42 protein-coding genes and 5 tRNA genes are annotated in these 47421 nt (G+C 72.9%); 17 read left to right on the top strand and 30 right to left on the bottom strand.

The window, feature by feature from the left end; genetic code table 11:
• The 3 genes from ABEA77_RS23205 to ABEA77_RS23215 form a co-directional block, all read right to left on the bottom strand.
• Window positions 1-356 (bottom strand): DAK2 domain-containing protein (locus tag ABEA77_RS23205; protein WP_345650864.1); only part of this gene is annotated, 356 nt, incomplete at its 3' end.
• 129 nt (window positions 357-485) lie between these two features.
• Complete coding sequence (thiD, locus tag ABEA77_RS23210) at window positions 486-1313, bottom strand: bifunctional hydroxymethylpyrimidine kinase/phosphomethylpyrimidine kinase (protein ID WP_345650868.1); 828 nt, start codon at window positions 1311-1313, stop codon at window positions 486-488.
• Window positions 1310-2290, bottom strand: a complete 981-nt coding sequence (locus ABEA77_RS23215) for a thiamine-phosphate kinase (protein ID WP_345650871.1) — start codon at window positions 2288-2290, stop codon at window positions 1310-1312. The genes thiD and ABEA77_RS23215 overlap by 4 nt, the downstream gene beginning before the upstream one ends.
• A 272-nt stretch (window positions 2291-2562) precedes the next feature.
• Here ABEA77_RS23215 and ABEA77_RS23220 point away from each other — a divergent pair, with 272 nt between their 5' ends.
• A complete protein-coding gene (locus ABEA77_RS23220; protein ID WP_345650874.1) occupies window positions 2563-2796 on the top strand; it encodes an Lrp/AsnC family transcriptional regulator in 234 nt (77 codons plus the stop codon).
• A 19-nt stretch (window positions 2797-2815) separates the two neighbouring features.
• On the top strand, window positions 2816-3322 hold the full coding sequence (locus tag ABEA77_RS23225) for a DUF3515 domain-containing protein (protein WP_345650876.1): 507 nt from the start codon (window positions 2816-2818) through the stop codon (window positions 3320-3322).
• Between the two features lie 68 nt (window positions 3323-3390).
• On the opposite strand, the gene ABEA77_RS23230 is transcribed toward ABEA77_RS23225, so the two are convergent.
• The 3 genes from ABEA77_RS23230 to ABEA77_RS23240 form a co-directional block, all read right to left on the bottom strand.
• The gene (locus ABEA77_RS23230; RefSeq protein WP_345650878.1) at window positions 3391-4548 is read right to left on the bottom strand and encodes a D-alanine--D-alanine ligase family protein; all 1158 of its coding nucleotides are present in this window, start codon (window positions 4546-4548) and stop codon (window positions 3391-3393) included.
• Window positions 4549-4639: 91 nt separating this feature from the next.
• Window positions 4640-5590 (bottom strand): NAD(P)H-dependent glycerol-3-phosphate dehydrogenase, encoded by a 951-nt coding sequence (locus tag ABEA77_RS23235; RefSeq protein ID WP_425588370.1) that lies wholly within the window; start codon window positions 5588-5590, stop codon window positions 4640-4642.
• Window positions 5591-5637: 47 nt separating this feature from the next.
• The gene (locus ABEA77_RS23240; protein WP_345650882.1) at window positions 5638-6438 is read right to left on the bottom strand and encodes a lysophospholipid acyltransferase family protein; all 801 of its coding nucleotides are present in this window, start codon (window positions 6436-6438) and stop codon (window positions 5638-5640) included.
• Between the two features lie 204 nt (window positions 6439-6642).
• On the opposite strand from ABEA77_RS23240, the gene cofC reads away from it, so the two are divergent.
• Together cofC and ABEA77_RS23250 are read left to right on the top strand one after the other, a co-directional pair.
• Entirely contained in the window at window positions 6643-7272 is a 630-nt protein-coding gene (gene cofC / locus ABEA77_RS23245; RefSeq protein ID WP_345651024.1) for a 2-phospho-L-lactate guanylyltransferase, read from the top strand.
• A gap of 50 nt (window positions 7273-7322) precedes the next feature.
• Entirely contained in the window at window positions 7323-7550 is a 228-nt protein-coding gene (locus ABEA77_RS23250) for a hypothetical protein (protein ID WP_345650884.1), read from the top strand.
• 128 nt (window positions 7551-7678) lie between these two features.
• On the opposite strand, the gene ABEA77_RS23255 is transcribed toward ABEA77_RS23250, so the two are convergent.
• From ABEA77_RS23255 to leuC, 4 genes are all read right to left on the bottom strand, one after another.
• Window positions 7679-8290, bottom strand: a complete 612-nt coding sequence (locus tag ABEA77_RS23255) for an HU family DNA-binding protein (protein WP_345650887.1) — start codon at window positions 8288-8290, stop codon at window positions 7679-7681.
• Window positions 8291-8431: 141 nt separating this feature from the next.
• Entirely contained in the window at window positions 8432-8659 is a 228-nt protein-coding gene (locus ABEA77_RS23260) for an SCO5555 family protein (protein WP_345650889.1), read from the bottom strand.
• Between the two features lie 115 nt (window positions 8660-8774).
• Window positions 8775-9383: a 3-isopropylmalate dehydratase small subunit gene (gene leuD / locus ABEA77_RS23265; RefSeq protein WP_345650892.1), complete on the bottom strand. Its 609-nt coding sequence runs from the start codon at window positions 9381-9383 to the stop codon at window positions 8775-8777.
• 2 nt (window positions 9384-9385) lie between these two features.
• A complete protein-coding gene (leuC, locus tag ABEA77_RS23270; RefSeq protein WP_345650895.1) occupies window positions 9386-10816 on the bottom strand; it encodes a 3-isopropylmalate dehydratase large subunit in 1431 nt (476 codons plus the stop codon).
• Between the two features lie 180 nt (window positions 10817-10996).
• On the opposite strand from leuC, the gene ndgR reads away from it, so the two are divergent.
• Window positions 10997-11713: an IclR family transcriptional regulator NdgR gene (gene ndgR, locus ABEA77_RS23275; protein ID WP_345650897.1), complete on the top strand. Its 717-nt coding sequence runs from the start codon at window positions 10997-10999 to the stop codon at window positions 11711-11713.
• A 166-nt stretch (window positions 11714-11879) separates the two neighbouring features.
• Here ndgR and ABEA77_RS23280 read toward each other — a convergent pair.
• The 7 genes from ABEA77_RS23280 to ABEA77_RS23310 form a co-directional block, all read right to left on the bottom strand.
• A tRNA-Glu gene (locus tag ABEA77_RS23280) sits at window positions 11880-11952 on the bottom strand.
• Window positions 11953-11966: 14 nt separating this feature from the next.
• Window positions 11967-12038 (bottom strand) — tRNA-Gln (locus tag ABEA77_RS23285).
• A 13-nt stretch (window positions 12039-12051) separates the two neighbouring features.
• Window positions 12052-12124, bottom strand: a tRNA-Glu gene (locus tag ABEA77_RS23290).
• Window positions 12125-12152: 28 nt separating this feature from the next.
• Window positions 12153-12225: transfer RNA gene (locus tag ABEA77_RS23295), tRNA-Glu, on the bottom strand.
• An 18-nt stretch (window positions 12226-12243) separates the two neighbouring features.
• Window positions 12244-12315, bottom strand: a tRNA-Gln gene (locus ABEA77_RS23300).
• 241 nt (window positions 12316-12556) lie between these two features.
• Window positions 12557-14032: a glutamate--tRNA ligase gene (gene gltX, locus ABEA77_RS23305; protein ID WP_345650899.1), complete on the bottom strand. Its 1476-nt coding sequence runs from the start codon at window positions 14030-14032 to the stop codon at window positions 12557-12559.
• Window positions 14025-14810: a fumarylacetoacetate hydrolase family protein gene (locus tag ABEA77_RS23310; RefSeq protein ID WP_345650901.1), complete on the bottom strand. Its 786-nt coding sequence runs from the start codon at window positions 14808-14810 to the stop codon at window positions 14025-14027. The genes gltX and ABEA77_RS23310 overlap by 8 nt, the downstream gene beginning before the upstream one ends.
• 728 nt (window positions 14811-15538) lie before the next feature.
• On the opposite strand from ABEA77_RS23310, the gene ABEA77_RS23315 reads away from it, so the two are divergent.
• The 8 genes from ABEA77_RS23315 (at window position 15539) to ABEA77_RS23350 (ending at window position 26939) form a co-directional block, all read left to right on the top strand.
• Window positions 15539-19726: a sensor histidine kinase gene (locus ABEA77_RS23315; protein ID WP_345650903.1), complete on the top strand. Its 4188-nt coding sequence runs from the start codon at window positions 15539-15541 to the stop codon at window positions 19724-19726.
• A gap of 5 nt (window positions 19727-19731) precedes the next feature.
• Window positions 19732-20145 (top strand): roadblock/LC7 domain-containing protein, encoded by a 414-nt coding sequence (locus ABEA77_RS23320; protein WP_030351794.1) that lies wholly within the window; start codon window positions 19732-19734, stop codon window positions 20143-20145.
• 109 nt (window positions 20146-20254) lie between these two features.
• Complete coding sequence (locus ABEA77_RS23325) at window positions 20255-20662, top strand: DUF742 domain-containing protein (protein WP_030910606.1); 408 nt, start codon at window positions 20255-20257, stop codon at window positions 20660-20662.
• Window positions 20643-21230, top strand: a complete 588-nt coding sequence (locus ABEA77_RS23330) for a GTP-binding protein (RefSeq protein WP_345650943.1) — start codon at window positions 20643-20645, stop codon at window positions 21228-21230. Before ABEA77_RS23325 ends, ABEA77_RS23330 begins: the two co-directional genes overlap by 20 nt.
• A 347-nt stretch (window positions 21231-21577) precedes the next feature.
• Window positions 21578-25081: a sensor histidine kinase gene (locus tag ABEA77_RS23335; protein ID WP_425588368.1), complete on the top strand. Its 3504-nt coding sequence runs from the start codon at window positions 21578-21580 to the stop codon at window positions 25079-25081.
• Window positions 25082-25091: 10 nt separating this feature from the next.
• Window positions 25092-25505: a roadblock/LC7 domain-containing protein gene (locus ABEA77_RS23340; protein ID WP_026057603.1), complete on the top strand. Its 414-nt coding sequence runs from the start codon at window positions 25092-25094 to the stop codon at window positions 25503-25505.
• A 95-nt stretch (window positions 25506-25600) separates the two neighbouring features.
• Window positions 25601-26374: a DUF742 domain-containing protein gene (locus ABEA77_RS23345; protein WP_345650948.1), complete on the top strand. Its 774-nt coding sequence runs from the start codon at window positions 25601-25603 to the stop codon at window positions 26372-26374.
• Window positions 26355-26939 carry a GTP-binding protein gene (locus ABEA77_RS23350; RefSeq protein ID WP_225012907.1) on the top strand — a complete coding sequence of 195 codons (585 nt, stop codon included), beginning with the start codon at window positions 26355-26357 and terminating at the stop codon, window positions 26937-26939. Before ABEA77_RS23345 ends, ABEA77_RS23350 begins: the two co-directional genes overlap by 20 nt.
• A gap of 111 nt (window positions 26940-27050) precedes the next feature.
• On the opposite strand, the gene ABEA77_RS23355 is transcribed toward ABEA77_RS23350, so the two are convergent.
• Together ABEA77_RS23355 and ABEA77_RS23360 are read right to left on the bottom strand one after the other, a co-directional pair.
• Window positions 27051-27275, bottom strand: coding sequence for an acyl-CoA carboxylase subunit epsilon (locus ABEA77_RS23355; protein WP_345650956.1), 225 nt, complete (start codon window positions 27273-27275; stop codon window positions 27051-27053).
• 32 nt (window positions 27276-27307) lie between these two features.
• Window positions 27308-28891 (bottom strand): acyl-CoA carboxylase subunit beta, encoded by a 1584-nt coding sequence (locus tag ABEA77_RS23360; RefSeq protein ID WP_345650959.1) that lies wholly within the window; start codon window positions 28889-28891, stop codon window positions 27308-27310.
• 278 nt (window positions 28892-29169) lie between these two features.
• Between ABEA77_RS23360 and ABEA77_RS23365 the strand changes: the two genes are divergently transcribed.
• The gene (locus tag ABEA77_RS23365; protein WP_345650962.1) at window positions 29170-29793 is read left to right on the top strand and encodes a YceI family protein; all 624 of its coding nucleotides are present in this window, start codon (window positions 29170-29172) and stop codon (window positions 29791-29793) included.
• Window positions 29794-29868: 75 nt separating this feature from the next.
• Here ABEA77_RS23365 and ABEA77_RS23370 read toward each other — a convergent pair whose 3' ends face one another.
• Window positions 29869-31209, bottom strand: a complete 1341-nt coding sequence (locus ABEA77_RS23370) for a hypothetical protein (protein WP_345650965.1) — start codon at window positions 31207-31209, stop codon at window positions 29869-29871.
• 86 nt (window positions 31210-31295) lie between these two features.
• Window positions 31296-32270, bottom strand: coding sequence for a LacI family DNA-binding transcriptional regulator (locus tag ABEA77_RS23375; RefSeq protein ID WP_345650968.1), 975 nt, complete (start codon window positions 32268-32270; stop codon window positions 31296-31298).
• A 299-nt stretch (window positions 32271-32569) separates the two neighbouring features.
• Here ABEA77_RS23375 and ABEA77_RS23380 point away from each other — a divergent pair, with 299 nt between their 5' ends.
• Window positions 32570-34435, top strand: a complete 1866-nt coding sequence (locus ABEA77_RS23380; protein WP_345650971.1) for a ricin-type beta-trefoil lectin domain protein — start codon at window positions 32570-32572, stop codon at window positions 34433-34435.
• Window positions 34436-34504: 69 nt separating this feature from the next.
• On the opposite strand, the gene cimA is transcribed toward ABEA77_RS23380, so the two are convergent.
• The 5 genes from cimA to ureA all read right to left on the bottom strand — a co-directional run bounded on the left by cimA (window position 34505) and on the right by ureA (window position 40502).
• The gene (gene cimA, locus ABEA77_RS23385; protein ID WP_345650973.1) at window positions 34505-36115 is read right to left on the bottom strand and encodes a citramalate synthase; all 1611 of its coding nucleotides are present in this window, start codon (window positions 36113-36115) and stop codon (window positions 34505-34507) included.
• A 218-nt stretch (window positions 36116-36333) separates the two neighbouring features.
• Window positions 36334-36945 (bottom strand): TetR/AcrR family transcriptional regulator, encoded by a 612-nt coding sequence (locus tag ABEA77_RS23390; protein ID WP_345650976.1) that lies wholly within the window; start codon window positions 36943-36945, stop codon window positions 36334-36336.
• Window positions 36946-36982: 37 nt separating this feature from the next.
• Complete coding sequence (locus tag ABEA77_RS23395) at window positions 36983-37984, bottom strand: agmatine deiminase family protein (RefSeq protein ID WP_345650978.1); 1002 nt, start codon at window positions 37982-37984, stop codon at window positions 36983-36985.
• Between the two features lie 83 nt (window positions 37985-38067).
• A complete protein-coding gene (locus tag ABEA77_RS23400) occupies window positions 38068-39750 on the bottom strand; it encodes an urease subunit alpha (RefSeq protein WP_345651027.1) in 1683 nt (560 codons plus the stop codon).
• Between the two features lie 5 nt (window positions 39751-39755).
• A complete protein-coding gene (gene ureA, locus ABEA77_RS23405; protein ID WP_345650981.1) occupies window positions 39756-40502 on the bottom strand; it encodes an urease subunit gamma in 747 nt (248 codons plus the stop codon).
• 208 nt (window positions 40503-40710) lie between these two features.
• On the opposite strand from ureA, the gene ABEA77_RS23410 reads away from it, so the two are divergent.
• A complete protein-coding gene (locus tag ABEA77_RS23410) occupies window positions 40711-42120 on the top strand; it encodes a cytosine permease (RefSeq protein ID WP_345650984.1) in 1410 nt (469 codons plus the stop codon).
• A 56-nt stretch (window positions 42121-42176) separates the two neighbouring features.
• On the opposite strand, the gene ABEA77_RS23415 is transcribed toward ABEA77_RS23410, so the two are convergent.
• The 4 genes from ABEA77_RS23415 to ABEA77_RS23430 form a co-directional block, all read right to left on the bottom strand.
• Window positions 42177-43298, bottom strand: a complete 1122-nt coding sequence (locus ABEA77_RS23415; protein WP_345650987.1) for an FAD-dependent oxidoreductase — start codon at window positions 43296-43298, stop codon at window positions 42177-42179.
• A 197-nt stretch (window positions 43299-43495) separates the two neighbouring features.
• Entirely contained in the window at window positions 43496-44575 is a 1080-nt protein-coding gene (locus ABEA77_RS23420; protein WP_345650990.1) for a branched-chain amino acid aminotransferase, read from the bottom strand.
• 240 nt (window positions 44576-44815) lie between these two features.
• On the bottom strand, window positions 44816-45856 hold the full coding sequence (locus tag ABEA77_RS23425) for a 3-isopropylmalate dehydrogenase (protein WP_345650993.1): 1041 nt from the start codon (window positions 45854-45856) through the stop codon (window positions 44816-44818).
• Between the two features lie 79 nt (window positions 45857-45935).
• Window positions 45936-46070: a hypothetical protein gene (locus tag ABEA77_RS23430; protein ID WP_345650996.1), complete on the bottom strand. Its 135-nt coding sequence runs from the start codon at window positions 46068-46070 to the stop codon at window positions 45936-45938.
• A gap of 364 nt (window positions 46071-46434) precedes the next feature.
• Here ABEA77_RS23430 and ABEA77_RS23435 point away from each other — a divergent pair, with 364 nt between their 5' ends.
• On the top strand, window positions 46435-47322 hold the full coding sequence (locus ABEA77_RS23435) for a DUF1206 domain-containing protein (RefSeq protein ID WP_425588369.1): 888 nt from the start codon (window positions 46435-46437) through the stop codon (window positions 47320-47322).
• Window positions 47323-47421: the final 99 nt, after the last annotated feature.

The raw sequence follows: 47421 nt of genomic DNA on the forward strand, positions 1-47421 counted from the left end.
GGCCCGGGGAGCCCCGCGGGCCCGGTGAGTTCGGCCGCGGCACCGCGCAGCAGCTGGGCGAGGATGGTGCCCGAGTTGCCGCGGGCGCCGAGCAGCGCGCCGTGGGCCAGGGCGCGTACGGCGTCCTCAGCGGTGGGCCCTGCGGCGGGTCCGCCGTCGCCGTCGCCGTGCGCCGCGAACACGGCCTCCACGGCCTGGACGGCGGACTCGGCCGTCAGGTACAGGTTGGTCCCGGTGTCACCGTCCGCGACGGGATAGACGTTGATCGCGTCGATTTCCTCGCGGTCCCTGCCGAGGGCGTCGAGCGCGCATGCGCACCAGGTCCGCACCGCTGCGGCGTCGAGGGTGTGCGGCACCTGCTGGTCCTCCTTGCGCGAGCCGCCCGCGGGACGGCCTGACGGGGATGCTCCACGCACAGTAGTCCGCGCGGCGGCGCCGCCTCCGCGCCGGTCGCGCGGGCCTGGCACCGGGGAGGGGCCGCCGCGTCAGCGGATGCGCCAGCCGTGGTCGACCGGGCCGATGCCGCCGCCCAGCGCGAAGCCGTGGCGCACCGCGCCGGTGACGTACTCCTTGGCGGCCCGTACGGCGGTGACGACGTCCTGTCCGCGGCCGAGCCCCGCGGCGATCGCGGAGGCGAGGGTGCAGCCGGTGCCGTGGGTGTGCCGGTTGTCGAGGCGCGGGGCGCGCAGCCAGTGCTCCTCGGTGCCGTCGGTGAGCAGGTCGACGGCGTCGCCGCGCAGGTGGCCGCCCTTGACGAGCGCCCAGCGCGGCCCGAGCGCGAGCACCGCGGCGGCGGCCCTGGGCAGGTCGTCCTCGTCCTCGACGGCGACGCCGGTGAGTGTGGCGACCTCGTCGAGGTTGGGGGTGGCGACGGTCGCGGTGGGCAGCAGCCCGGTCCGTACGGCGTCGAGCGCGGAGTCCGCGAGGAGCGCGTCCCCGTGCTTGGAGATGCCGACCGGGTCCACGACGACGGGGGCCGCGGTCGCGGCGAGGAGTCCGGCGACGGCGGTGACGATCGGCGCGGAGGAGAGCATGCCGGTCTTCACCGCCTGGACGCCGATGTCGTCGACGACGCTGCGGTACTGGGCGCGCACCGCCTCCACGGGCAGCTCCCACACGCCCTGCACGCCCAGGGAGTTCTGCGCGGTGACCGCGGTGACGACGGTCATGCCGTGCACGCCGAGGGCGAGCATGGTCTTCAGGTCGGCCTGGATGCCCGCGCCGCCGCCCGAGTCGGACCCGGCGACGGCCAGGACGCGGGGCGGCGCTGCGGGGTCCGGTGCGTGGGCGGCGCTGCGCCCGGGGTCGCTCATGGCGTACGACCCTCCTTTTCCCCGGTGTTGAAGTGGTCCCAGCCCCCCGTGCCGGTCCAGGGCGACCCGTCCACGGTGACCTGGGCGCGGGCGGAGTGCCCGCGCACCTCGCCGATCACCCGCCAGCGCGCGGGCAGCTTCGTCTCCGGCGGGAACGTCGCGACGATCGCGTGGTCCTCGCCGCCGGTGAGCACCCACTGGAGCGGATCGATGCCGACGGCCTGGCCGATGTCGTGCATCTGCGAGGGGATGTCGACGAGCCCCGAGCGCAGGTCGATGCGGACATCGCTGGCGCGGGCGATGTGCCCGAGGTCGGCGACGAGGCCGTCGCTGACGTCGGTCATGGCGGTGGCGCCGAGCCCGGCCGCCGCGGGCCCGGCGTGGTAGGGCGGTTCCGGCCTGCGGTGCGCCTCGACGAAGGCGCGCGGTGAGCGGAAGCCGCGGGAGAGCACCGCGAGTCCCGCGGCCGACCAGCCGAGCCAGCCGGTGTACGCGACGAGGTCGCCGGGGCGCGCGCCCGACCTGGTGACGGGGTCGTGGCCGCGCAGGTCGCCGAGCGCGGTGATGGCGACGGTGATGGAGTCGCCGCGCACGACGTCGCCGCCGACCACGGCAGCCCCCGCGACCTGGCACTCGTCGCGGATGCCGTCCATCAGCTCGGTGGGCCAGGCGACGGGGAGTTCGCCGGGCACGACGAGGCCGAGCAGCAGCGCCGTGGGCACCGCGCCCATGGCGGCGATGTCCGCGAGGTTCTGCGCGGCGGACTTGCGCCCCACGTCGTACGCCGTCGACCAGTCGCGGCGGAAGTGGCGGCCCTCGATCAGCAGGTCGGTGCTGGCCACGACCCTGCCGTCGGGCGCGGTCACGACCGCCGCGTCGTCGCCGGGGCCGAGCCGGACCGCCGGGGTGGTGGTGAGGCGGGAGGTGAGCTTGTCGATCAGCCCGAACTCCCCCAGCTCCCCCACGGTTCCCTTCACCGGGTCTCCTTTCCTTCGCTGCTGCCGTACGTGCTTTCCGTGGTGTCCGCGGGGGCGGGAGGGCGGGCCGCCGCGGCGCGCGGTCGCGGCCGGGCGGCGCGGTCGGTACGGTCGACAGGGCGGCCGGCGCGTGCGTCCGGGGGCCGGGAGGACCGGCGGGACGCGGCGCACGCCGGGTCTCCCCCCGGCGTGGGACGACGCGGTACCGTGGCGTCCCTTTTTCCCCGGGGTTCTCCCTGGGACATGATCCTCATGGCCGCCCTGGAGGTTCCGTGGTGCAGGCGTACATCCTGATTCAGACCGATGTGGGCAGAGCCCACGCCGTCGCCGAGACCGTGTCCGGCTTCGACGGCGTGCTCAAGGCCGAGGACGTCACGGGACCCTACGACGTGATCGTGCGCGCGCAGGCGGACACGGTCGACGACCTGGGCCGGATGGTGGTCGCCAGGATCCAGCGGGTGGAGGGCATCACCCGTACTCTGACCTGCCCGGTCGTGCATCTGTAGCCCCGTCTACGCTTGGCCGGTGACACCTTTCCGCCGAAGGCGCCCCGGGCGCAGGCTACCGGGCCCCCTCCTCGTCTCGTTGCCCGCCGTCGCCGTGCTGTGCGCGGCGGGCTGTTCCGGGTCCGGTCCGGCGCCGCGGGTGGCCGTGCCGCAGCCGCCGAAGGACCAGGTCGAGGTCTGCAGGGCGCTGCACCGGGAGCTTCCCGCGAAGGTCGGCGGGCAGGAGAGGAACGATCCGAGCCCGGCGTCCGACCTGACGGCCGGATGGGGTGCGGGGGACGCGTCGATCGTGCTGCGCTGCGGGATTCCCCGGCCGAAGGAGATGTCCGACCCGCGGTCGGAGGCCGTCGAAGCGGACGGGGTGAACTGGCTGGTGCAGCAGGAGCCGACGTCGGGCCAGACCTTCACGACGACGTACCGCGCCGCGTACGTACAGGTGTCGATGGGCGCGAGGTTCGCGCAGGACGGCACCCCGATCGCGCAGTTCGCGGCGGCGGTGAAGAAGACCGACCCGTCGACGGTGTAGGCGGCGGCACAGGCGGAAGGGGGTGCGTCCCGGCCGGGACGCACCCCCTTCCCGTTGTCGCGGAGTTCTCAGCGCAGCCCGGTCGAGCGGCGCAGCGCCGCCCTGATCAGCAGGTCCACCAGCTGCGCGTAGCCGACGCCGGTCTCCTGCCACATGCGGGGGAACATCGAGATGGGCGTGAAGCCCGGCATCGTGTTGATCTCGTTGATGACGAACTCGCCGTCCTCGGTGAGGAAGAAGTCCGCGCGCACAAGACCCTCGCAGGACGCCGCCTCGAACGCCTCCACGGCCAGCCGCCGGACCTCGGCGGTCTGCTCCTCGGTGAGCGGCGCGGGCACCACGCCGGAGGCGGCGTCGATGTACTTCGCCTCGAAGTCGTAGAAGTCGTGCGCGGTCACCGGCGGGATCTCGGCGGGCAGGCTGGCCCGCGGCCCGTCCTCGAACTCCAGCACGCCGCACTCGATCTCGCGGCCCCGCAGCAGCGCCTCCACGATCACCTTGGGGTCGTGGCGGCGCGCCTCGGCGAGCGCCTCGTCCAGGTCGTCGAACCCGTCGACCTTGCTGATGCCGACGGATGAGCCCCCGCGCGCGGGCTTCACGAACAGCGGCCAGCCGTGCTCGCCCGCGAAGTCCGCGATCCGGCGCCGCACCGCAGCGGGGTCCCGCTCCCCCTCGCGGGGCCTGATCACCAGGTACGGGCCGACGCGCAGCCCGAAGGAGGTGAACACCCGCTTCATGTACTCCTTGTCCTGGCCGACCGCGGAGGCGAGCACGCCCGCGCCGACGTACGGCACGCCCGCGAGCTCCAGCAGGCCCTGGAGCGTGCCGTCCTCGCCGTAGGGGCCGTGCAGCACGGGGAAGACGACGTCGACCTCGCCGAGCGCCTTGGGCACGGAGCCCGGCTCGCTGTAGAGGACCTCGCGGTTGCCGGGGGCGACGGGGAGCACCACGTCGCCCTCGGCGGACTCGGCGATCTGCTCGACGCTGGGCAGCGCCCGGTCGGCGATCGACATCCGCGAGGGGTCGTCGGCGGTCAGCGCCCAACGGCCGTCCGCGGTGATGCCGATGGGCAGGACGTCGTACGCCTCGCGGTCGATGGCCGCGAGCACCGCTCCCGCGGTGACGACGGAGATGCCGTGCTCGGAGCTGCGGCCCCCGAACACGACGGCGACGCGCGGCTTGCGGGGCGGCCGCTGGGGGCTCTGGGAGGGGTTCAGGCTGCTCATATCGCGATGAGGGTACCCGCACATCCCGCGAGGGCCCGCGGCCGAGGGCACCTTCGGCGCGCCCGCGCCCCGGACGGGCGCGCGGCGCTACTCAGAGCCGTTCCGACTTGGCGCTGCGTGACATCAGGTCCTTGAGCGCGACGAGCGGCGCCTTGCCGTTGTGGACGATGTCGACGATGGTCTCGGTGATCGGCATCTCGACACCGTGGCGGCGCGCGAGGTCGAGCACGGACTCGCAGGACTTGACGCCCTCCGCGGTCTGCCGGGTGACCGCGATGGTCTCCTGGAGGGACATGCCGCGGCCCAGGTTGATGCCGAAGGTGTGGTTGCGGGAGAGCCCCGACGAGCAGGTCGCGATGAGGTCGCCCATGCCCGCGAGCCCGGAGAAGGTCTGCGGGTCGGCGCCCATGGCGAGGCCGAGCCTGCTGGTCTCGGCGAGGCCGCGGGTCATCAGGGACGCCTTGGTGTTGTCGCCGAGCCGCATGCCGTCCGCGATGCCCACGGCGAGGCCGATGACGTTCTTGACGGCACCGCCGAGTTCGCAGCCGACGACGTCGGTGTTGGTGTACGGGCGGTAGTACGCGGTGTGGCAGGCGGCCTGGAGGCGCCGGGCCACGGACTCGTCCGCGCAGGCCACGACGGCGGCGGCCGGGGTGCGGGCGGCGATCTCCAGCGCGAGGTTGGGTCCCGTGACGACGGCGACGCGCTCGGCGGGCGCCTTGGCGACCTCCTCGATCACCTCGCTCATCCGCTTGGCCGTGCCCAGCTCGACGCCCTTCATCAGCGACACGAGGACGGTGTCCTGGGGCAGCGCGGGGGCCCAGGCCGTGAGGTTGGCGCGCAACGTCTGGGAGGGTACGCACAGGACCGTGAAGTCGGCGCCGCTCGCCGCCTCCGCGGGGTCGCAGGTGGCGCGGACGCCGGCGGGCAGCCCGACCCCCGGCAGGTACTCCGGGTTGGTGCCGGTGGTGTTGATGGTCTCGGCGATGTCCGCGCGGCGGGCGCAGAGCGTCACCTCACAGCCCGCGTCGGCGAGGATCATGGCGAATGCCGTACCCCACGAACCGGTTCCGAAGACGGCGACCCTGGTCACGTTGTTCCCTTGTCCTCTTCCGCTGCTGCCTCTGCCTGTGGCGCTGCCGCTGCTCCCGCGGCCGGCGGTGTGTCCCCGCGCCGCTCCCGTGCCCGCGCCTTGCGCGGATCGTACGGCACCTCGGGGGCGGGCTCGCCGCGCAGCTGGACGAGGAGTTCCGTGATGGCGGCCATGATCACCTCCGTGACCTCGCGCAGCAGGTCCTGCGTGACGGCCTGGCCGTAGTAGCGGCTGAGGTCGACAGGGTCGCCGACGAGGACGCGGTGGGTCTTGCGGGGGAAGAGGGAGGCCTTCTTCGAGTAGGGCGGGAGGACTTCGTTGGCGCCCCACTGGGCGATGGGGACCACCGGGCACTTGGTCTGGAGGGCGACGCGCGCCGCGCCCGTGCGAGCGGTCATCGGCCACTGCCCGGGGTCGCGGGTCAGGGTGCCCTCGGGGTAGAAGGCGACGCACTCGCCGCGCTCCACGGCGTCTATGGCCGCGCGGAAGGCGCCCCGCGCGTCGGAGGAGTCGCGGTAGACCGGGATCTGCCCGCTGCCGCGCATCACGGCCCCGACGAAGCCGTCCGTGAACAGGGAGCTCTTGGCGAGGAATCGCGGCACTCGCCCGGTGTTGTACTGGAAATGGCCGTAGGCAAAGGGATCGAGATGCGAATTGTGGTTCACCACGGTGATGAATCCGCCGTCCGCCGGAATGTTCTCCGCACCCCGCCAGTCCCGCTTGAACAGAAGGAGGAGCGGCGGCTTCGCCAGGACCGCGGCCAGGTGATACCAGAAGCCGACTTTTCGGCGGGACACGCGACACCTTCCTCAATGCCTGCCCGGCCCTTCGCCCGGCTGCTGGGGGTCAAGTGTCGCCCCGGGCCCCTGGTCTGTCGAGCACATGGCACAACGGGTCGCGGCCCGCGGGCCCGGCCCGGCAGGGGGCCGGGCGACAATGGGCGGACGGCCGTACGAGCACGGGAGCACGCCACGAGAACCGATCCGACGACCGGCTGGTCGCTGGTCGTCCCGCTGAAACCGCTGCGCCGCGCGAAGAGCAGGCTCGCCCCCGACGCGGACGCGTCGCAGCGCCCGCTGCTCGCGCTGGCGTTCGCCCAGGACACGGTGGCCGCGGCGCTGGCCGCGGAGGGTGTGCGGGATGTGGTGGTTGTCACGGACGACGCCGAGGCGGGTGCGGCGGTGGCCGCCCTCGGCGCGCTCGTCGTCCCCGACTCCCCCGGCGCGGGGCTCAACGCGGCGCTCGCGCACGGCGCCCGCGCGGTCGCGCTGCGCCGCCCCGGGGCCCCGCTCGCTGCGCTCAACGCGGACCTGCCCGCGCTCCGCCCCGCGGAACTCGCGCGAGTCCTGCGGCGGGCGGCGGCCTTTCCCCGGGCCTTTCTCCCGGACGCGGCGGGAATCGGCACGACCCTGCTCACCGCGGGCCCAGGCGCGGACCTGCGGCCCGCGTTCGGCGGGCACTCCAGGCTGCGCCACGCGGCGGGCGGTGCGGCGGAAATCCCGGTGGCGGGCGTCGATTCCGTACGGCAGGACGTGGACACGGCGGCGGACCTGCGGGCGGCCTCGGTGCTGGGGCTCGGCCCGCACACGGCCCGGGTGTACGCGGCGCTCGCACCGCTGCTGGCGCCGTAGCGCGCGGGGATGGGCGGGCGGGATCGTCCTGGCGCGGTTACGCTGCGGGCATGCAGGCCACCGCGTACACGTTCGTTCCCGAGACCCGCAGCGGCAGCGTGCTGCTCGACGACGGCACACCGGTCGAGTTCGACGCCGCCGCGTTCGACGCGGGCGGGCTGCGGCTGCTGCGTCCCGGGCAGCGGGTACGGATCGAGACGGAGTCCCCGGGGGACACGCCGGGCGCCGGGAGCGTGAAGCTCCCGCGGATCACCCTGGTGACGCTGCAGACCTTCTGACCTTCCGGGCGGGCCGAGTTCGCCGCCCGGCCGCGCACCGCGCCGGAACGCGCCGCGGGCCGGGTCTCCCCGAGGGGAGCCCGGCCCGGCGTGAGATGCGGCCCGTGCCGCCGGCCGCTGTCCGGTGCTTACTTGCTCCTGGCAGCGGCCTTCTTCGCGGTGGTGCGCGAGGCGGCCTTGCGGGCAGGGGCCTTCTTGGCGGGGGCGGTCTTCTTCGCGGTGCCCGTCGCCTTCTTGGCGGTCGTCTTCTTCGCGGCCGCGGTGGTCTTCTTCGCCGTGGACTTCTTGGCGGGCGTGGCCTTCTTCGCGGTGGTCTTCTTCGCCGCGGCGGTCTTCTTCGCCGTCGACTTCTTGGCGGTGGCCTTCTTGGCCGCGGCCTTGGCGGTCGTACGGGTGGAAGACCCGCCGGAGAGGCTGCCCTTGGGCGCCTTCTTCACGGCGACCTCGCCGCCCTTCGGGAGCTTCTTCGAGCCGCTCACCAGGTCCTTGAAGCCCTGTCCCGCGCGGAAGCGCGGCACCGAGGTCTTCTTGACCCGCACCCGCTCACCCGTCTGCGGGTTGCGGGCGTAGCGGGCGGGGCGGTCGACCTTCTCGAACGAGCCGAAGCCGGTGACCGACACGCGGTCGCCGCTCACGGTGGCGCGCACGATCGCGTCGAGGACCGCGTCCACGGCGTCCGCGGCCTGCTGCCGGCCGCCGAGCTTGTCCGCAATCGCTTCTACGAGCTGAGCCTTGTTCACGTCTTCCCCTTCGGAGACATTGCCAGAACGAATGTGTTCAAGCCTTTTCGCACGTTAGGCAGATATATACCGCAAATCAAACACGAAACGGGCTAATCACCCTAGTGCCGCAACGAAGTCGGCCCGGCGGACTTCCACCCGTCAGCCCTCTTCCGGAAAGCGACCCTCGTCAAGATCCGCCAGGAGGCGGTCGAGGCGCCGTGCCGCATCCGGGAGATCGTGCTTCGCCGCCGCGGTGATGACCAGCAGCTTCCGTGTGAGCGCCATGCGTACGCCCTCCGCGACTTGCAGTTCACGCACGCACGCGTGCGCTTCTTTCAGTTGTCCGGCGACCGACTCGTAGAGTGCGAGTTGGCTGTCGCGTTCCATGCACCGATTGTGCCATCTGGGGCGAGTTGTCGCCCCACGGGGGCTCAACATGCAACTGCACCCCCTGCCTGGAGGCAGGGGGTGCAGTAGGGGAAAACCGCTGATCAGAGGTGCTTCAGACGGCAATTGTGCGGGGCTTGAAGGCGGGTCGCGCGGCCTCGTAGGCGGCGATGTCGGACTCGTTCTGAAGGGTGAGGCTGATGTCGTCGAGACCGTTCAGCAGACGCCAGCGGCTGTTCTCGTCAAGGTCGAAATCAGCCGTGACGCGCTCGGTTCCGCCCGACGCGGCCCGCACCTGCCGCCGCTCCAGGTCGACCGTGACCTCGGTGGCCGGGTCGCCCTCCACGAGGGTCTGGAGGCTCTCCACGACGTCCTGCGACAGGACCACGGTCAGGAGGCCGTTCTTCAACGAGTTGCCGCGGAAGATGTCGGCGAAACGCGAGGAGATGACGGCCTTGAAGCCGTAGTTCTGCAAGGCCCAGGCGGCGTGCTCGCGGGACGAGCCGGTACCGAAGTCGGGGCCCGCGACCAGGACCGTGGCGCCCCGGTAGCGCTCCTGGTTGAGCACGAACTCCGGGTCCTTGCGCCACGCCTCGAACAGGCCGTCCTCGTAGCCGTCGCGGGTGACCTTCTTGAGCCAGTGGGCGGGGATGATCTGGTCCGTGTCGACGTTGCTGCGGCGCAGCGGGACGGCACGGCCGGTGTGGACGGTGAAGGCTTCCATGGTTATCGCGCTCCAGCGGGCGTGCGGTCGGCGTCGGACAGGTCGGCGGGTGAGGCCAGATGGCCCAGCACCGCCGTCGCGGCGGCCACCTGCGGGGAGACCAGGTGGGTGCGGCCGCCCTTGCCCTGCCTGCCCTCGAAGTTGCGGTTGGAGGTGGAAGCCGAGCGTTCGCCCGGCGCCAGTTGGTCGGGGTTCATGCCGAGGCACATCGAGCAACCCGCGTGCCGCCATTCGGCTCCCGACCCGGTGAACACCTTGTCGAGGCCCTCCTCGACGGCCTGGAGCGCCACCCGGACGGAGCCGGGGACGACCAGCATCCGTACGCCGTCGGCGACTTTGCGTCCTTCGAGGACGGCCGCGGCCGAGCGCAGGTCCTCGATACGGCCGTTGGTGCACGAACCTACGAAGACGGTGTCGACCCTGATGTCCCGCAGGGGCTGCCCCGCGGTCAACCCCATGTACTCCAGGGCCTTTTCGGCGGCGTGGCGCTCCGAGGCGTCGTCGTACGAGGCGGGGTCGGGGACCCGCTCGGACAGCGGCGCGCCCTGGCCGGGGTTGGTGCCCCAGGTGACGAAAGGAGCGAGCTCGGCGGCGTCGAGGAAGACCTCGGCGTCGAAGACCGCGTCGTCGTCGGTGCGCAGTGTGCGCCAGTACGCGACGGCCTTGTCCCACTCCTCGCCCTCGGGCGCGTGCGGGCGGCCCTTGAGGTAGGCGAAGGTGGTCTCGTCGGGGGCGATCATGCCCGCGCGGGCGCCGGCCTCGATGGACATGTTGCAGATGGTCATCCGGGACTCCATCGAGAGCTTCTCGATGGCGGAGCCGCGGTATTCGAGGATGTAGCCCTGGCCGCCGCCGGTGCCGATCCGCGCGATGACGGCGAGGATCAGGTCCTTGGCCGTGACGTCGGCGGGCAGTTCGCCCTCGACGGTGATGGCCATCGTCTTCGGGCGTGCCATGGGCAGCGTCTGGGTGGCCAGCACATGCTCGACCTGGCTGGTGCCGATGCCGAACGCGAGCGCGCCGAACGCCCCGTGCGTGGAGGTGTGGGAGTCGCCGCACACCACCGTGGTGCCGGGCTGGGTCAGGCCGAGCTGCGGGCCGACGACGTGGACGACGCCCTGCTCGACGTCGCCGAGCGGGTGCAGCCGCACGCCGAACTCGGCGCAGTTCTTGCGCAGGGTCTCCAACTGGGTGCGGGAGACCGGGTCCGCGATGGGCTTGTCGATGTCGAGGGTGGGGGTGTTGTGGTCCTCGGTGGCGATGGTGAGATCGAGGCGCCGGACCTTCCTGCCGCTGAGGCGGAGCCCGTCGAACGCCTGCGGACTGGTGACCTCGTGCAGCAGGTGCAGATCGATGAAGAGAAGGTCGGGCTCGCCCTCGGCGCGCCGGACGACATGGTCGTCCCAGACCTTCTCCGCGAGTGTCCTACCCATCGCTTTCCCTCCGGCCGGCGTCCTCGCCGGCACTCCTAGAGACATGTGGGCCGCGCCCGTCCCCCCGCTCCCCGGACTGCGGCTGCGGGCTCCCGGTCCGCGAGCCCCCGTCGTACAGGTTGGCAAGTTCCCCGCGAAAAGGAACTTGCGTTTCACAGAGTGAGACGCGAATATCGTTGCATGGACAATTCTAGTGGCGTGGGCGTTCTCGACAAGGCCGCTCTCGTACTGAGCGCCTTGGAGTCGGGCCCGGCCACGCTGGCCGGGCTTGTCGCGGCGACGGGGCTGGCGCGGCCGACGGCCCACCGGCTGGCCGTCGCCCTGGAACACCACCGGATGGTGGCACGGGACATGCAGGGCAGGTTCATCCTCGGCCCCCGGCTCGCAGAGCTCGCGGCGGCGGCGGGCGAGGACCGGCTGCTCGCCACGGCAGGCCCGGTCCTCACCCACCTGCGGGACGTGACGGGCGAGAGCGCGCAGCTCTACCGCAGGCAGGGCGACATGCGGATCTGCGTGGCGGCCGCCGAGCGCCTCTCGGGGCTGCGGGACACCGTGCCGGTGGGCTCGACGCTGACGATGAAGGCGGGTTCGTCCGCGCAGATCCTGATGGCGTGGGAGGAGCCCGAGCGGCTGCACCGCGGGCTCCAGGGCGCGCGCTTCACGGCGACGGCGCTCTCCGGCGTGCGGCGCAGGGGCTGGGCCCAGTCGATCGGCGAGCGCGAGCCGGGCGTCGCGTCGGTGTCGGCGCCGGTGCGCGGCCCGTCGAACCGGGTGGTCGCCGCGGTCTCCGTGTCGGGCCCGATCGAGCGGCTGAGCCGCCACCCCGGGCGGATGCACGCGCAGGCCGTGATCGACGCCGCGGGCCGGCTGACGGAGGCGCTGCGCAGGAACACATGACGCCGCGGCATCCACCGCCGTCGCCCAGGGCGCCGCGGACACGGGCGGCGGGAGCGCGGCCCGGGGCCCGCACGGACCGGGCCGGCGCGCGGACACGACGGACCGGGTGTGCGCACAGACGGCAGGGCCCCCTCCGCATGGGAGGGGGCCCTGCCGTTTTCTCGCGTACCCCCGACCGGATTCGAACCGGCGCTACCGCCTTGAGAGGGCGGCGTGCTAGGCCGCTACACAACGGGGGCCTGCTGTGGTGGAGCTGGGCTACCAGGACTCGAACCTAGACTAAATGAACCAGAATCACTCGTGCTGCCAATTACACCATAGCCCATGGTATAGACCAGTAGCCCCGACCGGATTCGAACCGGCGCTACCGCCTTGAGAGGGCGGCGTGCTAGGCCGCTACACAACGGGGCCCCAGCAGTCTTCCCGTGAGGAAGACACGTACCCCCGACCGGATTCGAACCGGCGCTACTGCCTTGAGAGGGCAGCGTGCTAGGCCGCTACACAACGGGGGCGTTGCAGAGAGATCTGCGCTGGGCTACCAGGACTCGAACCTAGACTAACTGAACCAGAATCAGTCGTGCTGCCAATTACACCATAGCCCACCAGAACACAACTCCTCGGCGGAGTCCTGCTCGGCTCGCGCCTCCTGGAAACCCTGTCCTTCCCGGTTCCCGCTTGGGCGGCGCAGGAAGAACATTACCCGATGCGGGACACCGCTCCAAAACGAGATCCCCCGCGCTGCGGGGCCCGTACCGGGCGGGCGCCGGCCGCCCGGAGCAGGCCGGACGGCGGGCGGGGCGGGGGCCGGTGGAGCGGGCTCCCGCCCCGCCCGCCGTCCGCGCGCTACGCGCCCGCGAGCTTCGCGAGGGCCGCGTCGACGCGGGCCAGGGTCCGCTCCCGGCCGAGCACCTCAAGCGACTCGAACAGCGGCAGGCCCACCGTGCGGCCGGTGACCGCCACCCGCAGCGGGGCCTGCGCCTTGCCGAGCTTGAGGCCGTGCTCCTCGCCCGCCGCGAGGACCGCGTCCTTGAGGGGCTCCGCACGCCACTCGGCGTCCGCGAGCCGGCCGCGGACCGTGGTCAGCAGCGCCGCGGGGTCGCCCTTCATCGCCTTGTTCCAGGACGCCTCGTCCCACACCGGCTCGTCGAGGAAGAGGAAGTCGACGTTGGCGGTGATGTCGGAGAGAACCGTGACCCGGGTCTGGGCGAGCGGCGCGAGCGCCTCGAACGCGGCCCGGTCGAACCGCTCGGGCGCCCAGGGCGCGTGCGGGGCGGTGAGCCAGGGCCCGCACGCCTCGGTGAACGCCTTCACGTCGAGCTGCCTGATGTGGTCGGCGTTGATCGCCTCGGCCTTCTTCAGGTCGAAGCGGGCCGGGTTGGCGTTGACCGCGCTGATCTCGAACGCCGCGACCATCTCGTCGAGCGAGAAGATGTCCTGGTCCGCGGAGAACGACCAGCCCAGCAGGGACAGGTAGTTGAGCAGCCCCTCGGGCAGGAAGCCGCGCTCGCGGTAGAGGTTGAGGGACGCCTGCGGGTCGCGCTTGGAGAGCTTCTTGTTGCCCTCGCCCATCACGTACGGCAGGTGGCCGAAGGCCGGGACGCCCTTGGCGACGCCGAGCTCCATCAGGGCCCGGTAGAGCGCGATCTGGCGCGGGGTGGAGGAGAGCAGGTCCTCGCCGCGCAGCACGTGCGTGATCTCCATCAGCGCGTCGTCCACCGGGTTGACCAGCGTGTACAGCGGGGCGCCGTTGGCGCGCACGATGCCGTAGTCAGGGACGTTCTCCGGGGAGAAGGTCAGTTCGCCGCGCACCAGGTCGGTGAAGGTGACCGGCTCGTCGGGCATCCGGAAGCGGACGATGGGCGCCCGGCCCTCGGCCTCGTACGCGGCGACCTGCTCGGCGCTCAGGTCGCGGCAGTGGCCGTCGTAGCCGGAGGGGCGGCCGGCCGCGCGCGCGGCCTCGCGGCGCCGGTCGAGTTCCTCGGTGGTGCAGTAGCAGCGGTACGCGTAGCCGCCCGAGAGGAGGCGCTCGGCGACGTCGCGGTAGACGTCCATGCGCTGCGACTGGCGGTAGGGGGCGTGCGGGCCGCCGATCTCCGGGCCCTCGTCCCAGTCGAGACCGAGCCAGCGCATGGCGTCGAGCAGCTGCCCGTAGGACTCCTCGGAGTCGCGGGCGGCGTCCGTGTCCTCGATGCGGAAGACCATGGTGCCGCCGTTGTGCCGCGCGAACGCCCAGTTGAACAGGGCGGTGCGGACCAGGCCCACGTGGGGGTTGCCGGTCGGCGAGGGACAGAAACGTACGCGGACGGAGCCGTTAGCCACGCTTGATCACCTTGTTGGTGAGAGTGCCGATGCCTTCGATGGTGACGGCGACCTCGTCGCCGACGGAGAGCGGGCCGACGCCCGCGGGGGTGCCGGTGAGGATCACGTCGCCCGGGACCAGGGTCATGGCCTCGCTGACGTGGACGACCAGGTCCTCCACGGTGCGGATCATGTCGCTGGTGCGGCCCAGCTGGCGCTGCTCGCCGTTGACCGTGCACTGCACGGTCAGGTCGGACGGGTCGAGCTCGGTCTCCACCCAGGGCCCGAGCGGGCAGGAGGTGTCGAAGCCCTTGGCCCTGGCCCACTGCTTCTCGGACTTCTGGAGGTCGCGGGCGGTGACGTCGTTGGCGCAGGTGTAGCCGTAGACGACGTCCTTGACGCGCTCGCGCGGCACCTCGCGGCAGAGCGTGCCGATGACGACGGCGAGCTCGGCCTCGTAGTGGACGTCGCTGGAGAAGTGCGGGTACACGATGGGGTCGCCGGACCCGACGACCGAGGTGCTGGGCTTGAAGAAGGTCAGCGCCGCCTCGGGGACCTCGTTGCCCAGCTCGGCCGCGTGCTCCGCGTAGTTGCGGCCGACGGCCACGACCTTGCTGGGGAGCACCGGCGGCAGGAGCCGTACCTCGCTCAGGCGCACCTTGGTGCCCGTGAGCTCGGCGCCGCCGTAGGGGACGCCCTTGATGATGTCGAGGAGCAGGCCGGCCGGGTCGCCGCCTCCCGCGTCCTCGACCGCGCCGAAGGCGACATTGCCGTCGATGGAGAACCTGGCGATGCGCACGGTTTGCTGTCGCCCCTCACTTCACTCGCGGTCCTGGTCGGAATGTCCAGAGAACTGGAGCATCAGGCTAGCGCGGCGCGGGAGGCCGGACGCGTACCGCCCGGGGTCCGGGGCAGGGGCGGGGAGGCACCGGTCCCGCGCGGCGGGGGCCGGACGCCGCGGCGCGGGGCCGTCCGGCGGCCCCCGCACCCGGGGCCGGAGATCCGGGCAGGAGACCCCGGCAAAGGCCGCGGGCTAAACATGCGATTTTCGCCAAACGAACGTCTCCCGACCTTTGTTGCTGTGATTTTGCTCACGAGACAACGGACATTCCGCGCAAAAATCCAGTCCCCAGGCCGTCATGAAAACGGTCATCTCGCATCAGACATCAGCATTCCGCTGCCGATCATGAACACTGGGACACCGGCCGGGCCTCCATGGGTGATCCGCAATCGCCCGTTTCCTCCCTGATCCCCTTCCACGATTCGTGATCCGTTCGTCACCGGGTGTCATACAGGTCACGGCGCCGCCGTCAGACCTTGTTGCAGATCCGGCACTGTGCTGGAATCACTGCCACCGCCGCGAGTTCCCACCCGGCGCACACGGGCGCGACGGACGTCACGTGGGCGAGGAGAGGGGAACGGCGCCGGTGACTCACGACCACCACTGGGGGGCGTCTCGCACCCCCACGACGCCGACACCGTCCTGCCGCACCCGGCGGGACGCCTGGTCCAGAGGTTGCGACGCTAGTGCAGGGACGTTCTCAGAGGGATAGCAGTGCCGCGGCGGAGCAGGAGCCCCGCGGCGCGACCGAACGCGGCTCCTCGGCCCAGCACACCCAGAGCAGGAACACGGCCGGCCCCGCGGGGGAGAACGAGCGCGTGGCGCGCCCTGGCGCCGCGGCCGACGCCGGGCCGCAGCGGCCGCCCGCTCCCACCCCGGACGCCGGCTCCCGAATAGCCCTGCGCAACTGGCGCATCAGCACACGCCTGGTCTCCCTGCTCGCGCTGCCCGTGGTCGCCGCCACCACGCTGGGCGCCCTGCGGATCGACGACTCGGTCAACGACATCCGCCAGCTCGACCACATGCAGCTGCTGACGGAGATGACCAAGGAGGCGACCAACCTCGCCGCCCAGCTCCAGGCGGAGCGCGACCAGGAGGCGGGCCCGCTCAGCCACGGCGTCTCCCCCAACGACCTCAGCATCAAGCAGCTGCGCACCCAGACCGACCGGGCGAGCAAGTCGTTCCTCGACGCGACCAACCAGATCGGCAACACCGACAGCGGCGACGACACGCTCAACAGCATCCGCGCCAACGTCAACCAGATCGCCACCCAGGTCCAGCAGATCAGCGACCTGCGCAGCAACGCCTACGCGACGGGCTCGTCCTCGCTGACGGTCGACTCGTACGACCAGCTGGTCACCTCGCTGCTGAGCCTGTCGCAGGACATGGCGCAGGCGACCAACAACCCGGACATGATCAAGCGGACCCGCGCGCTCGCCGCGTTCTCGTCCGCCAAGGAGTACGCCTCCATCCAGCGCGCGATCATCGCCGCCGCGCTGCCCGCCGACCCCAACAAGCACGTCGGCCACCTGAACAACTCCGACCGCCTCTACGGCAACGCGGCCGCGAAGAAGGAGCAGAACGAGCTCACCACGTTCCGCTCCCTCTACGAGTCGATGGGCGGCAACGCCGAGGAGCTGATGGCGCCCCTGGAGGGCGAGGGCAGCCCCGAGATCCAGGCGGCGCAGGACTACGAGAACCGGGTGCTCGGCGGTCCCGACGGCCTGGCGAACCAGCCCAACCGCAGCTACGAGGACTGGATCGACCAGGCTTCGGTCCGCATCAACACGATGAAGACCATCGAGTCCACGCTGCTCGGCCAGATGGAGACCAAGGCGACCCAGCTGCGCGAGCAGTCCCAGCGCGACGCCATCATCAACGGCGCGCTGATCCTGCTGGTCCTCGGCGTCTCGCTGATCGGCGCCTTCATCGTGGCGCGGTCCATGATCCGCTCGCTGCGGCGGCTCCAGGACACCGCCACCAAGGTCGCCAAGGACCGGCTGCCCGAGCTGGTCAAGGAGCTCTCCGAGTCCGACCCGCAGGACGTCGACACCTCCGTCGAGTCCGTCGGCGTCCACTCGCGCGACGAGATCGGCCAGGTGGCCGCGGCCTTCGACCACGTGCACCGCGAGGCGGTGCGGCTCGCCGCGGAGCAGGCCCTCCTGCGGGGCAACGTCAACGCGATGTTCACCAACCTCTCGCGCCGCAGCCAGGGCCTCATCCAGCGGCAGCTCTCGCTCATCTCCGAGCTGGAGTCCCGCGAGGCCGACCCCGACCAGCTCTCCTCGCTGTTCAAGCTCGACCACCTCGCGACCCGTATGCGCCGCAACGGCGAGAACCTGCTGGTCCTCGCGGGCGAGGAGCCGGGCCGCCGGTGGACCCGCCCGGTGCCGCTCGTCGACGTGCTGCGCGCCGCCGCGTCCGAGGTGGAGCAGTACGAGCGCATCGAACTGGCCGCCGTGCCCGCGACCGAGGTCGCGGGGCGCGTCGTCAACGACCTCGTCCACCTGCTCGCCGAGCTGCTGGAGAACGCCACCTCGTTCTCCTCCCCGCAGACCAAGGTCCGCGTCACCGGTCACGCGCTGCCGGACGGGCGCGTGCTGGTGGAGATCCACGACACCGGCATCGGCCTGTCCCCCGAGGACCTGGCGGCGATCAACGAGCGGCTCGCCGCGCCGCCGACCGTGGACGTCTCCGTCTCCCGCCGCATGGGCCTGTTCGTGGTCGGCCGCCTCTCGCTGCGCCACGGCATCCGCATCCAGCTGCGGCCCTCGGACTCCGGCGGCACGACGGCCCTCGTCATGCTGCCCGTCGACGTCGCCCACGGCGGCAAGAAGGCGCCCGGCAAGCTCGGCGGCGCGGGCGGCCAGGCACCCGCCGCCCCGGCCGCCCGCCTGACCAGCGGCCCCGGCGCCGCGTCCGCGGGCGGCGGCAAGCCCGGCCTCGGTGCGGGCCCTGGCGGCGGCCTTGCGGGCCTCAACACCGGCGGCAACCGGCTCGCCGCAGGGGCGGGCGCCGGCGGCGCACCGCCGCGCGCGGCGCTGCCCGAGCGGGACACGAACCGGCAGGCCAGGCCCGAAGGCACCCCGCAGGGCGGCGGCCAGGGCCGCGGCGCGGAGTCCGCCAGCCTCTTCGCCCAGAACGCGTTCGGCGCGGGCCCAGGGCCCGACGCCGCGGCCGGCCAGGAGCGGCCGGGCCGGGGCGGCGACCAGGGCCCCGCCACCGCGCAGATGCCCGCCATCGGCAGCGGGCCCCGCCCCGAGGCCGCCGGATTCGGCAGCGGCGGACAGCGCCGGGGCGCCGGCGACCAGAGCCGCGGACTGCCCGTGCGCGACGACGTGTTCGGCGGGTCGCCCAGGGCCCCGCAGCCGGGTTCCGACGATCGGGCGCCCGCACGCGGCGGCTTCAGCGGCCAGGCCCAGAACGCCTTCGCCCCGCAGGGCGACCGGCAGGGGCCCGGCGACGACCGCAGGCTGCCGCCGCCCGGCGCCCCGCGCGCCGAACTGCCCGGCGGCTCGCGCGACGGCAGCCGCCAGCCGGAGCGGCTGCCGCTCAGCCCCTCCCTCGACGCGCCGCGCGGCCACGAGGAGCCGGAGGCCGACCGGTTCGCCGGGCCGCGTGCCGGGCAGGCACCGCGCCGTGACGACCGGCAGGACCCCGCCGCCACGGCCGAGTTCGCCAGGCCAGGCCTCGACGTGCGGCGGCCGGGCGCCGAGGTGCCGCGGCAGGGACCGCAGGACCCGGCGGCCACCGGCCAGTTCGCCAGGCCCGAGCTGAACGGCCCGCGCCCCGAGTACGACACCAGCGGCGGGTACGCCGCGCAGCGGGGCCCGGAGGACCGTGCCCCGGCGGCCGGCGGCTACCAGGGCGCCGGGTACTCCTCGTACGACACCGGGCAGCACCCGGTGCAGGGCCAGGGCGCCGGCGGGTACGGCACGGACCGGGGTCCCGCGCAGGGCCCCGGGTACGACACGGGCCGGCAGCCGGCGCAGAACAACTCGCCGTACGACACCGGCGGCCACCCCGTGCAGGGCCGGGGCGGCAACGCCCCGTACGACACGGGCCGCGGCCAGGTCCAGGACACCGGGCAGCACCCGGTGTACGACCCCTCCACGCAGTCCGGCTACGACGCGACCGGGCAGCTGCCCGCGTACGGCGGCGGCCAGGGCCAGGGCCAGGGCCGGCAGTACGCCCCGCAGCAGGGCTACCCGCAGCAGCAGAACCGCCAGGGCGGTGTCCCGCCGCAGGACCGGCGCCCGCAGCAGGAGGCGCTGCCCCCGGCCACCGGCCCGGGCGACGGCAGGACCCCGCTGTACGACACGCTGGAGACGAACTGGTTCAGCGGCGGCCAGGGCGGCGCGCGCGGCAGCGCCGGGCAGGACGCGGCGGGCGGCCAGGACTACCCGCAGCAGCAGCCGGACGCGGGGCGTCCCGCGATGCCGCGCCGTGAGCCGGGCTCGGGCCTGGGCGGCGGCCCGGTACCCGCCGACGACCCGCTGTTCGGCCCGATCCCGACGTCGGGCGGCCAGGGCGGTCCCGCGCCCTCGCCCACCGGGCCCGCGCCGAACTCGGCGTGGCGCGCCTCGCCCAACGACGAACTGGTGCGGCAGGCCGAGCGGGTGCGCAAGCCCGCCGCCGGCGGCATCACCACGTCCGGTCTGCCCCGCCGGGTCCCGCGCGCCAATCTGGTGCCGGGGACCGCGCAGGAGCAGGGCACACAGACCGGCCCGCAGGTGTCCCGCGCACCGGCGGACGTCCGGGGCCGGCTGACCAACCTCCGCCGGGGAATCCAGCAGGGCCGCAGCGCCGGCGCCGGCGGCACCAACGGCGGCGGGTTCAACTTCGGCCCCTCTCACCAGCAGGAGCGTCCGTGAGTCCGATGAGTCAGGCTGCGCAGAACCTGAACTGGTTGATCACGAACTTCGTGGACAACACCCCCGGGGTGTCCCACACGGTCGTGGTCTCCGCCGACGGGTTGCTGCTCGCCATGTCGGAAGGGTTCCCACGGGACCGGGCCGACCAGCTCGCCGCCGTCGCGTCAGGGCTCACCTCGCTCACCGCGGGGGCGTCCCGGATCTTCGAGGGGGGCCCGGTCAACCAGACCGTGGTCGAGATGGAACGCGGCTTCCTCTTCCTGATGTCCGTCTCCGACGGCTCGTCGCTCGCCGTGCTCGCGCACCCCGAGTGCGACATCGGCCTCGTGGGGTACGAGATGGCGCTCCTCGTCGACCGCGCCGGCACGGTCCTCACCCCGGACCTGCGGGCCGAGCTGCAGGGGAGCCTGCTGCACTGAGTCCCGCCCCGGAACCGCCCCAGCTCACCAACCGTCAGGCCGCCGAGCCCGCCCCCCACCGGCCATACAGACGGCACGCAGACATCTTGCTGTCACGCCCGGAGGATTCATGACCCCGCCCACCGCCTCTCACGATCCGTACGGCGCCTCGGTGGACGCCAGTTACGGACCTGAGGGTGACCAGCCGCTGGTACGTCCGTACGCGATGACCGGCGGCCGCACCAGGCCCCGGTACCAACTCGCCATCGAGGCGCTGGTCAGCACGACGGCGGACCCCGCCCACCTGGCGACGCTGCTCCCCGAGCACCAGCGGATCTGCCACCTGTGCCGCGAGGTCAAGTCCGTGGCCGAGGTGTCGGCGCTGCTGACCATGCCGCTCGGCGTGGCGCGCATCCTCGTCGCCGACCTGGCGGAGGCGGGCATGGTCGCCATCCACCAGCCGGGCAACGGCGAAGCGGGCGGCGCCCCCGACGTGACACTGCTCGAAAGGGTGCTCAGTGGACTTCGCAAGCTCTAGCGGCGGCCCCGGCTCCGCGAGATCGACCACCAGCGCGAAGATCGTGGTGGCGGGCGGATTCGGCGTGGGCAAGACCACGTTCGTCGGCGCCGTCTCGGAGATCAACCCGCTGCGTACCGAAGCCGTCATGACCAGCGCCTCCGCAGGCATCGACGACCTCACCCACACCGGAGACAAGACCACCACCACCGTGGCCATGGACTTCGGACGCATCACCCTCGACCAGGACCTCATCCTCTACCTCTTCGGCACCCCAGGACAGGACCGCTTCTGGTTCATGTGGGACGACCTCGTACGCGGCGCCATCGGCGCCATCGTCCTCGTCGACACCCGCCGCCTCGCCGACTGCTTCCCCGCAGTCGACTACTTCGAAAACTCAGGACTCCCCTTCGTCATCGCCCTCAACGGCTTCGACGGACACCAGCCCTACACACCGGAAGAAGTACGCGAAGCACTCCAGATCGGCCCCGACACCCCCATCATCACCACCGACGCCCGCCACCGCGCAGACGCCAAAAGCGGACTCATCACCCTCGTCGAACACGCCCTCATGGCACGGCTCAAATAGCGCTTCTCCCACGGCATTCGCGGGAGGCGGAGCAGGGCGGTGGGCTGTGTCTTCGGACACGGCCCACCGACGACGTTCATAACGTTTCGACAGAGAATTCGCCCTGGTCGGACACGCGTTGCGGTCAACCGGTCTCCCTGCGCTCACCACCTTCCCGCTTTTTGGCGGAACTCGCCCCTTACGCCCGCTTTATCTCAGGCTTGGATCACTCGGAATGGCTGATTCCCGCTGTTTGGAACACAGCCGTGGCACATGCTGGAATTCGACGGCTCCCGAGTGGTTGCGTTACGGCCCCGAAACGAGACACGGCACAGCGCAGGTGCCGCCGCCGAGAGGTTGTTGGTCCAGTGAGGCGAAGCAGGACGAGCTCCGCTAAGGAGGCACGGGACGCCGCCCCGTCGCCGCGCGCGGCGGTGCCGGAAAGCTCCGCCCCCGTGGCCGCGCGCGGCAGCCGAAGCCGCCTCGCCCCGCGCAACTGGCGGGTGCCCACCCGCCTCAACGCCATCCTCCTGCTGCCCGTGCTCGTCGGCCTCGTGATGGGCGGCTTCCAGGTCAAAGGGTCCGTGGACACCTGGCACGAGGCGCAGGACGCCGAGCGCACCGCGAAGGTCGTACGGGCCGCGTCCGACTACGGCCAGGCCCTGCTGAACGAGCGCGACCTGACCGCGCAGCCGCTGCTCGCCGGCGACCGCGACGACCCGGTGGTCGCACGCACCAGGAACGCCACCGACCAGGCGCGGAAGAAGTTCGACGCCGCCGTGCGGCAGATGCCGCACGACCCGCGCCTCCAGCGGCGCCTGAGCCTCTTCCGGGCCGTGGAGCCCAAGCTCGGCCCGCTGCGCAAGGCGGCCTACACCAGCGCGATCGAGACACCCGACAAGGCGGCCGGCCACGGCGGCCCCGTGGCCACGCAGGAGGGGTACGTCCAGGTCCAGCACGCCCTGATGGAGTTCTCCAACGAACTGGGCCTCGGCACCGGCAACGTCACCAGCTACGGCCGCACCCTGTACGCGATCCAGCTGGCCAAGGCCGCCGAGTCGCTCCAGCGTTCCATCGGCACGGAACTGCTGGTGCGGCCCAACCCGAAGCCGGACATCCACGCGGGGCAGCTGGTGGCGCTCAACTCGTACGCCTACCTCGAAGGCATTTCCATCGAGGAGTACGAGTCGGGCGGCACGGCGGCCGACACGGCCCGCCTCACCGACGTGATGAAGAAGGCCGCGGCGAAGGCCCCGCCGAAGGGTTCGGCGCCCGCCGACGTGACTCCCCCGGCCGGCGCGGGCAGTTCGGCGCTCGGCGGCATGGTCGCGGCGATCGGCTCGGGGCAGAGCCCCGAGAAGCTCAAGTCCGAGGGCATCACACCCGAGACCTGGTCGGCGGCGGCCACCGCCACGTTCGACGGCTACACCACCATCGAGCGCGGCCTCGTCGACAAGGCCGTGACCGACGCGGGGAACGTCGCCTCACACGCCCGCAGGACCGCGATCGTCAACGGCGCGGGCGTCCTGCTCGCCCTGCTGCTCGCCTTCCTCCTGGCCGGCCTGATGGCGCGGCAGATGAGCCGCGCCATGCGCACCCTGCGCACCGCCGCGTTCGGGGTGGCCGAGCAGCGGCTGCCGATGATGGTCGACCAGCTCTCGCGCACCGAGCCGACCGCGCACCCGGACCTGCTCGCCACCCGGGTCCCGCCGATACCGATCGACTCGCGCGACGAGATAGGCGAGGTCGCCCGCGCCTTCGACCAGGTGCACAGGGAGGCCGTGCGGCTCGCGGCCGAGCAGGCCATGCTGCGGGGGAACGTCAACGCCATCTTCACCAACCTCTCGCGGCGCAACCAGTCGCTGATCGAGGGCCAGCTCACCCTCATCACGGAGCTGGAGAACCACGAGAGCGAGCCGGAACAGCTGGAGAACCTCTTCAAGCTGGACCACCTCGCGACCCGGATGCGCCGCAACGGCGAGAACCTGCTGGTGCTCGCGGGCGAGGAGCCCGGCCACCGGTGGAACCAGCCGGTGCCGCTCGTGGACGTGCTGCGCGCGGCGGCCTCCGAGGTCGAGTCGTACGAGCGGATCGAGCTCGCGGGCGTGCCCGAGACGGAGATCCACGGCCAGGCCGTCACCGACCTGGTGCACCTGCTGGCGGAGCTGCTGGAGAACGCGACGACGTTCTCCTCCCCGCAGACCAGGGTGCGGGTCACCGCGACGCGGCTGCCGGACACCCGGCTGATGATCGAGATCCACGACAGGGGCATCGGCCTGACCGCCGAGGACTTCGCGGACATCAACCACAAGCTCGCCAACCCGCCGACCGTGGACGTCGCCGTCTCCCAGCGCATGGGCCTGTTCGTGGTCGGCCGCCTGGCCGCACGGCACGGCATACGGGTCCAGCTCAGGCCCTCGGGCGAGCAGGCGGGCACCACCTCGCTGGTGATGCTGCCCGACGCCATCACCCACGGCGGCGGGGGCGAGGCCCCCGCCGCCGACGAGGGCTTCACCGTCTCGGGGATCATCCCCGAGCAGCCCGCCGCGCTCACCCAGGGCCCGGCCTCCGACGGCGGCCCGATGCTCACCGCCGCCGACCTCGGCTTCGACGACTCGCGCTACGAGAGGGGCGCCGCCACGGAGGCCCGCACCCTCGACCCGGTCAACCGCACACTCCTGCGCGACCAGCGGCGCGCCGCCCTCGAACCCAGGCAGGAGAGCGCCGGGGCGCTCGCGCCGGGCGCCCGGGACGGCGACGGCGGCCTCCGGACCCCCGGCGTCCCGTTCCAGGGGGACGCGGACGCCTTCCAGGACCAGCAGTCCGGGGCGTACGGGCAGCAGGGCTACCAGGGCCCCTACCAGCCGCAGGACCTCTACCAGCAGCAGAGCTACGGGCCACAGCAGGCACAGGACCCGTACGGCGACGGGCGGCCCTACCCGGCCGCGGCGGACGGCCAGGGCTATGCCGGACCCCAGCAGGGCGCCGCGTACGGCGACTACGCGCAGGGGGGCTACCCGCAGGAGGCGGCGGGTCCCGCGGCCCGTGCTTATCCGGCCGGAGCACCCGCGGCGTATCCGGCGGCCGGAGCACCCGCGCCCCATCCCCCGGCGGAGGCGCCCGCGGTCTTCGAACCGACCGGACAGAGCCTGCCGTACCCGGCCGCGACCGCCTGGGACGGCCCCCGATCGGGCGCTGATCCGGAAGCTGGCTACGGGGGGCGGGACGACGCCGGTCCCGGTCTTGACGGCGGCTTCGGCACCCCGCCCCAGCAGGGCGTGTGGACGGACGTCAACGGCTACCAGGATCCGTCCCGGGACCGGCCGGAAGCAGAATCGGAATCCCGGGACGACGCTGACGGGAGCGGGTCGCAGCCGATAGGCTTCGAGCGGTCGGGCCCCGGGCCCTCGCCGAGCACCAGCCACACGCTGACCGAGGCGGGCCTGCCGCGCCGCGGCACCGCCAAGGCCCGGCACAACCGGGCGATCCCCGCCGGGGGCCAGGAGACGGGCAGTGCGGGACAGGTCCCGCGGACGGCCTCCGATGGGCACAATGGAAGCGGCGGGGTTGACGGCCGGGAGGAACCGCCCTCGGCCAACGACGAGCGCTTCCGCAGGGCGGGCAAACTGCGCGAGCCGAAGGCCGGCGGGGTCACCGCGTCGGGGCTGCCGAGGCGGGTGCCGAAGGCCAATCTGGTCGAGGGCTCCGCGGAGCAGACCCCGCAGGAGGGCCCGCAGGTCTCCCGGGCTCCCGAGGACGTGCGCGGCAGGCTGAGCAACCTGCGCAGCGGCGTCCAGCGGGGCCGCAGCGCGGGAGCGGACACGAACAGACCGGGCCACGGTCCGGGCAGTACCTACAACCAGGAGCGTTAGTGTGAGCCCGATGAGCCAGGCGGCGCAGAATCTCAACTGGTTGATCACCAATTTCGTGGACAACACCCCCGGGGTGTCCCACACCGTGGTGGTCTCCGCCGACGGACTCCTGCTGGCCATGTCCGAGGGCTTCCCGCGGGACCGCGCGGACCAGCTCGCCGCCGTGGCGTCCGGACTGACCTCGCTCACCGCGGGGGCGTCCCGGATCTTCGAGGGGGGTGCCGTCAACCAGACCGTCGTGGAGATGGAGCGCGGCTTCCTCTTCATCATGTCCATCTCCGACGGCTCCTCGCTCGCCGTGCTCGCGCACCCCGAGGCCGACATCGGCCTGGTCGGGTACGAGATGGCGCTCCTCGTCGACCGCGCAGGCACAGTACTCACACCGGACCTTCGCGCCGAACTCCAAGGAAGTCTTCTCAACTGACAGACAGTGCGCTTGACGCCACCGCACCATTAGGGTGCGGTGGCGCGGCTCCGCAGCGATGCGGGGGCCGGCAGCCGGCAGTCGGAGGAGGAAAAGTGGCGACACCCCCAGACGGGTACCCCTATGACGGGTCCCGGCGGTACCCCGGTGACCCAGGTCCGCGGCACTCGGGACCTGGCGCCGCGGCGGCGGGTGGCTCCCCCGACGGCATGCCGTACCGGGGGGTGCACCGGAGCGGCGCGCAGCCCGGCGGCGCGCAGCCCGGCGGCACGTACCCGGGGGTGCACCCGAGCGGCGCGCAGCCCGGCGGCACGTACCAGGGCGGTGGATACCCCGGCGGCCCCTACCCGCAGGGCCCCTCCTACCCGGGCCCGGCGCGCCGGGGCGGCCAGCTGGGCCATTCGGGTGACACCTCCGGCGGCCCCTTCCAGGGCGGCCCCGCCGAGCAGGGCCCGTACGGGCCCCCGCGCATCCAGCCGGTCGCCCCCCGGCGCGCGCCCGAGCCCACCAGGGAGCCCACGGGCCCGCACAACCCGCTGGTGCGTCCGTACGCGATGACCGGCGGCCGTACCAGGCCCCGGTACCAGCTCGCCATGGAGGCACTGGTCAGTACTACGGCAGAACCGTCGTCGCTGCACGGGCAGTTGCCCGAGCACCAGCGGATCTGCCGGCTCTGCTTCGAGGTCAAGTCGGTCGCCGAGATCTCGGCGCTGCTCTCGATTCCCCTCGGCGTCACCCGGATCCTCGTCGCCGACCTGGCGGAGGCCGGACTCGTCGCCATCCATCAGCCCGGCGGTGACGAGTCCGCCGGCGGCCAACCAGATGTGACACTGCTCGAAAGGGTGCTCAGTGGACTTCGCAAGCTCTAGCGGCGCAGCGACCGCCCGCTCAACCACCAGCGCGAAGATCGTGGTGGCGGGCGGATTCGGCGTGGGCAAGACCACGTTCGTCGGCGCCGTCTCGGAGATCAACCCGCTGCGTACCGAAGCCGTCATGACCAGCGCCTCCGCAGGCATCGACGACCTCACCCACACCGGAGACAAGACCACCACCACCGTGGCCATGGACTTCGGACGCATCACCCTCGACCAGGACCTCATCCTCTACCTCTTCGGCACCCCAGGACAGGACCGCTTCTGGTTCATGTGGGACGACCTCGTACGCGGCGCCATCGGCGCCATCGTCCTCGTCGACACCCGCCGCCTCGCCGACTGCTTCCCCGCAGTCGACTACTTCGAAAACTCAGGACTCCCCTTCGTCATCGCCCTCAACGGCTTCGACGGACACCAGCCCTACACACCGGAAGAAGTACGCGAAGCACTCCAGATCGGCCCCGACACCCCCATCATCACCACCGACGCCCGCCACCGCGCAGACGCCAAAAGCGGACTCATCACCCTCGTCGAACACGCCCTCATGGCACGGCTGCGCTGACGGCGGCGCCTTCGACGAGGTGAGCTGAGCGACGCGAAAGGGCCCCGCACTCCGAGGAGTACGGGGCCCTTCGCGCGGGCGGGGCCTGCGCGTCGCCGCGCGGTCCCGTGCTCAGCCCTGCCAGCTGTGCGGGGCGCGGAAGCCCGGCGTGCGCTCAAGGCGGCGCCAGCCGGCGACGGAGCGGCCGCGCGCGGCGGGGGCCGCCGCGCCGGTCGCCGAGGCGCGGGCGAGCAGGACGGCCGTGATGGCGGCCAGTTCCTCGGCGTCGGCCCTGCCCTTCTCCACGCGGAGCAGGGAGGCGGCCGAGACGGTGGGGGCTGTGGTGGTTTCACTCATGGGTCGGTCTCTCCGTGGGTCGGTCGCCGGCGTCACTGCGGGGGGTTGCCGTGCTTGCGGCTCGGCAGGTCCGCGTGCTTGGCGCGCAGCATCGCGAGGGCGCTCACCAGGACCTCGCGGGTCTCCGCGGGGTCGATGACGTCGTCCACGAGGCCGCGCTCGGCCGCGTAGTAGGGGTGCATCAGCTCGGCCTTGTACTCCTTGACCATGCGGGAGCGCATGGCCTCGGGGTCCTCGGCGTCGGCGATCTGGCGGCGGAAGATGACGTTGGCCGCGCCCTCGGCGCCCATGACGGCGATCTCGTTGGTGGGCCAGGCGTAGGTCAGGTCGGCGCCGATGGACTGGGAGTCCATGACGATGTACGCGCCGCCGTACGCCTTGCGCAGGATCACGGAGATCCGCGGGACGGTGGCGTTGCAGTAGGCGTACAGCAGCTTGGCGCCGTGCCGGATGATGCCGCCGTGCTCCTGGTCGACGCCGGGCAGGAAGCCGGGGACGTCGAGCAGGGTGATGATCGGGATGTTGAAGGCGTCGCACATCTGGACGAAGCGTGCGGCCTTCTCGGACGCCTCGATGTCGAGCACCCCGGCCAGGGACTGCGGCTGGTTGGCGACGATGCCGACGACCTGTCCGTCCATCCGGGTGAGCGCGCAGATGATGTTGGTGGCCCAGCGCTCGTGGACTTCGAGGAAGTCGCCGTCGTCGACGAGTTCCTCGATGACCTTGCGCATGTCGTACGGGCGGTTGCCGTCGACGGGCACGAGGTCGAGCAGCGACTCGGCGCGGCGGTCGGCCGGGTCGCCGGTCTCGGCGGCCGGGGGGTTCTCGCGGTTGTTCTGCGGCAGCAGCGACAGGAGGTAGCGCACCTCCGCGATGCAGGTCTCCTCGTCGTCGTACGCGAAGTGGCAGACGCCGGAGGTCTCCGCGTGGACGTCGGCGCCGCCGAGGCCGTTCTGGGTGATGTTCTCGCCGGTGACGGCCTTGACCACGTCGGGGCCCGTGATGAACATCTGCGAGGTGTCGCGGACCATGAAGACGAAGTCCGTGAGCGCGGGGCTGTAGGCGGCGCCGCCCGCGCACGGGCCGAGCATCACGCTGATCTGCGGGATGACGCCGGAGGCGCGGGTGTTGCGCTGGAAGATGCCCCCGTATCCGGCGAGGGCGGAGACACCCTCCTGGATGCGGGCGCCGGCGCCGTCGTTCAGGGACACCAGGGGCGCGCCCGCGGTGATGGCCATGTCCATGATCTTGTGGATCTTGGCGGCGTGGGCCTCGCCGAGCGCGCCGCCGAAGATGCGGAAGTCGTGTGCGTAGACGAAGACCGTGCGGCCCTCGACCGTGCCCCAGCCGGTGACGACGCCGTCGGTGTACGGCTTCTTCTCCTCCAGGCCGAACCCGGTGGCCCGGTGCCTGCGCAGCTGCTCGACCTCCCGGAACGACCCCTCGTCGAGCAGCAGCGCGATGCGCTCGTGCGCCGTCAGCTTGCCCTTGGCGTGCTGTGCCTCGGTGGCCCGGTCGCTGGGCCCCCGCCGGGCGCGCTCGCGCAGCGCCCGCAGTTCCGCGACGCGCCCCCTGGCATCGGCGGGCTCGCCAGGGATCTCCTCCACTACGGTCATGTACCAACCCTACGAACGGTGCCGCCCGAGCGCGCCGTGGGTTCCTCACAGTCTCGCCCGCTGTTTCCTGGTGGAGCCGGACAGAAGTGCGGCGGACGCGTGGCGACCGGACAGCGACGCGCCCGCCCCGGTTGTGCGTTTCCCATAGTCGCGGCCGAGTCGCACCCCACTTCACCGATGTGGTTGAAGTTTGAACGAGATCGCCCTACAGTGGGCCGTGCGGCAGTTCCTTGAATCTTAAAAGGAATCGCCCGTTCCCACCACTCAAGGAGACAGTCATGGCACTCTTCGGCCGCAGGTCCTCCCCCACGTCCGACACCCAGGCCCCGGCCACCGCCACGGTCGACCCGGAACTCGCCGCGCTCAGCGGCACCTACGTGCTGGACCCCGCGCACACCGAGATCGGCTTCAGCGTCCGGCACGCCATGGTCACCAACGTGCGCGGCCACTTCGGCGAGCACGAGGGCACCCTCGTCATCGACGGCGCCGATCCCGCGAACTCCACCGCCCTCATCGAGGTCTCGATGGCGTCCGTGGACACCGGCGCCCCCGACCGCGACGGCCACCTGCGCACGGGCGACTTCTTCGACGTGGAGAACTTCCCCACGATGACGTTCCGCTCGACGCACGCCGAGGAGCGCGGCGGCGACGCGTACCGGGTCGTGGGCGACCTCACCATCAAGGGCGTGACCAGGCCGCTCACCATCGACCTGGAGTTCAACGGCTCCGCCACCGACCCGTTCGGCAACCAGCGCATCGGGTTCGAGGGCACCGCCGAACTGCTGCGCTCCGACTGGGGGCTGACCTACAACGCCGCGCTGGAGACCGGCGGCGTGCTCGTCGGCGACAAGGTCAAGCTCGTCTTCGACATCTCCGCCATCCGCCAGGCCCCGACCGCCTGAGCCCGCGGTGGCCGAGGGGCGCGCGGGGCCGCGGCGGCCCCGCGCGCACACGGCGGCAGGCCCGGCCGCGCCGCCTCAGAAGCCGCCGCCGAACCCGCCGTCCCCACCGCCGCCGAATCCCCCGCCGTCGCCGAAGCCGCCGCCCCCGAAGTCGCCCGGGTCGAAGTCGGCGCCGGTGACGTCGCCGCCGACGTCTCCGCCGTAGCTGCCGTCCGCCGCGTACGCGGGCCCGGTCAGGGCGGAGCCGAGCAGGGTGCCGAAGAGGAGCCCCGGCAGCAGGCCGCCACCGAAGTAGCCGCCCGCCCAGGGGCCGTAGACCGGCCCGGCCTCCCAGTAGGGACGCCTGCCGTAGACCGTGTCGACGGTGCGTCCCGCGGGCTGCCCGCCGTCGTCGAGGCGTGCCCCGTCGGCCGCGCAGACCGGCACCGAGCGGGGCACCCCGCCAGGCGGCGTCCACTCCTCGTCCCGTACGGACGGGCCGTGGCGCGGGTCGAAGAAGCACGGCGGCCGCCGCTCGGGCAGCGGCTCGCCGCCTCGGCGGGCCGCGAGCGACGCGAGCGCGAACCTGCCGTCCTCAAGCGCCGAGGTCACCTTCCGCACGTCGTCGGGGTGGCGCGCCGCCGCCATGTCCGCCTTCGCGGTCTCGTAGGCGTCGAGCCCGCGGGCGTAGTCCGCCCGCATGGCGTCGTCTGCGCCGGGCTCGCCGGGGCGGAAGTCGAGCCGGTCGAGCTCCTCGCCGAACGCCGTGATGTCCTCGTCCACGACGACGCGCAGCCGTTCGAGCGCCTCACGCTCCTGGGAGATCCGCCGGGCGCGGGTGCGGCGCGAGACGGTGTAGACGCCGGCCGCGCCCGCGACGGCCACGGCGCCGAGCACCACGAGCGCGGTCGCGGAGCCTGGCCCGCCGCCGCCCGAGTCGCCGTGCCAGGACGCGGGCGCGCTGCCGCGCAGCTGCGGGAGCGCCTGGTCGACGAAGGTGTCGAGCTGGGTGGCGGCGGAGACGGGGCCGCCCGCCTTGGCCGCCGAGGTCAGGTGGGAGACCGCCTGACGGGACAGGACGGAGGAGTCGGCGCCCGCGTTGAAGCCGGAGCCGAGGCGGATCGCGTACAGGCCGCCGATGCCGGTGTCGGTGCGCACGGTCCGCAGGACGCTGTCCCGCGGGAAGTCGGCGGAGTTGGGCAGTACGGCGACGAACAGCGGCTTGTCCGCCTTCTTGATCTTGTCGGCGAGCGCGTTGGCCTGCGCACCGGAGAGCTGGTCCGAGGCCCGCGGGTCGACGTAGACGGGGCCGCCCTTGAAAGCGGCGGCCACGGTCCCCGGCCCGGTGGCGGCCTCCGCGGCGGGGGCGGCGACGAAGGCGGCCGCCGATCCGGCGAGCAGCACTCCGGCGATGGTGGTCGTACGCCTGTGACCCATACCACCACTTTACCCCTTTTGTACCAATACATGGCGTGAGCGGACGACGGCCCCGCGCCCCCGCGCCCCGGCCGCGCCCCGCCGGTTCAGGGCGCGGAGCGGCGCACCACGAGCTCGGTCGGCAGGACGACGGGCCCGTCCGGCGCTGGGGCGCCCGCGAGGTGGTCGAGGAGCATCCGGGCCGCGGTCTCCCCGAGCAGCCCCGCGGGCTGGCGGACCGTGGTGAGCGGGGGCTCGGTGTGCCGGGCCATCGGCAGGTCGTCGAAGCCGATCACGGCGACGTCCTCCGGCACGGAGCGGCCCGCGGCGCGCAGGGCCCGCAGCGCACCCGCGGCGGTGAGGTCGTTGTGGGCGAAGACCGCGTCGAACACGGTGCCCGCGGCGAGGGCGCGCCGGACCGCCCTGCTGCCGGACTCCTCGCCGAAGTCGCCCGGCGCGACGTGGTGTTCCGGCAGGACCTCGGTGAAGCCGCGCAACCGGTCCTGTACGCAGGGGAAGTGGCCAGGACCGGTGATGACGAGGGGCCGGGTGCGGCCCGCCGCCCGCAGGTGGCGCGCGGCGGACGCGGCGCCCTCGTGGTTGGTCGTCACCACCGAGGGGAAGGCCGGGTGGCGGCCCCGGTCGTCGATGAGGACGACGGGGAGCCCTTCGCGGTGCAGGGCGCCGATGGTGTCGAGGGTGTTCTCCGGCTCGACGACGAGGAGCCCGTCGAAGGCGCGGGCCGACACCTGCTCGGTGAACCGCCGGGCCGACTCGGCGCCGCGGTTGCACGTGTAGAGGAGCAGCCCGTATCCGCGCGCCTCGACGGTGTCCACCACTCCCTGGAGGACCTCGGCGATCCAGGACCAGGTGAGCGAGGGGACCAGCATGCCGAGCGTGCGGCTCGTCCCCCTGGCGAGGCCGACGGCGCCGGAGCTCGGCACGTACCCGAGGCGGCCGATGATGGCGCGCACGCGGGCGGCCGTCGCCCTGTCGACTTCACTTCTGGTATTGATGACGCGCGAAACGGTCGTCTTGCTCACGCCGGCCTCGCGTGCGACGTCCGCCATCGTCACCCGCACGCTGACCTCCCGCTTCCCGCGCCGCAGACGAGAGCGGCCGGTACCGCAACCGGTTCCGGAACCGGTACCGGCGCTGGCGTCGAAGTCAACCGCCGACCGGGCGCGCCGTCAACACTTCACGCGGAGATTGGTCCGCACCTTTGTTACACAGGAGCTCGGCCGCAGGTCAGAACGGCAGCCGGGCACACGGGCGTTCACGGGCTGAACGCGGCACCTCTTGACGGGAGTGCGGGGGCGCAGTTCACTCACGCCGCACCCTCCATCGGTCCCCCACCTCAGTGTCGAGAAGGGCAGCCCCCATGCAGAGAACGTCCGGCCCCGGTCGGCGGCTCGCGAGCGTCGCGCTCGCGGGCACGCTGGCCACCGTGGGCCTCACCGGTCTCGCCGCCGCGCCGGCCCAGGCCGCGAACGAGCAGGTGAACATCACCCTCACCAGCACCGACGACTCCGGCGGCCGGCATGTCACCCGCGGCCTCCAGCAGCAGACCCCGGTCTCCTTCCAGTCGGGGACGGGCGGCAGCGGCACCAACATCACCGTCGACGAGAACACCAAGTACCAGAAGTTCACCGGCGCGGGCGCGTCCTTCACGGACACCGCGGCGTGGCTGATGAACTCCAGCGGCGCGCTCTCCCAGGCGACCCGCACCGACGTGATGAACAAGCTGTTCTCGCCCACGAACGGCATCGGCGTCAGCTTCCTGCGCAACCCGATGGGCGCCTCCGACCTGGCGCGCAACAGCTACACGTACGACGACGGCGCGGCCGACCCGAGCCTGTCGCGGTTCTCGCTCGCGCACGACCAGGCCGACGTGATCCCGCTGACCAAGCAGGCGGGGCAGCTCAACCCGGCGCTGACGGTGATGGCCTCGCCGTGGACGGCCCCGCCGTGGATGAAGGACAACAACAGCTACAACCAGGGCTGGCTCCAGTCGCAGTACTACGGCGCCTACGCCCAGTACTTCGTGAAGTACATCCAGGGCTACCAGGCCGCCGGGATACCGGTCGACTACGTCTCCGAGCAGAACGAGCCGACGGTCGGCGCGGACTACCCGGGGATGAACTGGAACGGCTCGGGCCTCGCGTACTTCGCCAAGAACGACCTGCTGCCCGCGCTCCAGGGCGCCGGGCTGAAGACCAAGGTCCTCGCGCTGGACTGGAACCCGGACTCGTACCAGTCGTTCGCCGCGCCCAGCGTGGACGACGCCGCGATCCGCAACCACCCGAACTTCGGCGGCATCGCCTACCACGGCTACACGGGCCACATCGACGTGCAGACGACGGTGCACAACCAGTACCCGGACGTGCCCGCGTTCGACACCGAGCACTCCGGCGGCACGTGGATCGGCAACCAGCAGAACGAGGACATGAACAACCTCGTCGACTACTTCCGCAACTGGGGCCAGAGCTGGGTGAAGTGGTCGCTCGCCGTGGACCAGAACATGGGTCCGCACAACGGCGGCTGCGGCACCTGCACCGGGCTCGTCACCGTCCACAACGACGGCAGCGGCCAGGTCGACTACACCGTCGAGTACTACACGATGGGCCAGCTCACCAAGTTCGTGAAGCCGGGCGCCACCCGGATCGACTCGACCGCGTCCGGCTCGCTGCCGAACGTGGCCTTCCAGAACCCCGACGGGTCCAAGGCGCTCGTCGCCTACAACGGCTCGGGCTCGGCCCAGCAGGTCCGCGTCAACTGGGGCGGGGAGAACTTCTCCTACTCCGTCCCCGCGCACACGTCCGCCACCTTCACGTGGTCGGGCACCCAGGCAGGTGGTCCGTCCGCGAAGACGGGCACCTTTCACGGCCTCGCGGGAAAGTGCCTGGACGCCGCGGGAGCGAACAGCGCCAACGGGACGGCCGTAGACCTCTACGACTGCAACGGCACCGCCGCGCAGCAGTGGTCGGTCGGCTCGGACGGCACGGTCAAGGCGCTCGGCAAGTGCCTCGACGTCAGCGCGGCATCCACCGCGAACGGGGCCAAGGTGCAGCTCTACGACTGCAACGGCACGGGGGCGCAGCAGTGGCGGGTCGAGGCGGCGGGCGACGTCGTCAACACCGCGGCGGACAAGTGCCTCGACGTGACCGGCCAGTCGTCGGCCAACTCCACTCCGGTGCAGCTGTGGTCGTGCACGGGCGCGGCCAACCAGAAGTGGACCTTCCAGTAGGACCGGGCGGGGGATCCCCGCGACGAAGGCCGCGGGCCGGGGCGTGCGCGCCCCGGCCCGCGCGGCCGGTCAGTCCCCGGCCGGCTCGACCCCGGCCCGCAGCAGCCCGTAGGTGTACGCGTCGACCAGGGCGTACCAGGACGCCGCGATCACGTTCTCGCCGACGCCGACGGTGGACCACTCGGCGCCGCCGTCCGAGGTGGTGATCAGCACGCGCGTGATGGACTCGGTGCCCTGCCTGCCCTCCAGGATGCGGACCTTGTAGTCGGCGAGCCGGAACCCCGCGAGCTGCGGGTAGATCCGTTCGAGACCGAGGCGCAGGGCGAGGTCGAGGGCGTTGACGGGGCCGTTGCCCTCGGCGGTGGCGACGATCCGCTCGCCCTTGGCCCACAGCTTGACGGTGGCCTCGTTGGCGTGGCTGCCGTCGGGGCGGTCCTCGATGATCGCCCGCCAGGACTCCGTGCGGAAGTACGCCACCGGGCGCCCGCCGACCTCGGCGCGCAGCATCAGCTCGAAGGAGGCGTCGGCCGCCTCGTACGTGTAGCCCTGCAGCTCGCGCTCCTTGACCCCGGCGACCACCCGGCCGACCAGGTCGCGGTCGCCGCTGAGGTCGAATCCCAGCTCCTTGCCCTTCAGCTCGACGGAGGCGCGGCCGGCCATGTCGGAGACGAGCATCCGCATGGTGTTGCCGACGACCTCGGGGTCGATGTGCTGGTAGAGGTCCGGGTCGACCTTGATCGCCGAGGCGTGCAGGCCGCCCTTGTGCGCGAAGGCCGAGACGCCGACGTACGGCTGGTGGGTGGAGGGGGCGAGGTTGACGACCTCGGCGATGGCGTGCGAGATCCTGGTCATCTCGGCGAGCGCGCCGTCCGGCAGGACCCGCCGGCGGTACTTGAGCTCAAGTGCTGCGACCACGGGGAAGAGGTTGCAGTTGCCGACCCGCTCGCCGTAGCCGTTGGCCGTGCACTGCACGTGGGTGGCGCCCGCGTCGACGGCGGCGAAGGTGTTGGCGACCGCGCACCCCGAGTCGTCCTGGGCGTGGATGCCGAGCCGTGCCCCGGTCGCGGCGAGCACCTCGGCCACCACCGTGTGGACCTGTGCGGGCAGCATTCCGCCGTTGGTGTCGCAGAGCACGACCACGTCGGCGCCGGCCTCCGCGGCGGTGCGGACCACGGAGAGCGCGTAGCCGGGGTTGGCGCGGTAGCCGTCGAAGAAGTGCTCGCAGTCCACGAACACCCGCCGGCCCTGCCCACGCAGGTACGACACGGTGTCCCTGACCATCTCCAGGTTCTCCTCCAGGGTGGTGCGCAGCGCCAGCTCGACGTGCCGGTCGTGCGCCTTGGCGACCAGCGTCACCACCGGGGCCCCGGAGTCGACGAGCCCCTTGACCTGCGGATCCTCCGCGGCCGTGCCGCCGGCCTTGCGGGTCGAGCCGAAGGCGACGAGCTGGGCGTGCTGGAAGTCGATCTCCTCGCGGGCGCGCTGGAAGAACTCCGTGTCCCGCGGGTTGGCGCCCGGCCACCCGCCCTCGATGAACCCCACCCCGAACTCGTCCAGGTAGCGGGCGACGGCCAGCTTGTCCGCCACGGTGAGGTTGATGCCCTCGCGCTGCGCACCGTCGCGCAGCGTCGTGTCGAAGACGTGGAAACTGTCGTCGGGTGCGGTGGCGTGCGTGGTCATGCGGGTTGCTCCTGGTCTCAGTGGCGTGGAAGCCGCCGGAAAACGAAAAGACCCCTCGCGGATGCGAGAGGTCTGCGCGCGGGTCGTGGCACGGGTGCCGCCGCGTACGTCGGGGTACGGGACGGTCAGCGTGGACCGGCGCGCCTGCTGCCGATAATGATGGCGAACGAGAGCACGGTCCGATTCTGGCACGGCTCAGCGCCGGTGGACCGGGTGTCTCACGATGCGGGCGCTCGCAGGGTCTGGCCGAGGAATTCGCGCACGTGGGCGAGGGCGTCCGCGCGGCCGGTGCCGGGCAGCCCGACCACCACGTGGATGCTCAGGCCGTCGAGCATGGCGCGCAGCCTGGTGGCGTACCTGTCGGGGTCCACCGGGCGGAACTCGCCCCGGGAGATCCCCTCGGCGAGCAGTGCCACCAGGTCGCGGTGCCAGGCGCCCTCGATGGCGGCCTGCCGGTCACGGGCGTCGTCCGGCGCGTTCTGCGAGCTGTTCCACACCTCGAGCCAGAGCGTCCAGTGCGGGTCGCGGTGGCCGTCGGGCAGGTAGAGGGCGACATAGCCGTCGAGCCGCTCCGCCGCGCTCTGCCGGCGCGAGAGCAGGGCGCTGCGCTCGGCGCCGAGCCGGCCCTCGCTCCACTCCAGGGTGCGCAGCAGCAGCTCGTCCTTGGTGCGGAAGTAGTAGAGGAGGTGGCCGCTGCTCATGCCGACCTCGCGGCCGAGCCCCGCCATGGTCAGCGCGTCGAGGCCGTGCTCGGCGATGGTGTCCATGGCGGCGGCGAGCACGTCCTCGCGCGGCGGAGCGGTGTGGCGGCGGCGCGGCGACACGGTCATCCGTACGTTGTACCCGATGCGCGGCGGCCCGCCCTGCTCAGGGCAGCGGCTGCTGCTGGGTGACGCAGTGGATGCCGCCGCCGGCCGCGAAGACCGTACGCGCGTCGACCTGGACGACCTCGCGGCCGGGGAAGAGGCGGCGGAAGACGGCGGCGGCCTCGGCGTCGCGCGGGTCGTCGAAGGCGCACAGCACCACGCCCCCGTTGCACAGGTAGTGGTTGATGTACGAGTGGTCGACCCAGGCGCCGTCCTCGGTGAGCCGGGTCGGGGCGGGCACCTCGACCACGTCGAGCCTGCGACCGCGCGCGTCGGTCGCGGCGCGCAGCAGTTCCACGATCCGCGCGCACGGCTCGTGGTCGGGGTGGGCGGGGTCGGGCTGGGTGTGCGCGACGACGACGCCGGGCGCGGCGAAGGCGGCGACGATGTCGACGTGGCCGCGGGTGCCGTAGCGGCCGTAGTCCGCGGTCAGCCCGCGCGGCAGCCAGACGGCCTTGGTGGTGCCGAGCCTCGCGTGCACCTCGGCCTCGACGCGCTCCCTGGTCCAGCCGGGGTTGCGCTCGGGGCCGAGCTGCACGGTCTCGGTGAGCAGGACGGTGCCCTCGCCGTCGACGTGCAGGCCGCCGCCCTCGTTGACCAGGGGTGAGGGGTGGACGGGGACGCCCGCGAGGTCGGCGACGTGGGCGGCGATCTTCGCGTCGTGCTCCCAGCGCGCCCACTCCTGGGCGCCCCACCCGTTGAACGTCCAGTCGACGGCGGCGAGCCGGCGCCCGTCGCTGACGAAGGTGGGCCCGATGTCGCGCATCCACGCGTCGTCGAGCTCCCGCTCCGCCACGTCGATGTCCGGGCCGAGGAGCGCGCGGGCCCGGGCCGCGGCGCCGGGGCCCGCGACGACGGTGACCGGTTCGAACCGGCGTACGGCGTGGGCCACTTCGGCCCAGGCGGCCTCGGCGGCTGCGAGCCGCCGCGGGGTGTCGAAGGTGGGGTTGGGGCCGGGCCAGGCCATCCAGGTGCGCTCGTGCGGGGCCCATTCGGGCGGCATGCGGAACACGGCTGTCCTCACAGAAGGGCGGTGATGGCGGGGAGCGGCCGCTCCCCGCGACGGCGGAGGGGTGTCGGAGGCACTCAGAGAAAGTAGAGGCGGTTGAGGGGCACGGACTCGACGGGCTCTGCGCGCACCGGGTCGCCGTCGAGGGTGACGCGGCCGGTCGACGCGTCGACCCGTACCTCGCCCGTGCGGGTGTTGCGTACCAGGTCGGCGGGGCCGATGCCGCGGGTGCCGCGCACGGCGACGCGGCGGCGGCGCGTCGGCATCAGGTCGGCGCCGAGCGCGGCTGCCGCGCCGGAGACGAACGCGACGGACAGGTCGGCGGGGGCGGCGCCGTGCGCGCCGAACTGCGGCCCGAGCACGAGCGGCTGGCAGTCGTCGGTGGCCGCGTTCGGGTCGCCGGTGACGCCGTACGCGGGAAAGCCCGACTTCAGTACGAGCTGCGGCTTGGCGCCGAAGGAGCCCGGCTGCCACAGCACGATGTCGGCGAGCTTGCCCGCTTCGAGGGAGCCGACCTCGTGGGCCAGGCCGTGCGCGATGGCCGGGTTGACGGTGAGCTTGGCGATGTAGCGCAGGACGCGCGCGTTGTCGTCGCCGTCCCCGTCGCCCTCGGCGGGGCCGCGGGCGGCCTTCATGGCGGCGGCCGTCGCGAAGGTGCGGCGCACGGTCTCGCCCGCGCGGCCCATGCCCTGGGCGTCGGACGAGGTGATGCCGATGGCGCCGACGTCGTGGAGCACGTCCTCGGCACCCATGGTGCCCGCCCTGATCCGGTCGCGGGCGAGCGCCGCGTCGCCCGGCAGGTCGGGCTTGAGGCCGTGGACGGAGACGATCATGCCGTAGTGCTCGGCGACGGCGTCCCGGCCGAACGGCAGGGTGGGGTTGGTGGAGGACCCGATGACGTTCGGGACGCCCGCCATGCGCAGCACGTTGGGCACGTGGCCGCCGCCGCAGCCCTCGATGTGGAAGGCGTGGATGGTCCTGCCCGCCAGCACGGCGAGGGTGTCCTCGACGGTCAGGCACTCGTTCAGCCCGTCGCTGTGCAGGGCCACCTGGACGTCGTGCTCCTCGGCGACGCGCAGCGCGGTGTCGAGGGCGCGGGTGTGGGCGCCCATGTCCTCGTGGACCTTGAAGCCACAGGCGCCGCCCTCGGCGAGCGCCTCCACGAGGGGCGCCGGCTCGGAGGACGAACCGCGGGCCAGGAAGCCGATGTTGACGGGCCAGGCGTCGAAGGCGCCGAAGGCGTGGCGCAGCGCCCAGGGCGAGTTGACGCCGACACCCCAGACCGGGCCGAACTCCTGGCCGACGACGGTGGTGACGCCGGAGGCGAGGGACGCCTCCAGGACGCGCGGGGAGAGCAGGTGGACATGGGTGTCGACGGCGCCAGCGGTGGCGATCAGGCCCTCGCCCGGGACGATGGTGGTGCCGGTGCCGACGACCACGTCCACGCCGTCGAGGGTGTCGGGGTTGCCCGCCCTGCCGAGCGCCGCGATCCGGCCGTCGCGGATGCCGATGGACGCCTTCCTGATGCCGGCGACCGCGTCGATCACCAGCACGTTGCTGATGACGACGTCGCAGGTGTCGCGGACGGCGGCGGCCTTCAGGTGCAGGCCGTCGCGCGCGGTCTTGCCGAAGCCCGCGAGGAACTCGTCCCCGGGGCGCTGGGAGTCGGACTCCACGCGGACGACGAGCCCGCTGTCGCCGAGCCGTATCCGGTCGCCCGCGCGGGGGCCGTGCACGGCCGCGTACTCGTCGGGGTCCATGGGGCTCATCCGCCGTCCTCCGCCGTGGTGTTCGGTCGCTCCGGCCCGTGCCCCGGCGCCGGTCCGGGGGCGTGCGCGCCGAGGTAGCCGCAGGCCGCGGCGCGGCGCAGGGCCTCGTCCCGCGCGCCGGGGGCGTCGAGCGGGCCGTCGACGAGGCCCGCGAAGCCGATCGCGATCCGGTCGCCGCCGACCGGCAGCAGGCCGACCTGCTCGGTGGCGCCCGGCGCGAAGCGCACGGAGGAGCCCGCGGGGACGGCGAGGCGCATCCCGTAAGCGGCCGAACGGTCGAAGTCCAGGCGCGGGTTGGCCTCGAAGAAGTGGAAGTGGGAGGTGACGCTGACCGGTACGGCGGCCGTGTTGCGCACGGCCACGGTGCGTGCGGGGGCCTGCCCCGGGTGTGGCGGCGCGGGCAGCAGCGCGCCCGGCGCGGTGCGCGCCGGGTCGCCGTCGCCGCCGATCGGGTCGTGGACGACGGCGAGCCGCGAGCCGTCCTCGAAGACGGCCTCCACATGGATCTCGGTGACGAGTTCCGCGACGCCGGGCAGCACGTCGCCCGGGCCGAGCACGGCGCGCCCCGCCTCGACCGCCTCGGCGAGCCAGAGCCCGTCGCGGGCCGCCTCGCAGACGGTGTCGGCGATCAGCGCGGTGGCCTCGGGGACGTTGAGCCGCAGGCCGCGCGCCCTGCGGGCCCTGGCGAGACAGGCGGCGTCGAACAGCAGCAGCCGGTCACGCTCCGTCGGGGTGAGTCGCATCGGGCCACACCTCCCTTTCGAGCAACACTCTAACCAGAGAAATCCACGGACGTCATGTGTCGGAAACATTGACGGGTGAGCCTGACTGAGTCACATTGAGCACCACTCAAATTCAGTGGCTCGCAGTGTCGCTGCGTCCCCCACCCCACACCGCTGATCGCCCACACCGCCCCACATCGCCGCACACGCAGTGCCAGGGAGAGCGCCCATGCCGACGGAACAGCGCGGAGTCGACACCATCCCGGAAGGGGAACGCACCAGCGGCCCCCGCGACCTGATGAGCATCCTGCTGGGGTCCAACCTCTGCCTCGGCGTGGTCATCTTCGGCTGGCTGCCGGTCTCCTACGGCCTCGGCATGGCCGGGGCCGTCACCTCGATCGTGGCCGGGACCGTCGCCGGGGTCGTGGTCACCGCGCCGCTCGCGCTGGTGTCGCTGCGCACCGGCACCAACCTGTCCACGTCGAGCGGGGCCGCCTTCGGGGTGCGCGGGCGCCTCGTGGGCTCGGTGGTCGGGCTGCTGCTCTCGCTCGGCTACACGGCGCTGACGCTGTGGATCGGCGGAGACGTCACGGTCTCCACGCTCGCCCGGCTGACCGGGCTGCCGACCGGCGGCGCCGTGCACACCGCGGTGTACGCGGTGCTCGCCGCCCTCACCGTCGTCGGCGCGGTCTACGGCTACCAGCTGCTGCTGCGGATGAGCAAGGCGCTCGCGGTCGTCATGACGGCCCTGCTGGTCGCGGGTCTGTTCGCGTACGCGCCGCACCTGACGACGCGGGCGCCCGCGCACACCCCGTACCTGCTCGGCTCGTTCTGGCCGACCTGGCTGCTGTCGGCGGTGACGGCGGGCCTGAGCGGCCCGGTCGCCTTCATCACCCTGCTCGGCGACTACACCCGCTATGTCTCGCCGCGCCGCCACGGCAGGCACACGGTGTACGCGGCGACCTGCGCGGGCCTGTTCGCCGGGCTGCTGGTGCCGCAGCTGTTCGGCACGTACACGGCCTACGCGGCGCACGCGGCGCTCGACTACGCGGGACCGCTGGTCGCCGCGTCGCCCGGCTGGTACCTGGTGCCGCTGCTCGTGGTGGCGCTCGCGGGGTCCGTGGGCAACTCCGGCCTGATGCTCTACTCGATGGGCCTCGACCTGGACGCGATCCTGCCGCGCGCCACCCGCGTGCGGGCCACCCTGGTGGTCGCCGTCGTCGCCACCGTCTTCGTCTTCGTGGGGCACTTCGCGTGGGACGCGCAGAACGCGATGACCACCTTCGTACTGCTGCTCACCGCGGTCGGCATGCCCTGGGCGGTGATCACCCTGATCGCCCACCGCAGGACGGGCGGGGTGTACGACGCCGACGCGCTGCAGGTCTTCAACCGGCGCAGCCGGGGCGGCGTCTACTGGTACCGGGCCGGCTGGAACCCGCGCGCCACGCTCGCCTGGGCGGTGGGCGCCGCGGTCGGCCTGTGCGGGGTCTCGACGCCGTACGAGGGGCCGCTGCTGCGGCTCACGGGCGGTATCGACTGCTCGTTCGTGCTCTCGGGGCTCGCGGGCGGCGCGGTCTACCTGGTGCTGACGCGCACGGCCCCGGTGCCCGCGGCCGCCCTTGCGGGCGAGTCGGCCTGAGGCCGCGCCCGTCCCGCCCGCCGCACGCGGCGGGCGGGACGGCCGGGAACCACCGCTCAGGACGCCTGCTTGTCCCGGCTGAAGAAGCCGATCATGTCCTCCAGGGTCGCGTCGCCGAAGGCCCCGGCCGCCTCCCCTGCCGCGGCGATACGCGGGAACACTGCCTCTTCGTACGCGGCGAGCGCGGCCTCGGTGTCGCCGGGGTGCGCGGCGAGGGCGAGCCCCAGCTCGGCGCCGTCCTGGAGCGCCAGGTTGGCGCCCTCGCCGTCCGGGGGCGCGAGGTGGGCCGCGTCGCCGACGAGGGTGACCCCCGGCGTGCGCTCCCAGCGGTGCCCGGTCGGCAGCCCGTGGAGGGGCCGCAGCACGGGCGCCGTGTCGGAGTCCGTGATCAGCGCGGTCAGCTCGGGCGCCCAGCCGTCGAACTCGGCGGCGATCCGCGCGGTGGCCGCTGCGGCGTCGGTGAAGTCGACGGCGTCGAACCACGCGAGCGGCCTGGTGAGCGAGACGTAGGCGTGCAGTGTCTCGCCGCTCTCGTGGTGCGCGCCCATCCACCGCTCGTTCGTGTCGAACGCGAACATCGAACCGCCGCCGACCGCCTTGGCGGTGGCCGGGTGCCGGGTCTCCGCGTCGAAGAGGTACGTCTCCACGAAGGAGGTGCCCGCGTACGCGGGCACCTCGTCGGAGACCAGCGGTCGCACCCTGGACCAGGCGCCGTCCGCGCCCACCAGCAGCGCGGCGGTGGCGGTGGTGCCGTCCGCGAAGGCCACCTCGTGGCGCCCACCGCCGAGGGGCCGGGCGCCGGCGACCTTGCGGCCCCAGCGGACGGTGCCCTCGGGCAGCGAGTCGAGCAGGATGCGCCGCAGGTCGCCGCGTTGGATCTCGGGGCGGCCTCCGGTGCCGTCGTCGGGCTGGTCGAACAGGACCGTGCCGTCGGGGGTCAGCGCGCGGACGGCCTGGCGGCCTTCGAGGACCGCGCCGCGGAACGCGTCGAGGAGTCCTGCCGCTTCCAGGGCCGGCTGGCCGTTGTCGTCGTGGATGTCGAGCATCCCGCCCTGGTCGCGCGAGGTCGGCGAGGGCTCGCCCTCGTAGACGGTGGCGGGGATGCCGTGGAGGTGCAGGACGCGGGCGAGGACGAGGCCGCCGAGCCCGGCGCCGACGATCGTGACATGGGTCCGCATGGGGTTCCTTGCCTGTCGGGGCCCCGCGGGGCGGTCACCCCGCGGTTCTGCCCCAGGTTCGCCGCCCCCGTCGACAGGGCGCCGACAGCCTCCCGACGCCCCCGACAGCCCGCCGACACCGCTCGCGGCGGGCGCTCCTGGCCCCGGCGTGCGCGCGGGGCCGGCCGGGGCGTCCCCGGCCGGCCCTGCGGGGTGGTTCAGGCGACGCGGTGCAGCCAGCCGTGGGCGTCCTCGGCGGCGCCTGTCTGGATGTCGAGGAGCGTCCTGCGCAGCCGCATGGTGACCTCGCCCGGCGCGGGGACCGTCCAGTCGCCCGCCTTGGACTTGACCTGGCCGACGGGGGTGATGACGGCGGCGGTGCCGCAGCCGAAGACCTCGGTCAGCGAGCCGTCCGCCGAGGCCCTGCGCCAGTCCTCGACGGAGATCCGCTCCTCCGCGACCTCGTAGCCGAGGTCGGCGGCGATGGTGAGGAGGGAGTCGCGGACGATGCCCGCGAGGAGGGAGCCGGAGAAGGCGGGCGTGGCGACCCTGTCGCCGTAGACGAAGAACAGGTTGTTGGTGCCCATCTCCTCGATCCACCGGCGCTCGACACCGTCGAGCCAGACCACCTGGTCGCAGCCGTGGGCGGTGGCCTCGGCCTGCGCCAGCAGCGAGGAGGCGTAGTTGCCGCCCGCCTTGGCCTCGCCGGTGCCGCCGGGGGCCGCGCGGACGTAGTCGTCGGAGATCCACACCGAGACCGGCTTCACGCCGCCGCTGAAGTAGGCGCCCGCGGGCGAGGCGATGACGATGAACAGGAACTCGTTGGCCGGGTGCACGCCGACGCCGACCTCGGTGGCGAACATGAAGGGCCGCAGGTAGAGGCTCTCCTCGCCGCTCGCGGGGACCCAGTCGACGTCCTGCCTGACCAGGGCGTCGCATGCGGCGACGAACAGCTCCTCGGGCAGCTCGGGCATGGCCATGCGGCGGGCGGAGCGCTGGAAGCGGCGGGCGTTGGCCTCGGGCCTGAAGGTGGCGACGGAGCCGTCGGCCTGCCGGTACGCCTTGAGCCCCTCGAAGATCGTCTGCGCGTAGTGCAGCGTCATGTTGGCGGGGTCGATGGACAGCGGGGCGTACGGCACCAGCTGGGCGTCGTGCCAGCCGCGGCCCTCCGTCCAGCTGATCGTCACCATGTGGTCGGTGAAGTGGCGGCCGAAACCGGGGTTGGCCAGGATGCGCTCGCGCTCGGCGGCGGGAACCAGGTTCGACGAGGGCTTGAGCTCGATCGTGGGCGTGGTCATCAGTAATCGTCCTTCACCGGTTGTGTGTGGCGGACCGCGTCACACCCCTGGCCGCCCACGACTACGAGGACGTCCGAGTATCCCCGGGAACAGCGGTCGCAGCACGATTATCACGCGTGCGGGGGCAGCCGGAGAGCGGGAGGAGGGTGAGTACGGCCACTGGGGGTGGTGCGCCCGGTGGCGGCATGCGGCAGCCGCCGGGCGCGGTGTGCACCCGGCGGCTGTGGTGTTTCCGTCGGGTCAGCCCGCTACGCGTACCGCGAGCGCGTCGCCGATCTCGTCGGTGGTGCGGGGGGTCCCGTCGCGCTCGGTGAGGTCGGCCGCGACGGCCTCCTCGACGGCGGTGGCCTCGGCGTCGAAGCCGAGGTGGCGCAGGAGCAGGACGACCGAGAGCACGGTCGCCGTGGGGTCGGCCTTGCCCTGGCCCGCGATGTCCGGCGCGGAGCCGTGGACCGGCTCGAACATGGACGGGAAGGTGCCGTCCGGGTTGATGTTCGCCGACGCGGCGATGCCGATGCCGCCGGAGACCGCGGCGGCGAGGTCGGTCAGGATGTCGCCGAAGAGGTTGTCGGTGACGATCACGTCGAACCGCTCGGGCTGGGTGACCAGGAAGATCGTCGCGGCGTCGACGTGCAGGTAGTCCGTGGTGACCTCGGGGTACTCCCGGCCCACGCGGTCGAAGATGTTCTTCCACATGTGTCCCGCGTAGACGAGGACGTTGTTCTTGTGGACCAGCGTCAGCTTCTTGCGGGGGCGGGCGTCGGCCCGCTCGTACGCGTCGCGCACGACCCGCTCCACGCCGTACGCGGTGTTGAGGCTGACCTCGGTGGCCACCTCGGCGGGGGTGCCGGTGCGCAGCGAGCCGCCGTTGCCGGTGTACGGGCCCTCGGTGCCCTCACGCACGACGACGAAGTCGATCGACGGGTCTCCCGCGAGCGGCGACGAGGTGTTCGGGAAGAGGCGCGAGGGGCGCAGGTTCACATAGTGGTCGAAGGCGAAGCGCAGCTTGAGCAGCAGCCCGCGCTCCAGCACGCCCGAGGGGACGGACGGGTCGCCGATGGCGCCGAGCAGGATGGCGTCGTGGGCCTTGAGCGCTTCGAGTTCCTCGTCGGGGAGGGTCTCCCCGGTGCGGTGCCAGCGGCCCGCGCCGAGGTCGTAGTGCTTGGTCTCCAGCTTCACGTCCTGCGGCAGGACGGCTTCCAGGACCTTGAGGCCCTGGGCCACGACTTCCTTGCCGATGCCGTCACCGGGGATCACTGCGAGATCGATGCTGCGAGACATGTCCGCAGCCTAGCGCGCGTCCCAGAGGATGACATCGGGCGTCCACATGACGGACGGGAGGCCGGTCCCCCGCGGGGGCTCAGTGGCCGGTGGACCCGCCGTTGTCCCTGCGGTCGAGGGCGCGCTGGAGGGCGGCGGCCGCGTTCCTGCGGTCGGACTCGCTCGTGCGGGGGGTGTGGCGGACCCGGGTGCGGCGGACGATCGTCTCTGCCATGGGGATCGACTCCTTCTGCCAGCTGGAGCCGCGCGGCGGCGGGGCGCGCGCGGCGCACGGAGGGGTGACCGGAACCAGGGGCGGGGGACCCGCCCCGCAGGGGTGGCCTGCCTCTGGGGCTGTCCGCGTCCGCCGCCGCTCGATGGAGCGTCAACGTCCGGCACTCTCCACGCTAAGGGAGCCCGTACGCGCTGTCTGCATCATTACTCGGACTTCCTACTATCTGAGACGGACGGCACCCTCCAGGTGGTACGGACGCTCCCGCGCGGGCGGCGGGGGAACCCGCGGGCGCGGCCGTGGGCCGTCCGCGGCCGCCGTTTCCGCGCGGCCCGCGGGGGCAGCAGAACGCGCGGGAGGGGTGGCCATGAGCGCATGGACGGCGGGGCTCAGACGGTTCGGGCGGCTCGGCGGGCGCCGCGCGAGGCGTCTCGGCGGCGACGGGGCGCGGCGGGCGGCGGACAGCCCGGCCATGGAGGTGGCGGCCCGCTGGGGCTTCACCGCCTGCGGGGCGATCTACGTGCTGATCGGGGTGCTCGCGCTGCGGATCGCGGGCGACGGCGGGCACGGCGGGCAGCAGGCGGACAGGGGCGGCGCGCTCGCGGAGCTCGCGGGCACCCCGTTCGGCGCGGTGCTGCTGTGGGCGGTGGGCGTCGGGCTGGCCGGAATGGCGCTGTGGCGGCTGTCGGAAGCGGTGGCAGGCGCGGCGACGGTGGACGGGCGCACGGTGCGGCTGCGGCTGCTGTCCGCGCTGCGCTGCGTGTTCTACGGCTTCGCCGCGTACTCCGTGCTGGCCTTCGCGCTCGGTGATCGCGGCAGCGGGAGCGGCGCGAGCGACGCGCAGTCCCGCGATGTGACGGCGCGGGCGCTCGGAGTGCCGGGCGGGCGGTGGATCGTGGGGGTGCTGGCCGCGGCCGTCGTGGTGACCGGCGTCTGGATGGCGGTGCTCGCGGTGCTGCGGCGCTTCCGCAGGCAGCTGCGGCCCGCGCGGATGTCCAGGGCGGCCCGTGTCTGTGTCGACGTGACCGGGGTGGCGGGCGGCGCGGCGCGCGGGCTGACCGTGGCGGCGGCCGGCGCCTTCGCGCTGGAGGCGGCCGCGGCCTACGACCCCGACCGCGCCAAGGGCTTCGACGACACGCTGCGCTCCTTCGCCGCCGCGCCCGCCGGGGTGTGGCTGCTCGGCCTCGTCGCCCTCGGGCTCGCCCTGTTCGGCCTGCACTGCTTCGGCATGGCGCGCTGGCACCGGGTGTCCTGAGCCGCGTCCCCGGCACGGGCGGATACGGATACGGCGCGGGCGGATACGGCGCGGGCGGATACGGCGCGGGCGGATACGGCGCGGGCGGATACGGCCGGG

This window comes from Streptomyces tremellae (assembly GCF_039540215.1).
Lineage (GTDB): Bacteria > Actinomycetota > Actinomycetes > Streptomycetales > Streptomycetaceae > Streptomyces > Streptomyces tremellae.

Bases quoted from the DNA above. Each gene is read 5' to 3' on its own strand.
- ABEA77_RS23420 (WP_345650990.1), bottom strand. From the start codon at position 44,575: ATGACCACGCCCACGATCGAGCTCAAGCCCTCGTCGAACCTGGTTCCC.
- ABEA77_RS23435 (WP_425588369.1), top strand. From the start codon at position 46,435: ATGAGCGCATGGACGGCGGGGCTCAGACGGTTCGGGCGGCTCGGCGGG.
- ABEA77_RS23415 (WP_345650987.1), bottom strand. From the start codon at position 43,298: ATGCGGACCCATGTCACGATCGTCGGCGCCGGGCTCGGCGGCCTCGTC.
- ABEA77_RS23260 (WP_345650889.1), bottom strand. From the start codon at position 8,659: ATGGAACGCGACAGCCAACTCGCACTCTACGAGTCGGTCGCCGGACAA.
- cimA (WP_345650973.1), bottom strand. From the start codon at position 36,115: ATGACCACGCACGCCACCGCACCCGACGACAGTTTCCACGTCTTCGAC.
- ABEA77_RS23230 (WP_345650878.1), bottom strand. From the start codon at position 4,548: ATGAGCAGCCTGAACCCCTCCCAGAGCCCCCAGCGGCCGCCCCGCAAG.
- ABEA77_RS23250 (WP_345650884.1), top strand. From the start codon at position 7,323: ATGCAGGCCACCGCGTACACGTTCGTTCCCGAGACCCGCAGCGGCAGC.
- ABEA77_RS23390 (WP_345650976.1), bottom strand. From the start codon at position 36,945: ATGACCGTGTCGCCGCGCCGCCGCCACACCGCTCCGCCGCGCGAGGAC.
- ABEA77_RS23370 (WP_345650965.1), bottom strand. From the start codon at position 31,209: ATGGGTCACAGGCGTACGACCACCATCGCCGGAGTGCTGCTCGCCGGA.
- ABEA77_RS23235 (WP_425588370.1), bottom strand. From the start codon at position 5,590: ATGATCCTCGCCGACGCGGGCTGTGAGGTGACGCTCTGCGCCCGCCGC.
- ndgR (WP_345650897.1), top strand. From the start codon at position 10,997: ATGGACAATTCTAGTGGCGTGGGCGTTCTCGACAAGGCCGCTCTCGTA.
- ABEA77_RS23425 (WP_345650993.1), bottom strand. From the start codon at position 45,856: ATGTCTCGCAGCATCGATCTCGCAGTGATCCCCGGTGACGGCATCGGC.
- ABEA77_RS23325 (WP_030910606.1), top strand. From the start codon at position 20,255: ATGACCCCGCCCACCGCCTCTCACGATCCGTACGGCGCCTCGGTGGAC.
- ABEA77_RS23410 (WP_345650984.1), top strand. From the start codon at position 40,711: ATGCCGACGGAACAGCGCGGAGTCGACACCATCCCGGAAGGGGAACGC.
- ABEA77_RS23360 (WP_345650959.1), bottom strand. From the start codon at position 28,891: ATGACCGTAGTGGAGGAGATCCCTGGCGAGCCCGCCGATGCCAGGGGG.
- leuC (WP_345650895.1), bottom strand. From the start codon at position 10,816: ATGGGTAGGACACTCGCGGAGAAGGTCTGGGACGACCATGTCGTCCGG.
- leuD (WP_345650892.1), bottom strand. From the start codon at position 9,383: ATGGAAGCCTTCACCGTCCACACCGGCCGTGCCGTCCCGCTGCGCCGC.
- ABEA77_RS23320 (WP_030351794.1), top strand. From the start codon at position 19,732: ATGAGTCAGGCTGCGCAGAACCTGAACTGGTTGATCACGAACTTCGTG.
- ureA (WP_345650981.1), bottom strand. From the start codon at position 40,502: ATGCGACTCACCCCGACGGAGCGTGACCGGCTGCTGCTGTTCGACGCC.
- ABEA77_RS23355 (WP_345650956.1), bottom strand. From the start codon at position 27,275: ATGAGTGAAACCACCACAGCCCCCACCGTCTCGGCCGCCTCCCTGCTC.
- ABEA77_RS23365 (WP_345650962.1), top strand. From the start codon at position 29,170: ATGGCACTCTTCGGCCGCAGGTCCTCCCCCACGTCCGACACCCAGGCC.
- ABEA77_RS23430 (WP_345650996.1), bottom strand. From the start codon at position 46,070: ATGGCAGAGACGATCGTCCGCCGCACCCGGGTCCGCCACACCCCCCGC.
- ABEA77_RS23400 (WP_345651027.1), bottom strand. From the start codon at position 39,750: ATGGACCCCGACGAGTACGCGGCCGTGCACGGCCCCCGCGCGGGCGAC.
- ABEA77_RS23380 (WP_345650971.1), top strand. From the start codon at position 32,570: ATGCAGAGAACGTCCGGCCCCGGTCGGCGGCTCGCGAGCGTCGCGCTC.
- ABEA77_RS23340 (WP_026057603.1), top strand. From the start codon at position 25,092: ATGAGCCAGGCGGCGCAGAATCTCAACTGGTTGATCACCAATTTCGTG.
- thiD (WP_345650868.1), bottom strand. From the start codon at position 1,313: ATGAGCGACCCCGGGCGCAGCGCCGCCCACGCACCGGACCCCGCAGCG.
- ABEA77_RS23395 (WP_345650978.1), bottom strand. From the start codon at position 37,984: ATGCCGCCCGAATGGGCCCCGCACGAGCGCACCTGGATGGCCTGGCCC.